This is a genomic window from Acinetobacter sp. VT 511 (assembly GCF_001077515.1).
Lineage (GTDB): Bacteria > Pseudomonadota > Gammaproteobacteria > Pseudomonadales > Moraxellaceae > Acinetobacter > Acinetobacter schindleri.
Genome location: NZ_LFRE01000059.1, coordinates 1 through 57,671, shown reverse-complemented (window position 1 = coordinate 57,671; position 57,671 = coordinate 1). Strand labels below are relative to the sequence as shown.

49 protein-coding genes, 2 rRNA genes and 1 pseudogene (1 of these 52 running past the window's edge) are annotated in these 57,671 nt (G+C 44.7%); 21 read left to right on the top strand and 31 right to left on the bottom strand.

Features of this window, described 5'->3' with window-relative positions:
* Both ACS72_RS07445 and ACS72_RS07440 read right to left on the bottom strand, forming a co-directional pair.
* Window positions 1–780: the 5' portion of a ferrous iron transporter B gene (locus ACS72_RS07445; protein WP_048881736.1), read on the bottom strand. 1,077 nt of this gene lie to the left of the window's left edge; the window shows 780 of its 1,857 coding nt (coding positions 1–780); its start codon is at window positions 778–780; the stop codon falls past the left edge of the window.
* A complete protein-coding gene (locus ACS72_RS07440) occupies window positions 777–1,037 on the bottom strand; it encodes a FeoA family protein (RefSeq protein ID WP_004810128.1) in 261 nt (86 codons plus the stop codon). Before ACS72_RS07440 ends, ACS72_RS07445 begins: the two co-directional genes overlap by 4 nt.
* 174 nt (window positions 1,038–1,211) lie before the next feature.
* On the opposite strand from ACS72_RS07440, the gene xerD reads away from it, so the two are divergent.
* From xerD to thrC, 4 genes are all read left to right on the top strand, one after another.
* Window positions 1,212–2,129 (top strand): site-specific tyrosine recombinase XerD, encoded by a 918-nt coding sequence (gene xerD / locus ACS72_RS07435; RefSeq protein ID WP_048881735.1) that lies wholly within the window; start codon window positions 1,212–1,214, stop codon window positions 2,127–2,129.
* A 97-nt stretch (window positions 2,130–2,226) separates the two neighbouring features.
* Window positions 2,227–3,042, top strand: coding sequence for a DsbC family protein (locus tag ACS72_RS07430; protein ID WP_004810132.1), 816 nt, complete (start codon window positions 2,227–2,229; stop codon window positions 3,040–3,042).
* Between the two features lie 127 nt (window positions 3,043–3,169).
* Window positions 3,170–4,474, top strand: coding sequence for a homoserine dehydrogenase (locus ACS72_RS07425; protein WP_004810134.1), 1,305 nt, complete (start codon window positions 3,170–3,172; stop codon window positions 4,472–4,474).
* A gap of 56 nt (window positions 4,475–4,530) precedes the next feature.
* Window positions 4,531–5,670 carry a threonine synthase gene (gene thrC / locus ACS72_RS07420; RefSeq protein WP_004810136.1) on the top strand — a complete coding sequence of 380 codons (1,140 nt, stop codon included), beginning with the start codon at window positions 4,531–4,533 and terminating at the stop codon, window positions 5,668–5,670.
* Between the two features lie 64 nt (window positions 5,671–5,734).
* On the opposite strand, the gene ACS72_RS07415 is transcribed toward thrC, so the two are convergent.
* Window positions 5,735–6,790, bottom strand: coding sequence for a serine hydrolase (locus ACS72_RS07415; protein ID WP_026056747.1), 1,056 nt, complete (start codon window positions 6,788–6,790; stop codon window positions 5,735–5,737).
* 223 nt (window positions 6,791–7,013) lie between these two features.
* Here ACS72_RS07415 and ACS72_RS07410 point away from each other — a divergent pair, with 223 nt between their 5' ends.
* The 3 genes from ACS72_RS07410 to ACS72_RS07400 are packed head-to-tail and all read left to right on the top strand — an operon-like array spanning window position 7,014 to window position 10,706.
* Window positions 7,014–7,649, top strand: a complete 636-nt coding sequence (locus ACS72_RS07410; RefSeq protein ID WP_004810139.1) for a response regulator — start codon at window positions 7,014–7,016, stop codon at window positions 7,647–7,649.
* Window positions 7,650–7,698: 49 nt separating this feature from the next.
* A complete protein-coding gene (locus ACS72_RS07405; RefSeq protein ID WP_048881734.1) occupies window positions 7,699–9,264 on the top strand; it encodes a nitrogen regulation protein NR(II) in 1,566 nt (521 codons plus the stop codon).
* A gap of 23 nt (window positions 9,265–9,287) precedes the next feature.
* A complete protein-coding gene (locus tag ACS72_RS07400) occupies window positions 9,288–10,706 on the top strand; it encodes a sigma-54 dependent transcriptional regulator (RefSeq protein ID WP_004810143.1) in 1,419 nt (472 codons plus the stop codon).
* A 26-nt stretch (window positions 10,707–10,732) separates the two neighbouring features.
* On the opposite strand, the gene ACS72_RS07395 is transcribed toward ACS72_RS07400, so the two are convergent.
* From ACS72_RS07395 to lptF, 4 genes are all read right to left on the bottom strand, one after another.
* Window positions 10,733–11,905 carry a S41 family peptidase gene (locus ACS72_RS07395; protein WP_048881733.1) on the bottom strand — a complete coding sequence of 391 codons (1,173 nt, stop codon included), beginning with the start codon at window positions 11,903–11,905 and terminating at the stop codon, window positions 10,733–10,735.
* A 22-nt stretch (window positions 11,906–11,927) separates the two neighbouring features.
* On the bottom strand, window positions 11,928–13,478 hold the full coding sequence (gene gpmI / locus ACS72_RS07390; protein ID WP_048881732.1) for a 2,3-bisphosphoglycerate-independent phosphoglycerate mutase: 1,551 nt from the start codon (window positions 13,476–13,478) through the stop codon (window positions 11,928–11,930).
* Between the two features lie 124 nt (window positions 13,479–13,602).
* A complete protein-coding gene (gene lptG, locus ACS72_RS07385) occupies window positions 13,603–14,673 on the bottom strand; it encodes an LPS export ABC transporter permease LptG (protein WP_004810149.1) in 1,071 nt (356 codons plus the stop codon).
* Window positions 14,674–14,675: 2 nt separating this feature from the next.
* Complete coding sequence (gene lptF / locus ACS72_RS07380; RefSeq protein ID WP_048881731.1) at window positions 14,676–15,776, bottom strand: LPS export ABC transporter permease LptF; 1,101 nt, start codon at window positions 15,774–15,776, stop codon at window positions 14,676–14,678.
* Window positions 15,777–15,938: 162 nt separating this feature from the next.
* Here lptF and ACS72_RS07375 point away from each other — a divergent pair, with 162 nt between their 5' ends.
* Genes ACS72_RS07375 through ACS72_RS07365 form a run of 3 tightly spaced genes read left to right on the top strand, consistent with a single transcriptional unit; the run spans window position 15,939 to window position 18,407 of the window.
* The gene (locus ACS72_RS07375; RefSeq protein WP_048881730.1) at window positions 15,939–17,387 is read left to right on the top strand and encodes a leucyl aminopeptidase; all 1,449 of its coding nucleotides are present in this window, start codon (window positions 15,939–15,941) and stop codon (window positions 17,385–17,387) included.
* The gene (locus tag ACS72_RS07370) at window positions 17,380–17,787 is read left to right on the top strand and encodes a DNA polymerase III subunit chi (RefSeq protein ID WP_004810155.1); all 408 of its coding nucleotides are present in this window, start codon (window positions 17,380–17,382) and stop codon (window positions 17,785–17,787) included. Before ACS72_RS07375 ends, ACS72_RS07370 begins: the two co-directional genes overlap by 8 nt.
* 29 nt (window positions 17,788–17,816) lie before the next feature.
* The gene (locus ACS72_RS07365; RefSeq protein ID WP_048881729.1) at window positions 17,817–18,407 is read left to right on the top strand and encodes a hypothetical protein; all 591 of its coding nucleotides are present in this window, start codon (window positions 17,817–17,819) and stop codon (window positions 18,405–18,407) included.
* Between the two features lie 59 nt (window positions 18,408–18,466).
* Here the strand turns inward: ACS72_RS07365 and ACS72_RS07360 are convergent, their stop codons facing one another.
* The 7 genes from ACS72_RS07360 to glnK form a co-directional block, all read right to left on the bottom strand.
* The gene (locus tag ACS72_RS07360) at window positions 18,467–19,012 is read right to left on the bottom strand and encodes a VTT domain-containing protein (RefSeq protein WP_048881728.1); all 546 of its coding nucleotides are present in this window, start codon (window positions 19,010–19,012) and stop codon (window positions 18,467–18,469) included.
* A gap of 109 nt (window positions 19,013–19,121) precedes the next feature.
* Window positions 19,122–19,781: a riboflavin synthase gene (locus ACS72_RS07355; protein WP_048881727.1), complete on the bottom strand. Its 660-nt coding sequence runs from the start codon at window positions 19,779–19,781 to the stop codon at window positions 19,122–19,124.
* A gap of 21 nt (window positions 19,782–19,802) precedes the next feature.
* Entirely contained in the window at window positions 19,803–21,095 is a 1,293-nt protein-coding gene (locus ACS72_RS07350; RefSeq protein ID WP_004810163.1) for a DNA adenine methylase, read from the bottom strand.
* Window positions 21,092–22,180, bottom strand: coding sequence for a bifunctional diaminohydroxyphosphoribosylaminopyrimidine deaminase/5-amino-6-(5-phosphoribosylamino)uracil reductase RibD (gene ribD, locus ACS72_RS07345; RefSeq protein ID WP_048881726.1), 1,089 nt, complete (start codon window positions 22,178–22,180; stop codon window positions 21,092–21,094). The genes ACS72_RS07350 and ribD overlap by 4 nt, the downstream gene beginning before the upstream one ends.
* 2 nt (window positions 22,181–22,182) lie before the next feature.
* Window positions 22,183–22,650 (bottom strand): transcriptional regulator NrdR, encoded by a 468-nt coding sequence (nrdR, locus tag ACS72_RS07340; RefSeq protein WP_004810168.1) that lies wholly within the window; start codon window positions 22,648–22,650, stop codon window positions 22,183–22,185.
* Between the two features lie 139 nt (window positions 22,651–22,789).
* Entirely contained in the window at window positions 22,790–24,199 is a 1,410-nt protein-coding gene (locus ACS72_RS07335) for an ammonium transporter (protein ID WP_004810169.1), read from the bottom strand.
* Window positions 24,200–24,258: 59 nt separating this feature from the next.
* On the bottom strand, window positions 24,259–24,597 hold the full coding sequence (glnK, locus tag ACS72_RS07330) for a P-II family nitrogen regulator (protein WP_004281042.1): 339 nt from the start codon (window positions 24,595–24,597) through the stop codon (window positions 24,259–24,261).
* Between the two features lie 276 nt (window positions 24,598–24,873).
* On the opposite strand from glnK, the gene ACS72_RS07325 reads away from it, so the two are divergent.
* Together ACS72_RS07325 and ACS72_RS07320 are read left to right on the top strand one after the other, a co-directional pair.
* Window positions 24,874–25,101, top strand: coding sequence for an accessory factor UbiK family protein (locus tag ACS72_RS07325; protein ID WP_004810171.1), 228 nt, complete (start codon window positions 24,874–24,876; stop codon window positions 25,099–25,101).
* 63 nt (window positions 25,102–25,164) lie between these two features.
* Window positions 25,165–26,652 (top strand): YifB family Mg chelatase-like AAA ATPase, encoded by a 1,488-nt coding sequence (locus ACS72_RS07320; protein ID WP_048881725.1) that lies wholly within the window; start codon window positions 25,165–25,167, stop codon window positions 26,650–26,652.
* A gap of 59 nt (window positions 26,653–26,711) precedes the next feature.
* Here ACS72_RS07320 and ACS72_RS07315 read toward each other — a convergent pair whose 3' ends face one another.
* From ACS72_RS07315 to ACS72_RS07305, 3 genes are all read right to left on the bottom strand, one after another.
* Window positions 26,712–27,491: a TorF family putative porin gene (locus ACS72_RS07315; protein ID WP_048881724.1), complete on the bottom strand. Its 780-nt coding sequence runs from the start codon at window positions 27,489–27,491 to the stop codon at window positions 26,712–26,714.
* 372 nt (window positions 27,492–27,863) lie between these two features.
* Window positions 27,864–28,058: a hypothetical protein gene (locus ACS72_RS18680; RefSeq protein WP_249888264.1), complete on the bottom strand. Its 195-nt coding sequence runs from the start codon at window positions 28,056–28,058 to the stop codon at window positions 27,864–27,866.
* A 252-nt stretch (window positions 28,059–28,310) separates the two neighbouring features.
* Window positions 28,311–28,640, bottom strand: coding sequence for a TorF family putative porin (locus ACS72_RS07305; RefSeq protein ID WP_283936048.1), 330 nt, complete (start codon window positions 28,638–28,640; stop codon window positions 28,311–28,313).
* Between the two features lie 494 nt (window positions 28,641–29,134).
* Between ACS72_RS07305 and ACS72_RS07300 the strand changes: the two genes are divergently transcribed.
* Window positions 29,135–30,460 (top strand): OprD family outer membrane porin, encoded by a 1,326-nt coding sequence (locus ACS72_RS07300; RefSeq protein ID WP_004810184.1) that lies wholly within the window; start codon window positions 29,135–29,137, stop codon window positions 30,458–30,460.
* A 99-nt stretch (window positions 30,461–30,559) separates the two neighbouring features.
* On the opposite strand, the gene ppa is transcribed toward ACS72_RS07300, so the two are convergent.
* The gene (gene ppa, locus ACS72_RS07295) at window positions 30,560–31,096 is read right to left on the bottom strand and encodes an inorganic diphosphatase (RefSeq protein WP_004281037.1); all 537 of its coding nucleotides are present in this window, start codon (window positions 31,094–31,096) and stop codon (window positions 30,560–30,562) included.
* Between the two features lie 120 nt (window positions 31,097–31,216).
* Complete coding sequence (locus tag ACS72_RS07290) at window positions 31,217–31,615, bottom strand: MAPEG family protein (protein ID WP_048881723.1); 399 nt, start codon at window positions 31,613–31,615, stop codon at window positions 31,217–31,219.
* A gap of 99 nt (window positions 31,616–31,714) precedes the next feature.
* On the opposite strand from ACS72_RS07290, the gene ACS72_RS07285 reads away from it, so the two are divergent.
* Complete coding sequence (locus ACS72_RS07285; RefSeq protein ID WP_048881722.1) at window positions 31,715–32,107, top strand: hypothetical protein; 393 nt, start codon at window positions 31,715–31,717, stop codon at window positions 32,105–32,107.
* Window positions 32,108–32,164: 57 nt separating this feature from the next.
* Here the strand turns inward: ACS72_RS07285 and ACS72_RS07280 are convergent, their stop codons facing one another.
* The 6 genes from ACS72_RS07280 to ACS72_RS07255 form a co-directional block, all read right to left on the bottom strand.
* Window positions 32,165–33,841 (bottom strand): AMP-binding protein, encoded by a 1,677-nt coding sequence (locus ACS72_RS07280; protein ID WP_008305159.1) that lies wholly within the window; start codon window positions 33,839–33,841, stop codon window positions 32,165–32,167.
* Window positions 33,842–33,990: 149 nt separating this feature from the next.
* On the bottom strand, window positions 33,991–36,210 hold the full coding sequence (gene parC / locus ACS72_RS07275; RefSeq protein ID WP_048881721.1) for a DNA topoisomerase IV subunit A: 2,220 nt from the start codon (window positions 36,208–36,210) through the stop codon (window positions 33,991–33,993).
* A gap of 165 nt (window positions 36,211–36,375) precedes the next feature.
* Window positions 36,376–37,695, bottom strand: a complete 1,320-nt coding sequence (locus ACS72_RS07270) for an MFS transporter (RefSeq protein ID WP_034592555.1) — start codon at window positions 37,693–37,695, stop codon at window positions 36,376–36,378.
* Between the two features lie 125 nt (window positions 37,696–37,820).
* Window positions 37,821–38,465, bottom strand: coding sequence for a trimeric intracellular cation channel family protein (locus ACS72_RS07265; RefSeq protein WP_008305156.1), 645 nt, complete (start codon window positions 38,463–38,465; stop codon window positions 37,821–37,823).
* 61 nt (window positions 38,466–38,526) lie between these two features.
* Window positions 38,527–39,003, bottom strand: coding sequence for a YchJ family protein (locus ACS72_RS07260; protein ID WP_048881720.1), 477 nt, complete (start codon window positions 39,001–39,003; stop codon window positions 38,527–38,529).
* A gap of 72 nt (window positions 39,004–39,075) precedes the next feature.
* Complete coding sequence (locus ACS72_RS07255) at window positions 39,076–40,656, bottom strand: TerC family protein (protein ID WP_004810201.1); 1,581 nt, start codon at window positions 40,654–40,656, stop codon at window positions 39,076–39,078.
* 320 nt (window positions 40,657–40,976) lie between these two features.
* Between ACS72_RS07255 and ACS72_RS07250 the strand changes: the two genes are divergently transcribed.
* The gene (locus tag ACS72_RS07250; RefSeq protein ID WP_008305153.1) at window positions 40,977–41,594 is read left to right on the top strand and encodes a TIGR00730 family Rossman fold protein; all 618 of its coding nucleotides are present in this window, start codon (window positions 40,977–40,979) and stop codon (window positions 41,592–41,594) included.
* Window positions 41,595–41,651: 57 nt separating this feature from the next.
* Here ACS72_RS07250 and ACS72_RS07245 read toward each other — a convergent pair whose 3' ends face one another.
* Window positions 41,652–42,626, bottom strand: coding sequence for a hypothetical protein (locus tag ACS72_RS07245; protein ID WP_048881719.1), 975 nt, complete (start codon window positions 42,624–42,626; stop codon window positions 41,652–41,654).
* A 310-nt stretch (window positions 42,627–42,936) separates the two neighbouring features.
* Here ACS72_RS07245 and mdtD point away from each other — a divergent pair, with 310 nt between their 5' ends.
* From mdtD to ACS72_RS07215, 6 genes and pseudogenes are all read left to right on the top strand, one after another.
* On the top strand, window positions 42,937–44,328 hold the full coding sequence (gene mdtD, locus ACS72_RS07240; RefSeq protein WP_048881718.1) for a multidrug transporter subunit MdtD: 1,392 nt from the start codon (window positions 42,937–42,939) through the stop codon (window positions 44,326–44,328).
* A gap of 62 nt (window positions 44,329–44,390) precedes the next feature.
* Window positions 44,391–45,164, top strand: a complete 774-nt coding sequence (locus ACS72_RS07235) for a GH25 family lysozyme (protein ID WP_048881717.1) — start codon at window positions 44,391–44,393, stop codon at window positions 45,162–45,164.
* Between the two features lie 43 nt (window positions 45,165–45,207).
* Window positions 45,208–46,223: pseudogene (locus ACS72_RS07230) on the top strand (MBL fold metallo-hydrolase).
* Between the two features lie 18 nt (window positions 46,224–46,241).
* The gene (dinB, locus tag ACS72_RS07225; protein ID WP_048881716.1) at window positions 46,242–47,297 is read left to right on the top strand and encodes a DNA polymerase IV; all 1,056 of its coding nucleotides are present in this window, start codon (window positions 46,242–46,244) and stop codon (window positions 47,295–47,297) included.
* Between the two features lie 221 nt (window positions 47,298–47,518).
* Window positions 47,519–48,808 (top strand): shikimate transporter, encoded by a 1,290-nt coding sequence (gene shiA, locus ACS72_RS07220; RefSeq protein WP_048881715.1) that lies wholly within the window; start codon window positions 47,519–47,521, stop codon window positions 48,806–48,808.
* Between the two features lie 10 nt (window positions 48,809–48,818).
* A complete protein-coding gene (locus tag ACS72_RS07215; protein ID WP_048881714.1) occupies window positions 48,819–49,175 on the top strand; it encodes a RidA family protein in 357 nt (118 codons plus the stop codon).
* Window positions 49,176–49,245: 70 nt separating this feature from the next.
* Here ACS72_RS07215 and ACS72_RS07210 read toward each other — a convergent pair whose 3' ends face one another.
* The 5 genes from ACS72_RS07210 to ACS72_RS07190 form a co-directional block, all read right to left on the bottom strand.
* Complete coding sequence (locus ACS72_RS07210; protein ID WP_048881713.1) at window positions 49,246–49,794, bottom strand: DUF2726 domain-containing protein; 549 nt, start codon at window positions 49,792–49,794, stop codon at window positions 49,246–49,248.
* 397 nt (window positions 49,795–50,191) lie between these two features.
* Window positions 50,192–52,588 (bottom strand): YgiQ family radical SAM protein, encoded by a 2,397-nt coding sequence (locus tag ACS72_RS07205; protein ID WP_048881844.1) that lies wholly within the window; start codon window positions 52,586–52,588, stop codon window positions 50,192–50,194.
* Window positions 52,589–52,731: 143 nt separating this feature from the next.
* Entirely contained in the window at window positions 52,732–53,946 is a 1,215-nt protein-coding gene (locus ACS72_RS07200) for an MFS transporter (RefSeq protein ID WP_048881712.1), read from the bottom strand.
* Window positions 53,947–54,098: 152 nt separating this feature from the next.
* Window positions 54,099–54,213 (bottom strand): 5S ribosomal RNA (rrf, locus tag ACS72_RS07195).
* Window positions 54,214–54,436: 223 nt separating this feature from the next.
* Window positions 54,437–57,330: ribosomal RNA gene (locus ACS72_RS07190) — 23S ribosomal RNA — on the bottom strand.
* Window positions 57,331–57,671 lie beyond the last annotated feature (341 nt).

The window sequence follows — 57,671 nt, the reverse complement described above, 5'->3', positions numbered from 1 at the left end:
GTTGTCTCCGACTACCTCACCGAGCCAGCCGAAAAAGGTTTCAATCCCATCCATGAAGGGTGCTGCCCAGGCAAATACCGCCTGGAAGATCACGAACATCATCACCGCCAGGCTAAGCAGACCGAGTACCGGATGCAGGAAAATTTTATCCAGAAAATCGGTGCGCTTGTCTTCCTGATCTACAAAGTTCACCACATCTTTCAGGATGCTTTCAACTTTGTGATGACTGTCACCGCTTAAGCCAGTCATTTCAGTCTCTGGAACAGCATATTTTCCCTGATCCAGTGCATTCATCAGGTTCTCAACACCTGACTTGCGCACCGCAACCGTTTCAGCAACGGGTACACCTAAACGCTCGGACAATTTCTGGGTATTGATCTGCATCCCACGACGGCGTGCTTCATCCATCATGTTCAGAACGAGTAACACCGGACGGCCGAGCTGGATCATTTCCAGAACCAGACCGAGATGCAGTTTCAGATTGGTGGCATCGACCACGCACAGGAATGCATCCTGCTGTTCTTCATCTGCAATTTTGCCCTGTACAACATCACGGGTAATCGCTTCATCCGGACTGGTAGCATCCAGACTATAAGTCCCCGGTAAATCCAGTACACGCACAGCCTTGCCCGATGGCAAAGTAAAGTGACCGACTTTACGTTCTACTGTCACTCCGGCATAGTTGCCGACTTTTTGACGCGTACCTGTTAAATGGTTGAATAATGAGGTTTTACCACAGTTAGGGTTACCGACAAGGGCAATACTTAAGGCATCACTCATGCCGACACTCCAGCTTCAATTTCAATTTTGGCTGCCTCTGACTTACGCAGGGCAAAACGGGTAAAACCGACCTGAATTAAAATCGGATCCCCACCAAAAATACCTTTGGTAATGACCTGCACTTCTGTGCCAGGCACAAAACCCAACGTTTCCAGGCGACTCGCCACGACATCGTGTTGAGCGCCCTCGCCATCAGTAGTTCGATTAACCTTTCGAATGATAGCTGTTTGCTTCACTTTCAAATCCGACAAACGCACCGCGAAAATTCCTAAACTCTTTTGTACAGTATACAAACAAATGAGAATAATTAACAAATAAGATTAATTACAAACCGATTTAGCTTATATCACATCGACACTGTAATAAAATTAAACTACATTGGAGAATATCAATACTCATTATCGCTTTTTTAGATCAGATTCTTTCACCCTATGTTGAATAAAAAACCCCGTATTCCCGCTCCTGTCCAGATTCCGGAAAATGCCCAGTTTCTGCATGGCTATCGTGACTATCTGATTGCACAAACCGTGAGTCCTCATACGCGGAATGCCTATTTATCTGATTTAATTCAATGCAGTAGTTGCCTAACTAAAGCCTTACCAGAATGGGATCATGATGATGTCTCGGATGTATTGATTGAGCTGACCAAACAGCAAAAAAGTCCACGTTCAATTGCACGCTGTTTGTCCGCCCTGCGCTCATTTTATAAATTCTTGCGTGAGCAAAAGCTGAGAAATGACAATCCGGTTGCTGCACACAAGACACCAAAACTGGGACGTGCCCTGCCCAAAGATCTTTCTGAAGCCGATGTTGAAGCACTAATCAATTCACCGGATATCAATACTGCCTTAGGTTTACGTGACCGGGCGATGCTGGAAGTGCTCTATGCCTGTGGATTACGTGTGACAGAACTACTCAACCTGCGACTGGAACTGATTAACCTAAAACAGGGCTATCTGCGTATCGTAGGTAAAGGCAACAAAGAACGATTAGTACCCATGGGGCAGGTCGCCTGCGAATGGATCGAGAAATATCTGAATGAAGCACGTCCGCAATTGTACAAGACAGCAACCGACTATCTGTTCCTGACCCAGCATGGTGGCATCATGAGCCGACAGAATTTCTGGTATGCGATCAAGCGTTACGCACTACAGGCCGGTGTCCAGGCAGAGCTTTCCCCCCATACCTTGCGTCATGCCTTTGCCACCCACCTGTTGAATCATGGTGCAGATCTACGTGTCGTGCAGATGCTGTTGGGACATAGTGACCTGTCGACCACCCAAATTTATACCCACGTGGCACAAGTGCGTATGCAACAGCTGCATGAGTCACATCATCCACGGGCCTGAACCTGAACTGACAACGTGTACAGAGAAGTTCAACCTGCAAACTATTTTTTTGTTATGCTAGGCATCTATTTTTATCTAAGAACAAAAAGGGTTATCCATGACATTTGCCCGCTCCAGTCTGTTTATCGCATGTATGCTTGCTGCAGGTTTCAGTCTTACTGCTTGCTCCAACTCTAATCAAAACGATAAAAAGTCAGATACTTTAACTGCAAGTGCACCAGCGACGGGTGAAGCATCTACCGTATCAGAACGTAATGCTCAGCAACGCCTGATCTCAACCCTGGAAGGTCACTTCAAAAAGGCTGGTATTAAGGCAAAAATCACTGGCGTTAAAACCACTGAAGTACCTAATCTGTTCTGGGTTAGCTTGGAAGGCATGTCGTCTGTCTATGCGACCAGTGATGGTAAATACATCATTCAGGGTGATGTGATCCGTCTGGGTGACAAACAGCTGCATAATGTCAGCGAAACCCTGCAATCCGATGTAAACAAGAAAATCTTTGCAGCACTAAAAGCCGAAGACCTGTTGATTTACCCTGCCAAAGGCAACAAAGCCAAGCATATTATCTATGTCTTTACCGATGTTAGCTGCCCGTACTGCCATAAATTCCACGAACAGATGGATGAGATGAACAATAAAGGCATTGAGGTACGTTATATCGCATGGCCACGTGGTGAGCAGCATATGCCAGCCATGGAAGCAATCTGGTGTAGTGCCGACCGTCGTGCTGCCTTTGATACCGCTATTGCCGGTGGATCAATTACACCAGCAACCTGTCAAAATCCTGTGAAAGATCAATATCAAATGGGTCTGAATATCGGTGTGAACGGTACCCCGGGTGTCTATAGTTCAGAGGGTGTTTACCTGGGCGGATACATGTCGACCGCTGAACTTTTGGACCGTCTTAAATAACTCATTTTAATAAGTTATTTTACTTTATGTTATACATAAAGATATTCTGAGATCACCCTAGAGTCAGCGCGTTTTTTTAGCTATGATCTAGGCTCTCGTAAAAAACTGTTTATATTTGGAGTGTGACGTGAAACCAGTTCGTCTGGCAATCCTCGGTCTTGGTACTGTGGGTGGTGGTGCCCTTAAACTATTAAAACAAAATGCTGCTGAGATTAAACGTCGCACCGGTCGTGAAATTCAAATTACTTATGTGGGTACCCGTCGTCCGCGTCCTGACCTGGAACTCGATGACAGCATCAAGCAAAGTGCTGACCTGCTAGAGATTGTACGTCAGCCAGATGTTGATGTTGTGGTTGAAGTAATGGGCGGTATTCATCCTGCCTATGAAGTCATTAAAGAAGCCATCCTGCATGGCAAACAGGTTGTGACTGCGAACAAGGCTTTGCTCGCTGAACACGGTAATGAACTGTTCAAACTTGCTGATGACAACGCTGTGCAAATTGCTTACGAGGCAGCGGTGGCAGGTGGCATCCCGATTATTAAAGTCATGCGTGAAGGCTTGGCTGCCAACAAAATTGATTGGCTGGCGGGCATCATTAACGGTACAGGTAACTTCATCCTGACTGAAATGCGTGACAAAGGCCGTGCTTTTGAAGATGTACTGAAAGAAGCGCAAGAACTGGGTTATGCTGAAGCAGATCCAACCTTTGACGTTGAAGGTATCGATGCCGCACATAAACTAACCTTACTTGCATCGATTGCATTTGGTATCCCGCTGCAATTTGATAAAGTCTTCACCGAAGGCATCAGCAAAATCACGGCTCAAGATGTAAAATATGCTGAAGACTTAGGTTTCCGTATTAAACACCTTGGTATTGCTCGTCGTACAGAAACAGGGATTGAACTTCGTGTTCACCCGACCCTGATTCCTGAGGAGCAACTGATCGCCAATGTAAATGGCGTGAAAAATGCAGTCTTGGTACAAGCCAATGCAGTTGGCCCTACACTGTACTATGGCGCTGGTGCTGGTGCTGGTCCTACAGCATCTGCTGTAGTCGCTGACGTGGTGGATATCGTGCGTGACATCTCTTACACTGAAGATGGCGCAGGAACAATTCCACAACTGGCTTTTGAAAGCTTAAGCGACTTGCCAATTCTTCCTCGTGAAGAAATGACCACAGGCTACTACATCCGTATTAACGCTGAAGATCAAACCGGCGTTCTTGCAGAAGTGACCTCTATTCTGAGCCGTAACGGTATTAGTATTGATGCCATCATGCAGCAGTCTCGCTTAAAAGACCTTATTCCTATCGTGATCCTGACTGATCCAGTCAAGGAAGCGAAAATGGATGAAGCGTTAAAGCAAATTCAAGCTCTTCCTGTCATTCATGGCGAAATTGTGCGAATTCGTTTAGAATCGCTTGATAATTAATCGGGTTGAGGGGTTTACTCTCCTCACCAAGCTCTACACACAATTGGAACATCATCATGTCGAATGCCAATCGTTATACTGGTTTAGTTGACCGCTATCGCGACCGTTTACCAGTGTCTGCAACTACCCCTGCTGTTTCTCTAGGCGAAGGTAATACACCACTGATTAAGCTTGCGAATATTCCGCGCATTATTGGCAAAAATGTTGAAATTTATGTGAAGTACGAGGGCTTAAACCCGACTGGTTCATTTAAAGACCGTGGTATGACCATGGCGGTGACCAAAGCCGCTGAAGAAGGCTCAAAAGCGATTATCTGTGCCTCTACAGGTAACACCTCTGCTGCTGCTGCTGCCTATGCTGCACGTGCAGGCATGAAAGCGTTTGTGTTAATTCCTGAAGGCAAAATTGCCATGGGTAAAATGGCACAAGCGATGATGTACGGCGCGATCACCATGCAGATCCGCGGTAACTTCGATGACGGTATGCGTCTGGTGAAAGAAATCGCTGATAAAGCACCGGTGACGATTGTTAACTCAATCAACCCATACCGTTTGCAAGGTCAAAAAACCATTGCTTACGAAATCGTAGATGAGCTTGGCCGTGCACCTGACTACCACTGCCTACCTGTCGGTAACGCAGGTAACATCACTGCACACTGGATGGGTTATACCGAAGCCGTTGCCAACCAACCTGCTGATCAGTTTGAGCAAGTGGTTTATGATCCTGCAACAGATGCCTTCACCGGTCCTAAACCTGAAGGCCTTCCGACAATGGTCGGTTACCAGGCAGCTGGTGCTGCACCATTCCTACGTGGTGCGCCAGTAGAAAATCCTGAAACTGTGGCAACTGCAATCCGTATTGGTAATCCACAAAGCTGGAACCATGCCAAAGCAGTTGTTCGTGATTCTCAAGGTTGGTTCGACGAACTGACTGATGCTGAAATTCTTGAAGCACAACGTCTACTTTCCATGTACGAAGGTGTATTCGTAGAACCTGCTTCTGCAGCGTCTATCGGCGGTGCAATTCGTGACATCAAAGCTGGCAAGATTGCTGAAGGCTCAGTAATTGTTTGTACTGTGACAGGTAACGGTCTGAAAGATCCCGATACTGCAATCAAACAATGTTCTGATGCAGTAATGCTGTCGATCGATGCAACATTGGATCAAGTACGCGATTCTATTCTGTCTAATATGTAAGAGACAGAATCAAAAAGCCCTGCATCTGCAGGGCTTTTTTATGACTTAAATATTTTATAAAAGCTTAAACACGCTGTTTCGGCAAACTAGACACCCAAGTCATGAGACGTGTTGCATCATTGGTACGTGCAGCAGATGAATCTGCTCCAAGCAACACTACGACTACTGGACGGTTATTTAAGGTGGTATGCATCACTACACAACGTCCAGCTTCATTGATGAAACCGGTTTTAGAAATATTAATATTCCAGCCACCATTACGTACCAGCGCATTGGTGTTATTCGATTTCAACACACGGTAACCCAGATTAAAGTCATAACTTGCTGTGGTTGAGAACTGTCGGATCAAGCCGTATTGCGAAGCGGTGTTTACCAGAATCCCCAAGTCTCTTGCAGATGACTTATTGCCCGGATGCAATCCGGTAGATTCCAGAAATTTACTTGAATTCATACCCAATGCTTTGGCTTTACTATTCATGGCAGAAATAAAAGCACTACGACCACCTGGATAGGTACGTGCCAACGCTGCTGCAGCCGGGTTTTCAGATTTCATCAGTGCAAACAATAAAGCTTCAGCACGATTCATCGTGTCTCCGACACGTAACGTCGAGCTTGAACTCTTACAACCTGAACATGAAAAATCACCCTGTTGTAGTGTGATTTTTTCATTCATGTTTAAACGTGCATCAGAGATCACCACTGCTGTCATCAGCTTGGTAATCGATGCAATCGGCACTGCTGTATTACTGTTCTTGCTATACAGCACTTCACCGGTCTGCGCGTCCATTACCAGCGCTGAACGCGCATTGACAGATGGCTGCGTGCCATAGGTCTTGGTATCCAGAATCTGTACAGTTTTAGCAGGTTCTTGTACTGCTTGACCATTCTGACTACGGATGGTCGTGGTGACTGTCGTAGAGCCAAGCGGAGAAGGCTCATCATCGGCATCCGATCCATCACTCAAGAACTGGTTGGCCTGTTCAGAAGACCAGCTCAGGCTAGACTGAGGGGCCGCTGCTGACGAATTCATGATAATTTCAGCAAAACTCGTCGTCGTACTCATGCTGACTGCCAGCGACAGACCCAGTACATGCATCAAAGACTTATGTGTTTTCTTCACTATTCCTTCACCCAACTTACGAGGTAAGATTGATTTGCGTATTACCTCTAATATGGCTTACATTACATTTACCACAATGCAGAACAATTATTGATCTCTACACTGCGTGATACAGTTCAATATGACATGTCTGTAGGATTGCTAATTTTGTAGTTTCATTGCAAGCTTATTTTGCGTTGTGTAACAAAAAAAATGATTTTTTTTCATCTGAGGGAGAGTATACGTGATCACAGTTTTAGTTGTAGATGACCATGAATTGGTGCGTACTGGCATCTGTAGAATGCTTGAAGACCACACTGATGTTCAGGTCATTGGACAAGCTGAATCTGGTGAAGAAGCAATTACTCTGGTGCGTCAGCATCATCCGAATGTAGTGCTCCTGGATGTGAATATGCCGGGTATTGGTGGTGTTGAAACTACGCGTCGACTGTTACAAACAGCCCCTGATACTAAAGTTATCGCTGTCAGTGGTCTTGCCGAAGAACCTTATCCATCGCTGTTACTCAAAGCAGGTGCTAAAGGCTATATCACCAAAGGTGCACCTGTTACCGAGATGGTACGTGCTATTAATAAAGTCATGCAGGGCGGCAAATACTTTAGTGCAGATATTGCCGAGCAATTAGCGAGCTCTTATTTATCTGACACACAGCAATCCCCATTTGATTCCCTGTCCGAACGCGAAATGCAGGTTGCCATGATGGTCGTCAACTGCATTAGTGCCCAGGAAATTGCGGATAAACTTTTTGTTAGTGTTAAGACTGTAAATACCTATCGTTATCGTATTTTTGAAAAACTTAATATCGACAGCGATGTGAAACTGACCCATCTAGCAATGCGCTATGGTCTGATTAAACCTTAATATTTTATGCCCTCTATTTAAGAAAACTTAAAAAAACAAAAAAGGTTCTATGTCGCAGCGATCTTCTTATTCAGAGCTTAACCAATATCTGCTGGGCACTTGGTATGCGGCATACCGCCTGATCATCAGTACTGGTTTACTGCTGATTTTCGTGCTCACTTATCCTGAGCACACCAGCGATTTAGAATATCCCAAGCTGTATCATTATGTACTGAGTAGCTTCATTGCTATCGCCTTGATCCAGCTTTTTGTTCTGAAGTATTTTAAGAAATTTGTTCAGCAACAGCTGACCGGTATTTTTATTGTCGATGTCTGTGCACTCAGCCTGCTGACCTTGGCCACGAATGGCACCAATCTACAGCTCAGTATGCTATTCGTGATTACTATCTTTGCCGCTTCCATTTTACTGAATGCACAAAAAGCGCTGGTGATTACCTTGATTGCGGTCATCAGTGTGATTTACCAGCATTTCATCACCAGCCTGTTTACCCTTTCCTCTCTGGGTAATATCGGCAATAGCGCCATATTGGCTTTCATGTTTTTTGTGGTCTATGGCATCGGGCAAATTGCAGTCCGACGTTTCCAGATCTTGGAAAATGTCAATTTTTCCCAGTCAATGGAACTTTATCGTCTACAGAATATTAACCGTTATATTCTGGAACAGATTGAGACTGGTTATCTGGTCCTCGATGAAAACTGTCATGTGGTGCTGAGTAATCCTGCTGCCTGCCACTTGCTCGGCATCCAGCAAATGTATGCACATGACACGTTTCCATTGTACCAGTCACAACCAGATCTGTTTGAGCTGATCCGCTTTGAAGATCTGGAAAATGGTGAGCGCTTTCAGTTTGAATCCCAGCAAAGCCGTTTCAATATTCATATTCAAGTACAAAAACTGATTGTACCGCATCAAACTTTAATGTTGCTGGTGCTGCAAGATGCGCGAAAACTTAATCAACAAGTCCAGCAATTAAAACTGGCGGCACTCGGGCAACTTTCTGCCAGTATTGCCCATGAGATTCGTAATCCGCTTGCAGCGATTGTTCAAGCCAATGATCTGTTACCTGGTTGTGAACAGGACCAGCAGCAGGTGTTGCATGGCATGATCAGCAAGCAGGCAACACGAATCAACCGGATTATTGAAGACACGCTGAATATGGTGAAGAATAAAGAGACTCATCCAGTATCTATTCAGCTGAATGAATTTATTCCACAATGTATCCATGAGGATTTGGCTGATATTGCTGATCAGATTAAGCTGAATATTGATATGCGACTGGACATCCAGTTTGATGAAGCCCAGCTACGTCAAGTATTGGTCAATTTATTGCGTAATGCCGTGCGGCATAACGATCCAGCTGTAGGTTATGTAGAATTAAAAGTTCATCCTTATGAACATAAAGTCTGGATTGATGTACGGGATTTTGGTCAGGGCGTTGCGCCTGCCGATCAGAGTCTGCTGTTTAAGCCATTTTTCAGCACTTCAATTAATGGTACAGGGCTAGGGCTATATTTATCCCACAGTTTCTGTGAGGCCAATCAGGCCCAGCTGAATTATATACAACAAGAACAGGGTGCCTGCTTCCGGATTAGCTGCCAGCGCATCACTGTTTAATTTTTGAATTTAAGGGGAAAAGTGTGGAACAACAACCACTGGTACTATTGGTCGATGATGAAGAAGATCTCTGTACGCTCATGCAGATGTCGCTCATGCGTATGGGAATTCGCACGCATATCGCCCATCGTCTGGAGGATGCTAAAAAACGCCTAGCAGATCATCAGTATGATGCCTGCCTTACGGATCTAAATCTACCTGATGGTAATGGCTTGCAGCTACTAGAATTTATCAGTGAGCATCATCCTTCTCTACCGGTTGCTGTGTTAACTGCTTATGGCAATATGGATATTGCCATTGCTGCACTCAAAGCAGGTGCCTTTGACTTTGTCAGTAAGCCGATCAATCAGAAACATCTGGAACAGTTACTACAAAAAGCACTAAATAAGCCAGTAGATTACCAATCCAATCAGCAAGATACCCTTGAATATAAAATGCTGATTGGCCAGTCCAAGCCGATTCAGCAATTACGTACGACCTTGCATAAAATTGCCCGCTCTCAAGCCCCGGTATTTATTACCGGTGAATCTGGTACAGGTAAAGAAGTTGTAGCAAATCTGGTTCATCGCCTCAGTAACCGGAGTGAAGGACCCTTTATTGCCATTAACTGTGGCGCAATTCCAGCTGAACTGATGGAAAGTGAGCTATTCGGGCACAAGAAAGGCAGCTTTACTGGCGCCATGCAGGACAAACAGGGCCTAATCCAGTCTGCACATGGCGGCAGTTTATTTCTGGATGAAATTGCAGAACTTCCACTCAGTATGCAGGTCAAACTGCTACGTGCAGTACAGGAAAAACGGATTCGCCCTTTAGGTTCAGATATTGAAATTGATGTGGATTTTCGTGTCATCAGCGCCAGTCATCAGGACCTGGAAGCACAGGTACAGCAAGGTAAATTCCGTCAGGATTTATTCTTCCGCATTCATGTGATGGATCTGGTGTTGCCACCATTACGTGAGCGTGGTAATGACATTCTGCTGCTGGCTGAACACTTTATTCAGAAGATCTGTCAGGAATGGCAAATCCCTGTGAAACGCCTGACTGAACATAGCAAAGAGCAGTTACTGACTCAATACTATCCAGGAAATGTCCGGGAATTGCGTAATATCATCGAGCGAGCTATTACCCTCAGCGATGAAGACACAATTGATATCCAGCATTTGCAAACTGCACCTTTACGCCAGAGTTTTGTGACCTCCGAAATCACATCGAATATAGCATCCGAATCGAGTAACACTACTGACACTTTTATCGTACCGAAAAAACTGCCTGAAGAAGGTCTTGAACTGTATATGGAGAAAATCGAGAAAGAAATTTTGCTAAATGCATTGAATCTGACTCACTGGAACCGTACGCTTGCCGCAAAAAAGTTGGGCATGTCTTTCCGCTCGCTGCGTTATCGTCTGAAGAAATTTGGGCTCGATACCGATGAAGAAGAATGATTGATGAGGGGGCTATGCCCCCTTCATTATTTTTGTAAAAGCAATAATTCAGTGATGTGATCCAGATAACTTTCTTCCCTCATCTCAACGCCAAGCGGATAACTGAGGTGAGGCTGCACACCAAGACCCTCAATACGCTGACCACTGGGACTGAAATATTGCGATACCGTCATCTGTAACGCCGCCCCATTGCTAAGAGGAAACAGTTTCTGCACCACACCTTTACCATAGCTTTTTTCACCGACCACCCAGGCACGGTTATGCTCTTTCAAGGCAGCGGTAAAGACTTCGGCTGCAGAGGCTGAACGGTTATTAATCAAGATTCCAATTTTCAGATTCTGAAATTCAAATCCTGGTAAAGCCTGAAACTGCTGATCCCCTTCTGCCCGGCTTTTGGTTGAGACAATAATGCCCTGATTCAGGAATAGATCCGCAGACTCTACCGCTGCCGAAAGCAGGCCACCTGGATTATTACGTAGATCAAATAACACGGCTTTTAAACGTTGACCAGAATAGCTGTCAATAATTCGTTTAATCTCATTGGCTGTGTCCTGCTGGAAGACCTTGACCTGCAAGACCAGCACCTGATTATTATGCAGGGTCGATTTAATCTCGGTATCTACTTTGATATTACGAACCAGCGTCACCGGCGCACTTTGCGCAGAAAGCTGAATGCTTAAAGTAGAGCCTATCGCGCCACTGAGCAAATCCCGAACCTGCTCGCGCTTCAGCGTATTTAAGATCTGATCATCAATCTTGTAAACTGTCACACCATTACGCAGCCCCTGCTTGGCAGAGTCGGCATCTGGACTAAGTCCCTGTACCATCCACTGCTTCAATTGCGGATTAAACTGCAGGTCAAAATCGATACTGGCTAGATCGCCTTCGGTATATTGACGGAGCTGTTTGAAGTCTTCTGGAGAAAGATAACGGGAATAGCGGTCTAAACCACCGACCAGACCACGAATTGCCTGTTGGAATAATGCATCATCATTTTTGTCTTGAATATAATTATCTTTGACAATGCCATAAATCTGCACGAATTCCTGAATCGAAGAAACCGGAATTTCGCTATAGGTTTGCTGGTCCATGACCATATCATCGAGTACCGGACCCTGGGACCCAGCACTTGATACCGAATGGCTCAAACACATCAGTAAGCTTGCGAGTACAACTGACTTCTGCTGTGATTTTGCCATTCTTTATCCTATTGATATTTTTTTATGAAGCGTTCAGCTCAATTAAGTTACGGCCCTGCATTTCTGCCGGCACTGGAAGTTGCATCAGACTTAACAATGTTGGCGCCACATCCGCCAGTACACCGCCTTCTGCAATCGTTGCCGAAGTTGGACCCACATAAATAAACGGAACCAGTTCAGTCGTATGTTGGGTATGTACCTGACCACTTTGATAGTCCTGCATCTGCTCAACATTACCATGGTCTGCAGTAATAATCATATGGCCTTTTTGCGCCATCACGGCTTCATAAACACGACCTAAGCAAGTATCTACTGCTTCCACTGCTTTGACTGCTGCATCAAATACGCCGGTATGACCGACCATATCGCCATTGGCATAGTTCACCACCAACAGGTCAAACTCACCTGAGTTGATTGCTGCAACCAATTCATCGGTCACTTCGTATGCACTCATTTCCGGTTTCAGGTCATAAGTTGCTACATTTGGAGATGGAATCAGGATACGTTTTTCACCTGGATATTCATCTTCACGGCCGCCACTGAAGAAGAAAGTCACGTGTGCATATTTCTCAGTTTCTGCGATACGTAACTGGGTTTTGCCCAGATCTGATAAATATTCGCCAATCGAGTTCACCAGCGCTTCTGGCATATATGCTACAGGCGCATCGATCGTTGCCTGATAACGGGTCAACATCACGTATTTCGCCAGATTTGGCACAACTTTGCGTTCAAAACCGGTAAAGTCTTTCTCAACAAAAGCACGGGTTAATTCACGCGCTCGGTCCGCACGGAAATTCATGAAGACTACGCTATCGCCGTCCTGAATCGCAGCCACATCACCGATACGGGTCGCTTTCACGAATTCATCAGACTCATCTGCTGCATATGCCTGTTCAAGGCCTTCTACTGCAGTGGCTGCCGTACGAACTGCTTCACCTTCAGTCAGCAAACGATACGCCTGTTCCACGCGATCCCAACGGTTGTCACGATCCATGGCAAAGTAACGGCCAATCATGGTGGCAATACGGCCTTGACCTGGATATTGAGCAAAAACAGCGTCTAATTTTTCTAATGATGGTTGTGCACTTTTCGGCGGCGTATCACGACCATCCAGGAAAGCATGTAGATAGACTTTGGCACCACGTTTTAATGCCAGCTCTGCCATCGCTACGATATGGTCTTCATGTGAGTGCACACCACCTTCAGATAACAGGCCCATAATGTGTACGGCACCATTTGATGCTTTGGCTTTTTCTACCGCATCAATCAGTACTTCATGCTCAAAGAACGCACCGGCACGGATATCTTTGGTAATACGGGTGAAGTCCTGATATAACACACGGCCAGCACCCAGGTTCATATGACCGACTTCAGAGTTACCCATCTGACCATCAGGCAGACCGACATCTTCACCAGAACCAGAGATCAAACCATGCGGATGCTTTTCCTGCATAGCAGTTAAATGAGGTCGTTTAGCCGCTAAAAACGCATTGTCTTCGACCGCTTCGCGATGACCCACACCATCCATAATTACCAATACGTGAGGGATTTTGCCAGCAGTTGCATCCGTCATAATGAATACTCTTGTTCGTTTACGAATTAATCGTTCTATTTTAACTAATTTTGCAGTGAGAGGCCATGACCACACCATGGTTTAAGCCTCTCACTGCGATTGATTTCTTCTATTTTCTTGTGGCTTAGCGTGCCCGATGCAGTAGATAACCACCAATTGCAAACATGATGATAATTGGAATAAATACAAACCATGCGGGCGACGGCGCATAGACTAAACTCGCATAACCCAAGAAGTCCTGCAGATAGAAGAAGCCTAAACCTGCAAATAATGCAATCACCAAGCGAAAGCCCATAGATTGTTGACGCAGCGGTCCAAAAATAAAGGAACAGGCAATCACCACCAGTGCAATCAGGGCAAATGGCGAGCCGACTTTCTGCCAGAAAGCCAGTTCATAGGTCTTTGGTACCTGGCTATATTCATGCATATAGCTCATGAAACTGACCAGTTGACTAGGCGATAGATCCTCTGGGTCAATGGTCACCATATGCACATACTTCGGTTGCAGCGCTAAGGCCAGCGGCTGTTCGGAATGTGTTATCAGCGTGGCATTACCATTCTGCAGAATATTCATTTCCTGCGTATTCTGCAGAGTCCACGCACCATCCTTGATAAAATCACCCTGCTCGGCTTTTAGCGTCCCGCGCAGACGATAATCTTCATCAAAGTCCAGCATCTGTACATTTTTTAGCTCACCTTTGGCATTAGCATAGTCAATGTAGATAAAACGCTGACCTTCACGGGTCCAGTAGCCTTTAACCTCACCAATTTTTACAGGCTTGTTGTAACTTTTCACTGCTTTGGCCTGCTCATTGGTATACGGAATTACCCATTCACTTAAAGCAAAAGATAAAATCACCAGGAGTAATGCCGAACGAATTACCCAGCCGACAATCCGCCACAGGCTGACCCCAACCGAACGCATCACAATCAACTCACTGTTAGAAGCGAGTGTACCTAAGCCGAGAACAGCACCAATCAGTGCAGAGATGGGTAGGATTTCATACAGATAGTTTGGCGCTCCCCATAGCACATATTTTAATGCCTGCCAGGCACCGTAGCCTTCTTTTAATGAACCCAGTTCACCCAAGTAAGTAAATAATACCTGTAGACCGGCCAATACGGCTGTTGCACCGAGCATAGCAAGTGCAGTGGTTCCGGTCACATGTTTTGCAACGATACGACGTGCCAGCATGATTAAGACCTCGCTCGTTGAATCTGTTTCTTGATTTTCGGCGCCAGCTTCTGTTTACGTGCAAATAGAGCCGCAGCAATACCATAGAAAATCAGGACCATTGGATAAGCCCAGATCCCCATTTCCTCTTTACTGACGCGCGTTTTTACTGCCATTAAAGCCACAATCAGGCTGGCAAAGATCAAGAGTGCTGGAAACAGTTTAAGATAGCACCCCTGACGTGGACTCACTTCAGACAAGGCATTGGCCAGCATGAGCGCCGCAATAATCGCAAATGGTACAAATACTCGCCAACCGAGCTCACTGGCGACCACAGGATCCTGACGGTTTTCCCAGAGTTTCGAAGTCGGCAAGGCTTCAACTTCAGCACTTTCAAACTTGGCTTCTTTATCATTTTCCAGACGCAGACGATAAGTCTCGAATTCCGCTTGGGTATATTTCGGCATGCCGGCAAAGATTTCATAACGGCGACCATTGACCAGATCCACCACATTGGCGGTGTCCCCTGCCACTTCTACACGGGTCGCTTCTTGTGCCAGAATCATGACATCTGGTTTGCCTTCACGTTCTGCAAGTTGATAGAAAAAGATATCTTTCAGGTTTTTACGGTCTTCCGACAAATCACCTGCATAAATGGTATAGGGTCCCGAGGAAATAAATTCTTTCGGCCGTACCAGATCGAAACCCGTCCGTACTGCCTGCTCATTGGTCAATGCTTCAAACTGACGAATACCCCACGGTGCCGCCCAGAGCATTAAAAATGCCTGAACGACTATAAATACCAAAGTCATCGGAATGAGTAATCGTGCCAGCTGATTGCGACTGACCCCGCTACCGTTCATGACTGCCATTTCATGATCGACATAGAGCCGGCCAAATACCAGCATCAGACCAATAAAGAAACCTAAAGGTAAAATCAGGGTCAGGAATTCAGGCAAACGATAACCAATAATACTGAACAGAATGCCTGCATCCAGACGTCCTTGTGCTGCCACACCGAAGTACTTGATCAGTCGACCACCCATCATGATCAAGGTCAATAAGGCAATCACAACCAAGGATGTTGATACAACTTGCTTGACCAGATAACGCCGAATAATCAAATTAAATCTTCCAGAATACAGGGTAAAAACTTGTCATAGTTTACCCGAATGTTAAGCTTAAAAATATAAAACCGATACTTGAGTTGAACATTGAAACCCTGTTCAGGAAATTGTTTCAATGGTTTAATGGTTGCAAATTTTATAAGGCTTAAATAAACGCATATGAAACTGACAATTAATACGTCATTCCAAGAGAATGCATCCAGCCAATATCTGTTAATTCTTGTGGATGCTGAGCAACTTCAGCAGTCAGCTGCCACTTATCAGATTAACAAGTTCGAAGAAATCACCACAGCGACACAATATAAAGCAGGTCTAAATGAAACCCTGGCATTAGTTGGTAATGTTCCAGCGAGTGCCAACGCCTGTCTGGTTGGCTTGGGCAAGACTGCTGAACTACAGCCGGGCAAACTGGCAAAAGTTGCGCAAACCATCGTAAAAGCAGCACAGAAAAAATTCCAGCAGATCAGCGTAGACATTTCTGCTCTGCCAGCCCAATTTCATAACATTTTTGCACTATTGCTGACCCAAGCTGCGTATGCCTTTGATGAATTCAAATCCAAGAAAAATGAATTTGTACTTGAGCAAATCAACCTGATTGCAACTGACAGTCCAGTAACTGCAGAACAGCTGCAATTGCTTCAGGCAGTGCAAACCGGCCAAAACTTAGCACGTGACTTAGGTAACCGTCCAGGCAATATTTGTTTCCCGGAATACCTTGCGGAACAGGCACTGGCTTTAGCAGCTGAATATCCAGAACTGCTTAAAGTGAATGTACTGGATGAACAGCAAATGGCTGATCTGGGAATGCACTCTTTCCTGGCAGTGAGCAAAGGTTCAGACCGTCCAGGACGTATCATTACCATCGAATATCATGCAGAACGTAGTGAAGCACCTGTGGTTTTAGTCGGCAAAGGGATTACCTTTGATACCGGCGGTATTTCCCTGAAACCAGGTGCTGGCATGGACGAAATGAAATACGACATGTGTGGTGCAGCTTCAGTGCTGGGTACCATACGTGCATTATGCGAATCTGGTTTAGATATTCATGTTGTGGGTACCATTGCCGCTGCTGAAAACATGCCATCTGGAAAAGCAACCCGTCCAGGCGACATTGTCACCACGATGAGCGGTCAAACGGTTGAAATTCTGAATACTGATGCAGAAGGTCGTCTGGTACTTTGCGATACTTTAACTTACGTAAAACGCTTTAACCCTGCTCTCGTGATTGATATTGCAACTTTGACCGGGGCCTGTGTGGTTGCACTGGGTTCAGTCCTGACTGGCATGTTCACGCCGGATGATGAATTGGCCGCTGAACTCGAAGCTGCTGGTCAAACTTCATTTGACCGGGTATGGCGTATGCCAGTATTGGATGATTATCAGGAACAGCTGGATTCTCCATTTGCAGATATTGCCAATATTGGTGGTCCTAAGGCCGGCTCTGTGACTGCAGCCTGCTTCCTGCAGCGTTTCACCCATGACTATCGCTGGGCACACCTAGATATCGCAGGTACAGCCTGGAATTCAGGCACCAATAAAGGCGCAACAGGTCGTCCAGTGCCATTATTAATGCAATTCCTGGCGAACCGTGTTCAAAACAATGGCTAAAGTCAGCTTTTATTTATTTGAAAAAAGCCCTGAACGGCAGGTCGAAAGTACCTGCCGTTTATGCCGCAAGATTCTGCGTCAGCCGGAACGGATCTGGTTACTCTGTGGTGATGTGGACTTGCAGCAACAGCTGGATGAACATCTGTGGACGTTTGATCCTACCGGTTTCATCCCGCATGGTATTGACCAGCCACAGGCCAGTGTCTGTATCTCTGCGAGCTTGCCTGAGCAACAAGACTGGATTATCTTTAATTTTAATCCTGAAGCACTTGAACCTTACGCTAAATTTAGTCACATTATTGAGATTATTGAAAACAATGAAACGGCCAAGCAACTCGGCCGTGAAAAGTTTAAGCAATACCGTCGACTGGGTATTGAGCCGAAAACTTATAAACTGTAGCCCTACTTAAACCTCATAAGGAGATGCCCGTGGCATTAAATGTTGGTCCAGATTTCAAACAGCGCTGGTTAAATGTGCCTGAAGCTGTGCGTCAGACCTTTATTGATGACCTCGCGCGTATCTGCGATGTACTTCAGCCAGAGACGTCATTGCAGGAATGGCTGGTGCATGACCAGCAACTGCAAAAAGAATCCGAGCGTAAAATTGAGGAAGCTTATGCACAACGTAAAGCGGAACTGATTGAAGAAGCACGGATTCGTAAACAGCAGGCCCTTGAAAAAGTGCTGGCAGATAAGCGTGCTCAGGAGCAGGCGTATATCGAGCAAATGAAGCTGGATGAAGAACGTAAATATGCAGAACAGACACGTACCCTAGAATTATTACGGGACAGCCTGAATGCTGAAGTCCTGAATTATGCGGCACGTTTTGAGCAAAATCGCATTTTAAATTCCGCCCAAATCAAAATTGATGATACTGAGATTCTGTCAGAGCTAGAAAGTACCCGATTACGTCTGGAACTTGAAGCCGAAACTGCGATCGAGGAAACTTTGGTACAGCTGCGTAACCGCTTACGTGCTGCAGCCCGTGAAGAAATTGATTATATTCTGCAAAAGCGTTAATTCACTTAGAAATAAGCCTAGAAAAGCCCACAAAAGTGGGCTTTTCTATTTATTCACATCTAGAAAAAATCTGCCAGCATAAAGGCGGCATTACCTGCCATATAACCTATGCCCAGTAAGCTTACAATCCACAATACGCCTCCAGCCAGGTTGTAAAGCGTAAAAGTCATAAAATTCATATGGCCCGAACCGGCAGCAAATGGAGCAAAAGAACGTACAAAAGGAATGAAACGTGCAATCAAGATGGTTTTGCCGCCATGCTTCATAAAATAATGATTGGTCTTGGTCAAATATTCGGGTTTAAAGAAACGCGAATGTTGATTGAAATATTTTAAGCCTAACACTTTGCCAGTGTAATAATTGACGGTATAGCCCAGCACTGCCGCAGTAAATAGCAGTAATCCCATAGAATGCAGCGTAATCAAATCGCTACTAGAACAGAGCGCACCGACTGCAATTAACAGGCTATCTCCCGGCAGGAAAAAGCAAAATACAGATCCCGTTTCTGCAAAAATCACCAGGAATAAAATGGCATAGATCCACACCCCATATTGCTCAAGCAATATTGGCAAAGACCGTTCCAGGTTTAGTAAGAAATCGAGCATTCGACCTGTCCGCTGGGGTTAAAATCTTAAAGTGAAGTCAGGATTATCCCGAAAAATAAAAAAACAGTCTAATTTTTCAATTAGACTGTTGAGTATTTAGGCAGTTTGGTTATTTTAAAAAGCCATTTTCAGCTAAAAAATCCATACTGATTTTCGACTGTGGTGTGGTTTCAGCTGCCTTGTCACCTAGCAACAAACGCTCGATATAACGTGCTAGCACATCGACTTCCAGATTGACTTTGGTCCCGACTTTCCAGGTGCCAATATTGGTTCGTTCAGCGGTATGCGGAATCAGGTTTAAACTGAGAATATTGCCACGCAGATGGTTAATCGTCAGGCTGATACCATCTACTGTGACTGAACCTTTCTCTGCCAGATACTTGGCAATTTCAGCAGGTGCTGTCACTTCAAAATAGATGGAACGGGCATCGGAACGCACTACCGTGATTTCGCCCACCGCATCGACGTGACCAGAAACAATATGCCCGCCAAAGCGTGTGGTTGGCAGCATGGCTTTTTCAACATTTACAGGTTGACCCGCTTTCCAGTTACCGAGTGTGGTTCGATTTAAACTTTCTCGAGACACGTCTGCCGCATACCAGTTGTCGCCCCAGTCAATTACAGTCAGGCAAATGCCATTGGTGGCAATTGAATCGCCCAGATGGACATCGGTCATATCCAGATCAGTCTGAATACGTAAGCGTACATCACCGCCGACATTTTGCAGGCTTTCGACCTTACCGAGGCTTTCAATAATACCTGTAAACATTTTCTATTCCTTTTTATGCTTTTACCAGAGAGCTAGCTGCGTACTCACACTGGTCGTATCGACACCACCCAGTTCTGCATAATGGTGTAACTGACCCAACAATTGACGGATCGGTGGCCCAGACTTGGCATGCGTGTCGGTAATCACAATAAATTCCAGTACACGTGCACGCTCGGACTGGCGCTGTTTGCTGACACGGTAACGTGGCACATCTTGAGTTAGCAAGGTCACACGGCCACGTTTCAGATTGGCCTGCAACAGATCTGTCGCACTAATATTACCATCGGTTGAATAACTGGTCAGAATAAAACGTGCGTTGATAGTTGCCAACAAGGTTTCATAGGCTTCCTTGGCATGCTTGGACGAGTTGTACTGACTTGGGCGCTCTTTACGCCAAGCACGGTCAATCCCGCTCTTAAAGCCTTTGGTATCGGGTGTCGGTAGATCAACCTGATCCCAGAGGGTTAAAGCATTCAACACATGATAGTTACTGCTATAGGCATGCTGGTTATACGGTGGATCCAGATAAGCCACATCCACTTCAAATCCACTCATCTGATTGGCCAGATGCTGGGCATCGACACACCACATTTCAGCTGCAGGACCTTTATGCTTGTTATCCTCACAGAAACGGCTTGGTGTTAACCAAAGCAGCGATTCAATGCGTTCCAGCGCGGTCTGGGTTTTACCGCCCCAGCCATGATGGAAGCTCTTAAATACGCCTGAAGTATTGCTGACGAAGCTGGCTGAATATAGAAGTGGCGCCAATAAAGCACTCATTTCCACATCATCAATTGCGCCTTGGGCTTGCCAGGTGGCAATCTGCTGGCGTATCGCATCAATACGCATACCATTACGGCGTTTGAAGAATAAACGGTCACGGGTCGGATCATAAATTTCATCATTGCGTGGACACAGGTTATGTGTCACCCAGCCTTTGACTTCTGGTAAACGGTTCAGATAATCAATCGCTTTTTGATAGCCACCGAGCTCTTTAAAGGCAGGTGCTTCGGTACAAGCTAAAACTGCATGATTGAGTGCATGACTATAGGGTTCCCAGTCATTGGCAATCACCCGATAGCCATTCTGACGGGCCAGACGTGAAACCACCCCCGAACCTGCAAAAAAATCGGCAAAAATCGGCGCACGGCCATCTTCACGTTTTAGGGTTCCCGTGCTCTCAAGTGCTTCCAGAATTAAGTGTAGTAAACGGCGTTTGTTCCCCAGATAAGGAACCAGCTGATGGAAAAGATATTCATCTGTGGTACGTGCCGCATGGCGACGTTTGTGGTAAACCGTAGACTCTGAATTCATAGTGTCTCTTGAGAAGGAATTAACCTGAAGCGCACGTCATCACCCAAACGGGTCACGTCCTGCAATTTGAATCGAAGTTGTTCTGCCATTTGGCTGAATTCTGCATTAAACATACTACGCGCAGTTTGCCCTAATAGAGTCGGTGCAACATAACTGATGAGTTCATCCACCAGTTTTTCCTGTAAAAATGCGCTAGATAAAGTCGCTCCTGCCTCAACCAGCACGTCATAAATCTGATGCTGCTGAACCAGGTACTGTAATAATTCTTTTAAAGGCTGAATCTCAAGCTGGATCACACCGAGATCCGCCAGTTCCTGACGATAAGGTCCCATCACCATCACCGTTTCTGGTTGTTCCAAAATCTTGGCAGTGAGTGGCAAACGACCTTGGCGATCCAGAATAATCCGTTTTGGCTGAACAATCCTGCTGATGTCATCAACGCCTTTCAGGCTACGGACATTGAGCTGGCAATCATCGGCCAATACTGTTTCAATCCCGGTAATTACCCCACCAGAAATCGCACGCCAGTGCTGGACATCTTGCCGAGCCTCTATACCAGTAATCCATTTCGATTCACCCGAAGCCATGGCTGTACGACCATCTAAACTCGATGCAATTTTCACACGTACATAAGGCATCCCAGTCGCCATGGCTTTCAGAAAGCCATCATTCAGTGGATGTGCTTCATCTTCACAGATGCCCACTTCAACGTCGATACCAGCATCTTTCAGGATCTGTACACCTTTTCCGGCGACCAGTGGATTTGGATCTGGACAAGCCACGATGACTTTAGCTACGCCGGCTTCGACCAGGCCTTTGGCACAAGGCGGGGTCCGCCCATAATGCGCACAGGGTTCCAAAGTCACATAAGCGGTTGCACCATGGGCCTGCTCGCCGGCCTCACGCATTGCAAAGACTTCAGCATGTGGCTGACCTGCTTTGGGATGAAAACCTTCGCCCACTACTACGCCATCTTTAACTATGACACAGCCAACGTTTGGATTCGGTTTGGTGGAATACTGGCCCTGACGTGCCAGTTCGATGGCACGGTGCATCCAGATTTGATCTTGAGTTATTTCAATCATGCTTATTCTTGTAATTCGCCGCGTTGCTGCATCTGTTCGATCTGACGACGAAAGGCTTCGACATCCTGAAAGTCCTGATACACCGAAGCAAAACGTACATAAGCAACATGATCGAGGGCAAACAAAGACTGCATCACGATTTCACCAATAGTGCGTGACTTGACATCACGTTCACCGAGACGGCGAATCTGCAATTGGATATCGCTAAGCACCGTTTCAATCTGTTCCTGTGTCACAGGACGTTTTTGCAAGGCATGCATAAGAGAACGGCGTAATTTGGCTTCATCAAAGGGTTCATTCTTGCCATCAGACTTGATGACCCGCGGCATTACCACTTCATAACTTTCAAAGGTGGTAAAGCGTTCATTACAACTGACACATTCACGACGACGGCGAATCTGGCAACCTTCGGCGGCCAGGCGTGAATCGATCACTTTACTGTCTGGTGTATTGCAAAATGGGCAATGCATAGCGGTTTAATTGAACAAATCCTGATGATTTCCGAGTGTAGCAAAAATTCTGAACTTTGTAGAGTTTTACGCAATATATAGAAAAAAAACAGCCCTGACGGGCTGTTTCACACAATATATTGATTATTGTTTTAGCAGATTATTCGACACGTTCGCCGTGTTGGCTCAAATCCAGACCCATGCGCTCATCATCAGAAGAAACACGGATACCAATGATCAGATCGATCACTTTCAGGATAATAAAGGTCAAGATTGCAGAGTAAGCGATTGTTGCCAGTACCCCTTCAATTTGTACCCATAATTGATGCATTACATTGGTTGGTGCACCGTCACCCATGATAAATTCGCTGGCAAAGAATGCAGTCAGAATCGCACCGACAATACCACCTACACCATGCAGACCAAAAGCATCTAGAGAGTCATCAGCCTTAAGCATACGTTTCAGTGCAGTAATACCCCAGAAACATACTACACCACCGATGAGACCCATCGCTAAAGCACCACCTACAGTCACGAAACCAGCTGCTGGAGTAATCACTACCAGACCTGCAACCGCACCCGATGCACCACCTAATACAGATGCTTTACCACGTGCAATTTTTTCAGTAATTAACCAAGAGATCGTTGCTGCTGCTGCTGCCACTTGTGTAACCACGAGTGCATAACCTGCTGAACCGTTTGCACCCAATGCTGAACCACCGTTGAAACCGAACCAGCCCACCCATAGTAAGCTTGCACCGACTACAGTAAGCGTCAGATTGTGTGGTGCCATAGATTCGCGTCCTAGCCCCATGCGCGAACCCAGCATGTAGGCCGCAACCAGACCTGCAACACCTGAGTTAATGTGTACGACTGTACCACCAGCGAAGTCCAGTGCACCGTCACTGCCTAACCAGCCGCCGCCCCATACCCAGTGAGTAATTGGCGCATAAACCAGAATCACCCAAAGTGTGATGAATGCGATGAAAGCACCAAACTTCATACGTTCAGCAATAGAACCGCTAATGATGGCAACCGTAATAATCGCAAAAGTCATTTGGAAAATGACAAACAGGATTTCAGGAATGGTGCCTGACAGCGCTTCAGTCGTAATACCGGACAGCATAAATTTATCTAGGCTACCGATAAAGGCATTCCCTTCACCGAATGCCAGAGTATAACCAATCACGACCCAGACAATGCTGACTACTGCAGCTGCTACAAAGCTATGTGCCATAGTACTCAGTACGTTTTTCTTACGTACCATACCACCATAGAACAGGGCTAAACCTGGAATGGTCATGAGTAGAACTAGGGCTGTTGACGTTAAAATCCAGGCAGAGTCACCTGTATCGAGTGTGGCTTCTTCTTCTGCAGCTGCCGCTTCTTCAACCGGCGCTGTTTCTACTGCTTCCACAGCAGTAACTTCTGTAATATCTGGAGTTGCAGTTGCATCAACTAAAGCAACTTCCTCGGTAGGAACGGCTGCTGATGCGGCTTCTTCAGCCCAGGCAACAGAACCGCCCAAAAGTGCGCTGGACAGACCCAACGCGAGTAGTATTTTTTTCATTCGTATCCCCCAACCAAGTTTTTGTGAGTTATTCGCTACTCAGCAAACTTTGTGCCAAATTAAACAGCGTCTGCACCTGTTTCACCTGTACGAATACGGATGACCTGTTCCAGATTTGTTACGAAAATTTTTCCGTCACCAATTTTGCCTGTGCTTGCTACACGCGTAATTGACTCGATTACCGCGTCAACCATTTCGTCGCTGATCGCGATTTCAATTTTGACTTTTGGTAAGAAATCAACAACGTATTCAGCGCCACGATAAAGTTCAGTATGGCCTTTCTGACGACCGAAGCCTTTGACTTCAGTCACAGTGATGCCTTGAACGCCAATTTCAGACAATGCTTCACGCACATCGTCTAATTTGAAAGGTTTTACAATTGCAGTTACGAGCTTCATGTTTGTTTTCCTTCGGCTTATTTCACCAGTAAGGTTTTATGTTCAAATTTCATGCCAAGATTTCTAAGGTCGGGGGAAATTAGAAAGCTCGACATGCGGTTTCCCTGAACATTATTTTATACTTATAAATCTTTTGAATCTTCAAATTTTAGTCATTTTTATGTGGTCTTTTATGATAATAATTATCGATTAATCCCATATTTTGTCTGAAATACTATAGTCTTGATTCCTGCGGTGTTAAACTGTGCGCTTATTTCCATCTCTATGGACCACACAATGATTGAAACTTTATTACAAGCAATCTTGCAGCAGATCGAAGAACCAAAAAAAGATCTGGAACATAATCTTCGGGCTTTATTAAACGAAGCAGTAAGTAAAATGGATCTGGTTTCAAAAGAGGAAATTGAACGTCAGCGTACAGCCTTAAATCAGGCCAATCAGCGTTTAAATGAGTTGCTCAAACAAGTTGAATCACTTGAAGAAAAGATATCGAACAAAAAATAAGCACCAGTGAAGTGCATAAAAGACAAATAATGAACAATAATAACGCACTAAAATGGAACAATAATGTCTTTTGCTAAAATCCATACCCGGGGATTGCTGGGACTGCATGCCCCTTTAATAGAAGTTGAAGTTCATGTCAGTCAGGGCATGCCCTCCTTAACTATTGTTGGACTGCCCGAAGCGGCGGTTCGGGAAAGTAAGGATCGGGTTCGTTCTGCTATTTTGAATAGTGGCTACCAGTTCCCGACCAAACGCTTAACTATTAACCTGGCTCCTGCTGACCTGCCCAAAGACGGTTCACGTTTAGATCTGCCAATTGCTTTAGGGATTCTGATGGCATCGGGGCAATTACCTGAAAACTGTACTGATGGAATGGAATTCATCGGTGAACTTGCTTTAGATGGTCAACTCCGTCCCATCACTGGTACGCTTAGTATTGCGATTGCCTGTCAACAATCGCAGCATGAACTGATTCTACCTAAGGAAAATGCTCAGGAAGCCTGTCAGTTACCTGATTTTCGGGTATTTGCCGCTGCTCATCTAAAAGAAGTTTGTGATCATTTAAATAGACTCGCACCTTTAGTCCAGATGCAGGCCCGACCACAGGTGAATCACTCAGATTCTCGCTTTGATTTAGCCGATGTCAAAGGCCAGCTGCGCCCAAGACGGGCTTTGGAAATTGCTGCTGCAGGTGGACATTCTTTATTATTTAGAGGACCTCCTGGAACCGGTAAAACTTTACTGGCTTCTCGGCTAGCCAGTATCTTGCCGCCTCTCAATACTAAAGAAAATCTTGAAGTCGCCAGTATTTATTCTATTGCCAATAATAGTCATACTTTTGGACAACGTCCTTTCCGCGCGCCACATCATACCGCGTCTGCAGTTGCCCTAGTCGGTGGAGGATCGCATCCTAAACCAGGTGAAATTACGCTGGCACATCTAGGTGTGTTATTTCTCGACGAACTGCCGGAATTTGACAGGAAAGTCCTTGAAGTATTACGTCAACCTTTGGAATCTAAGGAAATTGTAATTTCGCGTGCCTCTCGACAAATTACTTTCCCAGCTAACTTTCAGCTGGTTGCAGCGATGAATCCCTGCCCTTGTGGTTATGCTTTTAATCAGGATATTCGCTGCCAGTGTTCTCCAGAAATGATCAAGCGTTATCAGAACCGGATTTCTGGGCCATTACTGGATCGGATTGACCTGCATATCGATGTGCCTCCTCTGCAAGCTCATGAATTACAATCTACACAACCGGTAGAAGATTCTGCAACCGTTAGGGAGCGTGTGATAACTGCCTACGAACTGCAAATACAAAGACAGAAAAAGCTGAATATGGCATTAAACCCAAAAGAATTAGAGCAATTTGCGCCACTAAATGCTCAGACCAGTAAAATGTTTGAACTTGCCCAGCAGAAGCTAAATCTGTCAGCCCGTGCTTATCACCGGGTATTACGAGTAGCACGAAGCATAGCTGATTTAGCTGAGAATTCAGAAATTCAGCCTCAGCATTTATCGGAAGCTTTATCTTATCGAGGTCAGCAAAGCTAAGCTATTAGACAATAAAAATAAAAAAAGGCGACATTTGTCGCCTTTTTTCTATTAAACAATTAGAAGCTGTAACCTAGACCTAGGACAACCTTATTTTTTTGTTTTACATCATTACGGTCATAGCCACCTAAAATATAGTTCATGCTTGCAGTCACGCCAGTATCAGCAAGTGCTTTACTCAAACCGATATCAAAGTGGCGGAAACTAAATGTATCAGCAGCTTCAATTGGTCCATTCTTATCATATAGATATAAACCAAGTGCTGTATCTAAACTAAAATCTTTAGGTAAAGCATAGCTATAAGATGCTTTTAGATAAGTATCACCTGCATTACCCCAATCAAGATCTTCAAGTAATGTTTGCGCAGTGATACCTAAATCTTTATAGGTCAAACCCAACATGGTTTCAAAACCGTTTGATCCAGAATTACCAATATCATAGTAATAATAGTACGTTAAACCTGCTGTATAACCCCAGTCATCATTGATTGAACCACTATAGCCTGCATAGAAATCATTTTCGAAAGCATTAGTGACTTCCCCTGTTTCAACTTCTACTAATTCACCTGCTGCATTTTCAAAAAGATCTGTACCCGCAGAATATCTTAAAGTTGATCCCCACCATCCAGCATAAAAACCTGAAGCATGGTTATAATCTATACCACCATTAATTGTGGCATCTTTATTTTCAGGTGTATTTGTAATACCACGCAAGTTATAGCTCGATAACACACCGATATTGCCAGATACTGAGTGCGGAGATGTAGGCTCATCTGCAAAAGTAAAACTGGATGCTGAAGCTACTGCTGCAACTGCTAAAGCTTTTAAAGTGAATTTCATTGTTAGATTCCCCCAACCGTCCGCAGACGTTTTTAGTTGTGTTTTTAAACTCAACTTAGGCTTTGCAATAGCTATGCCAACCCATAAAAAGGAAAATCCAAATTAGCTATAAAAGTTTTTTTATTTATATAAATATTTGATTTTAATCACATATATTAAAAATTAAAATTTAAATTGTTTTAGGTTAAAAGATAAAATCAAGAAAAAACTGAAAAATAAACTACTTGCGCTATTCCCCTGCCTGTCTAAATATTCACTTACAACTTGCTACTTTTTGAAGCTATATTTTATATAGATAAATTTTTATGCATAAAAAAGGTGCATAATATTTAATCAATATGACATACCTTGCAATCCCTGTTTCAGCAAAACCTAGAAATTAAAGTTTGTACCTACGACAATATGATTATCAAAATCCATTTCATCACAACCTTTGCCGCCATAGACATAGTCCAGACTTAATTCAATTCGTTCTGCGACTGTTTTACTTAGTCCAATCTGTGTTTCATTAAAACTAAAGCTTTCTGTGGTCTGAATCAGTTGATCATCACGGCTAGCATTATACAAAGAAGCACCTACTGACGTATTCAGGTTAAAGTTTTGCAGCTATGGATAGATATAAGCTGCACTGAGATAAACATCTTCTGCATTTGCATAGTTAACATCTGTCAACATGACACCTAAACCTAAGCTCAGGTCTTTATAAAACACATCATTCAGTATCTCAAAACCAGTAGTACGACGCTGATCTGGACCATCTTCGCTATAGACTGTCCCACCACTTTGATAGTAATAAGATACGATCTGAGACTTGTAGCTTCAGCTCTCATTCAGCGCTCGGCCATAACCAATATAAAAGTCATGCTCAAAACCATGATCCTGATTTGCATCAGAAGAATCATAATTTAAGGTTGAGCCCCAATAGCACAGAAATATCCCGCTGTTATATGCATATTCCAGTCCAAACTGTACCGATGGATCATCACTTTTCTCACCACCACGATAAATATATTTGTTCACGACACCAATAATTGCACTAAGTTCACCCCTAGATAGATTTTGGGTATCTTCAGCAAAAGTATCTGAAGTCATGCTAACAAGCAGCACAAGCAAACCGAGTTTCGGCAGCTGAGAAATATACGTTCTCATTTACCACGTTTAAATAAAGGGGGCAAGAATATGAAAAACGTGAATAATAAAGTTTTACCAAAAGGTTTAAAAATGAAAATGGATGACTGTGAACTATTCTAAATAGTGAATTGCAGCATAAAGGAAGAATTTAAAGTGTTGTTAGAATGGAAAAAACAACTTATAGAATCTTTTAAGCAGTTTTAACCTTACATAACATCAAATTAAAAAAAATCAATATGAGCTCTGAAACACACTCTTCATTATTAAAAATATTACATTATAAAAACTTTATTTTTATCTTATTGTTTTCAATATTAATTTTACCTTATGGAAAAAAATAATACTAAAAACTATAGCGTGATTGTGAATAATAGGTTAAAAAAACTCAACTTTAGTTTAAAGAATGTCATAAAAACGATATTTTTTATCAGATTAATTATACAATTTGGTTAATTTCTGCGTGTGCTTTAAGCAGATGCAGTACAAAAAAACATATATGAGGCTCTCTCCCCATGTTAAACGCAAAGAAACTTACATTAGCAGTGTTGGTACAAGCTGCTCTGATCTCTACAGCTTATGCAAGCGAACAAAGTGAAGCAAAAGGCTTTGTAGAAGATGCTGAAGGCACAGTTCTATTCCGTACGGGTTACTTAAGCCGTGATAAAAAAAATGGTGTTGATGATACAAGCTCTGCAGCTCAAACAGCAATAATTAATCTAGATTCTGGCTTTACCAAAGGTATTGTTGGTTTTGGTGCAGGTATCATTGGTGATGCTTCATTTAAACTCGGTAAAAATGGGCATACTGGTAACCAAATGATCCCAACGCATAGTCAAGATAATGCCGATGGAACTAAAGATGCCTATGATCATTGGGCACGTGGAGGTGCTTATGTCAAAGCACGCGTATCAAACACAACGGCTAAATATGGTACGCAAGTATCTGAAATTCCAGTAATTGCAAGTAATACTGCTCGTTTAACCCCTGAGTACTACACTGGTCTTTATATTGAAAGTAACGAAATTAAAGACTTGACGTTAATCGGTGGTAAATTCACTAAAAATCAATGGTCTAATGATATCAGCTCAGACCAACAAAATTTGGACAGTGCTATTTTCTGGGGCGCGAAATACAAGTTTAACGACCAAGTTAATGCCTCTTATTATGGGGTAGACGTTAAAGATAAATTAGATCGTCACTATGGGAATGTAAATTACAGCTTTCCTACAGCAAATGGTGCGACCGTAACTTTAGAGGCAATGGGTTACAATACTAAATGGAAAGTTGGAGCAGCAACCACTGATCCACGCAGTGCAACTGAAGAATTGACTAACTCAATTTGGGGTGTATCTGCAAGCTATAACAGAGATGCACACAATTTGATGCTTGCATACCAAGATAATGCGGGCAACATAGGTTACGACTATGCTTACAACGCAGATGGTCTACAAAGCATTTATGTACCAAACTCATACTTATCCGACTTTAAGGGTAACGATGAAAAATCTGTTGGCTTACAGTACAACTATAATTTTAAAAACCATGGTCTTCCAGGTCTAAACTGGACAACAGCATTCGTTTATGGTTGGGATATTGATGTAGCCGAAATAAATAATCCAGCACAAATTATCGACCAAGCTGAAGAACATGAATTCTTTAACCAAGTGAAATATACGGTTCAATCTGGTGCATTCAAAGATGCAAACTTACGCTTACGTCACTCATACTTGCGCGCAAGTGATACTTACAATAATGCTTCTGGCAACTATGTAAGTAATGCTATCAGCTCAACAAATGAATGGCGTATCTGGTTAGACATCCCGGTGAAATTATTCTAATGTCCTGACGATGCTTTAAATCAAAAAAACCTGCACATTGTGCAGGTTTTTTTATTTAAGCTTTAAAAGTTTAAAGACTTAAATGGAAAAGCAAAGCAATTATTTGTTTGCTTCTGCATAAGCAGCAATTGAGTCTAGTACTTCTTGTTTCGCAACATCTGCACCTTCCCAACCACTTAACTTAACCCATTTACCTGGTTCCAAGTCTTTGTAGTGCTGGAAGAAGTGTTCGATCTGGCTGATCAATAATGGAGGAAGATCAGTATATTCCTGAACATCTTTATAGATCGGTGTCAATTTGTCGTGTGGAACTGCAACCAGTTTCGCATCAACACCACCGTCATCTTCCATGTTCAGTTTGCCCACAGGACGGCAGCGAATAACAGAACCCGGCTCTACTGGGTGTGGTGTCACAACCAATACGTCTAGAGGGTCACCATCTAGAGATAAAGTGTTTGGAACATAACCATAGTTTGCTGGGTAGAACATTGCTGTACCCATGAAACGGTCTACAAATAGCGCATCAGAATCTTTGTCGATTTCGTATTTGATTGGTGCTGCGTTTGCAGGAATTTCAATAATTACATAGATGTCATTTGGTGCATCTTTACCCGCTGGGATATTGCTGTAGCTCATAGCATCACTCTTTAACAAGTTAAATCTTTTAAAAACCGCGACAATTATAACGGTTTTTGCAGATTTTTTTCGGTTTAAAAATATCGAACAATCAATCAGGCGCTTGATGACTGGACTGACCTAAATTAATTTGATGATCAGTAGCAATAACGCAATCGGACATAACATGGAAAGCAACCACATGATGGAACGCAATGTCGCCCAGTTTGCCAGATAGCAAATACCGTACAGCACCCGGAAAATCAGATAGCCAATACCAAAAGTCATAATCAGACTTTGCGGCATGACCAGATATTCAGCCATCAGGACAGCTGCAATAAACAGCGGCAAGCTTTCAAAACTGTTCTGCTGAACAGCATTAGCACGTTTTGCAACACCGGTAGACTGTTCTAAAAAATCACGCGGATTCTGGTTATCTTTAGCCTTAAAGCCTCCAGCTTTTTTAGCAACCATGGTAAACACATAAGGTAGCAGACAAGCCGCTAAAATGAGATAAATGATCCCACTAATGCTCTGCATCTGATTTTTCTCATGAAAATTTTATCTGTATCATAGCATGGCATTTCGTGAATAAATTTTGTTAAATAGGGTGTTTTAGCAACCATATAAGGATTCACGATGGTCAGTCCCGATCAAAAAGAAATGTTGGATGTCCTGGAACGCCAGCGTCAACATCAGCTGCAAGTGGATCGCGTCCTGAAAATTGTATTGCCGATCGTAGCATTTTTACTCAGTGTCATCGCTGCCAATATGAATATCTGGTCAGCTCTGTTCACCTTTGTGATGTTATGGATTGCCTTTTATGCAGTGGGCATCAAGCGCTATACCCTATGGCATTGGCTGACGATTGTTTTAGTATATTGCCTGATTGATAATGTGCTCAGCTATGGCGAGTTCTACCGCCCTGGCTTCAACCGTCACTTCATTAGCCTGTTTATCTTCGTCGGGATTGTAGGCGTGGGTCGTCGCTACTTCGACCGCTGGTGGATGGAAAAGAATAAATCTGCCTAACTTTAAAAAGATTCCATAAAAAAAGCGCCTATCAAAGGCGCTTTTTTTACACAGCTTTTAAGCTGTTTTGCGTAGATCTTTACGCAGGATTTTACCTACGTTAGATTTTGGCAATTCATCCAGGAATTCTACATAGCGCGGACGCTTGTAACCTGTCAGATTTTCTTTTGCGAATGCCAGAACTTCTTCAGTTGTTAAAGAGGGATCTTTTTTCACCACGAATAGTTTAGGCACTTCACCTGATTTTTCATCTGGTACACCAATGGCAGCCACTTCCAGCACTTTTGGATGTTTCGCAACGATTTCTTCAATCTCTGAAGGATAAACGTTGAAACCAGATACCAGAATCATGTCTTTTTTACGGTCTACAATCTTCACATAACCACGATCGTTCATCACACCGATATCACCGGTACGGAAGTAACCATTAATCATGACTTTGTCAGTTTCATCCTGACGGTTCCAGTAACCCTTCATCACCTGAGGACCACGGATCGAAATCTCGCCCTGCTCGCCCAATGGTACTTCATTGCCATCGTCATCTAAAATTGCAACTTCAGTCAACGGCAATGGAATACCAATGGTGCCGCTAAATTCTTCAGATGCAGGCGGGTTTGCAGTTGCAACCGGAGAAGTTTCTGATAAACCATAACCTTCGATGATATTAGTGCCTGTAACTTTCTTCCATGCTTCTGCAGTAGAAGGCAGCACCGCCATACCACCACCCATCGCCATTTTCAGACGACTGTGATCCAGCTGTTTGAAGTCTTCATTATTGATCAATGCATTGAATAAAGTATTCACTGCCGGGAAGAACGTTGGCTGGTATTTACGTAATTCTTTAATTACCGCAGGCAGATCACGCGGATTTGGAATCAGAACATTGGCTTGACCTTTATACATACCGTACAGTGCACACACCATGAATGCAAAGATATGGTACAACGGTAGAGCACAGAAAATACGGTCATCTGGCTGGCCATCTTGTGCACCGAATTTGCTCTGGAAAATACCATCACATTGCAGCATGTTTGCAACCAGGTTGCGATGTGTCAGTTCAGCACCTTTAGAAACACCTGTCGTACCACCAGTATATTGCAGTACAGCAGTATCACTTAAAGTCAGTTCAGGACGTTTATAGTTCGTTGGGCTGACTTTGTTCAGCGCAGCATTGAACTTGATGTGACCTGGAATATCCCATGCTGGAATCTGTTTACGTACAGAACGTAGCACAAAATTAACTAGCGTACCTTTAAGTGCACCCAGCATATCACCTACAGAAGCAACAACGACGTGCTTCACTGGTGTTTTGCCAATAATTGCTTGATATACAGAAGCGAAGTTTTCAATGATCACCAGTACTTCTGTACCAGAGTCATTTAACTGATGTTCAAGTTCACGTGAAGTATAAAGTGGATTTACATTGACCAATACCAGACCAGCACGGAATACGCCCAATGCCACGACCGGATATTGCAACACGTTTGGCATCATCACTGCCACGCGTGTACCTTTTGCAAGCCCCAAGCTCTGTAAATATGTTGCAAATTTACGACTAGCTTCTTCCAGCTCGTTAAACGTCATTACTTTATCCATAAAGATAAAGGCATCACGTGAGCCAAACTTCTGGAAATTACGCTCAAAAATATCAACTAATGAAGTGTTTTCTGGTGGCAGTTCTACAGTGCGTGGAATCCCTGTTTTCTCGTATTCAGCGAACCAAATCTTTTCCATAATGCCATTCTCTCCAATCATAATCCTTAGAATCTCAACTGTTTTTTTCAATATTGCGCTAATTTTTTAACTTGTTTATGCGCAATAATGCATCCATCTTGTCGAATCGTTGTTCATATATAACGTATTTCGATTGATGGATGCTAGTCTTATCTTTGAATCAACAGTTTATTTGCTTTTTGATATCCGCGTGGTAAAAGCTGTCCTTTCGAACCGCGTTTGCCGATGTACTTTTGCAGATCATCCCCTTTTAATTTTATTTGCTGTTGTCCTGCAAGCACTTGAATTATTTCATCTAAACGCAAGGCTGTCATGGACAAAATCTGATCTTTATCTTCAAGTTGTATCAATTTATTACCTTTGCCTTTATTCAACACAGGTAATTCAGTCAAATCAACAATTAATAGACGACCTGCAGAGCTGAGCAATGCCAGATGAGTTTTGTCTTCAAGTGGCTGCAGATTCATTGCCTGCGCACCTTCCGGCACAGTCAGGAATGCCTTGCCCGCCTTGGCATTGGTATCCAGCTGCTTGGCTTGGGTCTTGAAACCATAACCTTTGCTGCTGATTGCCAGGATTTCTGCCTCATCTTCGGCAACCAGAACCTGTTTAAAGCCGACGCCACTTGCAGGAGAAAGTTTTGAACTCAGTGGTTCACCTAATCCTCGCGCAGACGGCAGACTGTTGATGGCCAAGGCATAACTGCGCCCCGTATCATCCAGTACATAAACACGCTGATTAGATTTGCCTTGGGCATGACTCAAGTACTGATCCCCTGCACGGAAGTTCAGGTTTTCGGCATCCACTTCATGGCCTTTGGCACAGCGGATCCAGCCAGCTTCAGATAAGACCACGGTCACCGGATCAGCAGGCAGCATTTCAGTTTCATCAATTGCCGCAGCTTCGGCACGCTCTACGATTGGAGAACGGCGATCATCACCAAATTTCTTGGCATCATCTTTAAGTTCATTGATGATCAAATTCTTTAAAGATTCTGGATTGGCCAGTTGCTCACGGATTTCAGCTGCCTTGGCTTCTAACTCTTCCTGCTCACGGCGCATTTCCATTTCTTCAAGCTTGGCCAAATGGCGCAACTTGAGTTCTAAAATGGCTTCTGCCTGAATTTCATCAATACCGAATCGTTGCATCAGCACCGGTTTGGGCTGATCTTCTTCACGGATGATCTGAATCACTTCATCAATATTCAGGTAGGCAATGATCAGGCCACCCAAAATATGTAAGCGTTTCTCGATTTTATTCAAATGGAATTGCAGACGACGGGTCACGGTGGTCTTACGGATTTCAATCCATTCCAGCAAAATACGACGGATCGATTTCACCTGCGGGCGACCATCTGCACCAATCATATTCATATTGACGCGATAGCTGGATTCCAAATCGGTGGTTGCGAACAGATGACTCATTACCGATTCAGCATCGATACGATTTGAACGCAACACAATGACCAGACGCGTCGGATTTTCATGATCGGATTCATCACGTACATCTGTCACTAGAGGCAGTTTCTTTGCCTGCATCTGGTCTGCAATCTGGGTAATGATTTTGGAACCAGACACCTGATAGGGCAGTTCAGTAATCACGATCTCGTTTTTTTCAACCGTATATACGGCACGCATACGGTAACTACCACGACCTGTCATTTGCATTTTTAGCAATTCAGCCGGTGGAGTAATAATTTCTGCTTTGGTTGGTAAGTCCGGTCCCGGAATATATTCAGCTACTTTGACATCGGTCAGGTTCGGATTACGAATCAGTGCAATTGTACCTTTGACCACTTCACGCAGGTTATGTGGTGGAATATCGGTTGCCATACCTACAGCAATACCCGTGGTACCATTCAATAAGATGTTCGGTACGCGTGCCGGCAGATTGACTGGCTCTTTCATCGAACCGTCGAAGTTGTCCTGCCAATCACAGGTGCCTTGACCCAACTCAGAAAGCAATAATTCACTATATTGTGACAGTTTGGCTTCGGTATATCGCATCGCCGCGAAAGACTTTGGATCATCTGGTGAACCCCAGTTGCCCTGCCCCTCAATAAACGGATAACGGTAACTGAACGGCTGTGCCATCAGCACCATCGCTTCATAGCAGGCTGAGTCGCCATGTGGATGGTATTTGCCCAGTACATCACCCACAGTACGTGCAGATTTCTTTGGTTTGCTGGTCCACTTGAGCCCCAGCTCACTCATGGCATAAACAATACGGCGCTGTACCGGTTTCAGACCGTCACTGATGTGTGGCAGTGCACGATCCATGATGACGTACATGGCGTAGTTGAGGTAGGCCTGTTCGGTAAATTCTGCTACGGAACGGTTTTCTGTCGCATGATGCGCAAGGCTTGTCATAACAACCTATAATCCTAAAAATTTCGTTTTTGTATCAATGTTTCTTATGCTAAGTCGCACTGCCTGACTGCACAAGGGCAGTACAGTACACAGTGCGACAAATCGTGTCTTATGGCGTAAAAATATCCACTTTAAACGCCCTAAGCAACTAAAAAATCACTACCTTTATTGACTCAAGGATTCTAAAGTCCGACCTTTAGTTTCTTCACCCAGTACCAAGATCACCACAGCTACAGCAATCAGAACCACGGTAAACATGGTAAAGACATAGCTGAAGCCGCTCGGCATGACCATCAGATGGGTCACTGCAAATGGCGCAACAATACCACCAATCCGGCCGATTGCCCCTGCCCAGCCCGAACCAAAAGCACGGATATTGGTTGGGTACTGTTCTGGCGTATAGGTATAGAGCACACCCCAAGCACCGAGGTTAAAGAAGGACATCAGACAACCCCAGATCACGATTTCGGTAACACTGCCGGACTGACCAAAGAAATAGGCAGATACAGCACACATGCCAATAAAGCCGGCCAGTGTTGCCTTACGTCCAAGTTTTTCTACCAGCCATGCTGCAACCAGATAGCCTGGCAACTGCGCCAGAATCATGATCAGTACATATTCAAAAGACTGGACAATGGTATAGCCTTCCTTCACTAACAGACTTGGCAACCAGGTGAAAATACCATAGTAAGAGAAGATGATGCCGAACCAGATCAACCACAGCATTAAGGTACGGCGGGCAAATATGCCTGACCAGAGCTGAGCAAAAGAAATCGTCTGTTTTTCGGCCACAGGTTGAACCTGGAAGATTTCCAGTACCTCTACCCCACATTTGGCTTCAATCTTTTTCACCAAGGCATGCGCTTCATCGATACGGCCACGGTTGATCAGGAAGGGAATCGATTCCGGAACGAATTTCCAGATCACAATTGCATACAGTGCAGGAATACCACCGATTAAAAAGGCGGTATGCCAGTCAAATTTCGGAATCACAAAATAAGAAATCAAGGCTGCACAGAGCCAGCCCAATCCCCAGAAACTTTCCAGTAAAACAATAAAACGGCCACGTACCTGTGCCGGAATATATTCACTGACCAGCGTTACAGCAACCGGTAACTGACCACCCAACCCCAGGCCGACAATAAAGCGGAAGACCAGTAGCCAGGTCAGGTTCGGTGCAAAGGCACAAGCCGCGGTTGCCAGGCTATAGATCACCAGCGTTAAAGCGAATATGGTTTTGCGGCCATAACGGTCTGCCAGACCGCCAGAACAGATTGCCCCAATTGCCATCCCGATAAAACCGATTGAAACTACCCAGCTTTTCTGGTCAGGGGTCATCTGCCAGTCTTCTGCCATTTTGGCCAGAATGAAGGAAATCAGTCCGGTGTCCATGGCATCGAACATCCAGCCTAAACCAATCACGACCAGCAACATATAGTGAAACCTGCCTACAGGTAAGCGCTGAATCCGGGAAACTAGGTCCATAAGTAAATCTCTGATATGTGATTTGGGAGAAACTGCAGGGAAAGCAGAAGTGTTCATCCTATTTTTATACTACGATTGAATGCAGAAACGAGGCTATTTTGCCTCGCTCATCTGAAAATCGTGTTTTATGATTCATCCTTAGATGATGCGGATTGTTCATCATCATCTTTATAGATAAATTTCGGCATTTCCAGGCCAAAGTAAATGGCGATCAGGCGCAAGCTAAAACCGAAGATCAAGGTAGAAATGATGGTCAGCTCAAGCGACAGACCTGCGTGGCTACACAGCCAGTAGAAGATTACCGCAACGAAGGAAATACTGGCATACAGTTCACGACGGAACACCAGCGGCACATCATTACACAGAATGTCACGCAGAATACCGCCGGAGACACCCGTCAGGACACCAGCTACGGCACTGACCACAAAACCATGCCCCATTTCTAATGCGATCTGGCAACCGATAATGGTAAAACCGATGAGCCCCAAGGCATCCAGCACCAGGAAGATGTTACGTAAATGACGCATCCATTTGGCGATCAAAATGGTGACAAAAGCCGCACAGCAGGTCAGCACCAGATATTCAGGATGCTTGACCCAGGTCAGTGGATAGTGACCAAGCAGCACATCGCGAACCGAGCCACCTCCCAGTGCCGTGACACAGGCAATGATCACGACCCCAAACCAGTCCATGCTGCGCCGTCCAGCGGATAAAGCACCGGTCATCGCTTCTGCGGTAATGGCAATAATATAGATTACGGTCAACAACATCGCCCTGCTTCCACCTGAGGCTTTGAGATGGCGGCTATTCTAAGGCAAATCTATGTGAAAGTTACAAAAATTGCGCACAACATAGCTTAAATTTTTTCCCTGAACCACAAATACAGGCTTGCTTCATTGTAAATTGTTGATCTGTGGTCGGGTCGAGAAAATACCAGCAGCCTTCTACTTTGACGAAATGAGATGCTTCATGATGAATTTGTGCCTGTGTACCATCATGAAAATGTGCCTTGAACTCGACCAGTGCATGACATTTATCCAGTTTTTCATTGGCTTGCACGATTTCTAGTTTCAGCCATTGATTGGTCCTGCTCCACTCGGCAATTGCAGGCATATCTAAAAACCTTTGCTGTCCCAATGCGGTCGTTTGCTGGATATAGCCAATTTCCTGTTTGGCAAAGGCACTATAACGTGAACGCATCAACTGTTCGGCTGTCTGCGCAGTTCGCTTGCCTTGATGCAGTGGCTGACAACAGCTTTCATAAATGCCCAATCCACATGGACATGCTTGTGAAGTGGTAAGTTCCAAAAATGAATTCCAAAAAATAGCCCGACGATGCGGGCTATTTTAGCAAAATTCAGCGCATGCCTGAGGCAGAACTCAATTCTTGTTTTGTTCTTGCGGAATAATATGGACTTTTTCGATCTTATGGCCATCCATTGTCACGACTTCGAAGATATGACCATCGGCTTCGAACTTCTCACCATTTTCAGGCAAGCGGCCAAGGTGAAAGAGAATATAACCCGACAGCGTCGAATATTCTTCTGATTCATCCACCAGATCACGGCCAATCAGCAAGGATACATGACGAATGTCGGTTGAACCTTCCAGCAACAGACTACCGTCATGCAGACTTTCAGCTGCGGTTTCCATTTCATCTTCATCCGGGAATTCACCGGCAATGGCTTCAAGCACATCAATCGGTGTTGCAATCCCTTCGATCGAACCATACTCGTTCAGCACAATCGCCATTTGTAGCGGCGCCTGACGCAACTGGTCCATCACCATCAGTACCTGAGCATTTTCATGCACAATTACCGGTTCACGTAGATGTTTTTCGAAATCAAGTACACCCGTTTCGATATATTCGTTTAAAACTTTATGGGTCAGTACTACACCAGCAATATTGTCCAGCTCACCACGTGCCACGATCAGACGTGAATGACTCATCTGCAACAGATGGGCCTTAATGATAGCTTCATCTTCATCCAGATCAATCCATTCCAGTTCAGGACGTGGGGTCATCACCGACTTCACCGGACGTTCAGACAGGCCGAGTACGCCCTGCACCATCACACTGTGATAAACGCCATTTTCATCATCATTAAACACTTCGTCAGCAAAGGCACGCGTCGCCAGTACATCTACCGGCTCAGAAGCAGCATTATCCTGAGCAGGTTTACCACCGAGCATACGCATCACGGCTGAAGCAGTGCGATAACGCAGATCTGTAGTTGTCACCATTTTTTCCTGATTGCGTTTCATGGTCTGGTTAATAAATTCGACAATGACCGAAAAACCAATCGCTGCGTACAGGTAGCCTTTTGGAATATGGAAGCCGAAACCTTCAACCACCAGCGAGAAACCGATCATCATCAGGAAGCCGAGACAAAGAATGACCACAGTAGGATGACGATTCACAAAATCCATCAAGGCCTTGGAAGCCCACAGCATGATGCCGACGGCGATAATCACTGCAATCATCATTACCGACAGGTCTTTGACCATACCCACAGCAGTAATCACACTGTCGAGTGAGAATACGGCATCCAGTACCACGATCTGAACGATCACCATCCAGAACACGGCATGCACCGGATTTTCTTCTTTGACCACTGGCTTGGCTTCAAGGCGCTCATGTAATTCCATGGTACCTTTAAATAACAGGAATACCCCACCAAACAGCAGAATCAGGTCACGCCCGGAAAATGGATGATCAAAAATATAGAAGAACGGTTCAGTCAGCGTGACTACCCAGGCAATAGAAGCCAGCAGGATCAGACGCATGACCAAGGCCAGGGTCAAACCTACAATTCGGGCAGTATTACGTTGTTCTGGCGGCAGTTTTTCAGCAAGAATTGCAATAAAAACCAGGTTATCGATGCCCAGAACAATTTCCAGCACAATCAGAGTCAGCAGGCCAATCCAGGCAGAAGGATCTGACATCCATTCGAAAATCATTGCATTCTCTCCTGTAAATCAGTGGAAAGACATGCAATTCTGCTGCGTAGCGCGGAACTATGTCCAATTTTATTTAAACACTTGATATGGTGACGTTTTATCTGGTTAAAACGCCAACTTCGACTACCCATGTGATTTCTATTGTAGTAAGACAGATTTTCAGTATAGCAAGTTCAAAATGAAATTTACCAGTTTTCATGCTTTGGTTTAAGCTTACTGACTCTTGACTTTAAGATTGGCAAGAATGATGCATAGAATTGTCATATTTTTAATATATGTTGTAGTAACAAAATTAAAAAATGATAAGGTGAAAGAGAGACATGACTAGCGTAATTAAAATGACTGAACATAAAAACAAATCTCCCCGCACTACCCGCCCGCTCGTTGCCCTATATTGTGGTTCACGTGCTGGCAATAATCCTATTTATCAGGAAAAAGCTATTCAGCTTGTACAGAGTCTGGCACAGCAAGGTTTTGGTCTGGTCTACGGCGGTGCCAGCATCGGCCTGATGGGTCAGGTCGCTGATGCCATGATTGAACATGGCGGTGAAGCAGTAGGTGTGATTCCCGAGTTTATGCTGGATTATGAAATCGCGCATAGCAAGCTGACTGAACTGCATATTGTGCAGTCTATGCATGAACGCAAAGCGTTAATGGCAGAACGTGCCTGTGCCTTCGTTGCTCTGCCAGGTGGACTAGGCACCTTTGAGGAAATTCTGGAAATTGCGACTTGGGGACAGTTGAACCAGCACCAGAAACCAATGATGCTATACAACGTGAATAACTTTTATGATCCACTCATTGCGCAGCTGGATCATGCCGTGAATGAAGGCTTCCTGCCACCCCAGCATCGTGCCAAACTAATTGTCTGCGAACATTCTGCACATATCTTTAATGCCCTGAAAAATCTGGATAGTCCAAAACAGTTTGCAATTTAAATGCTGATCTAAAAAATAAAAAAGCGAGCCGAAGCTCGCTTTTTTATTTTTTAACTCTTAAGAACCCAAGTTAGTCACCAGGTTATAGAACCAAGGTAGTGTCGTCGCCAAAATCACAGACATTGCTAAACCAAACATTAACTTCATTGCATCTTTGCTGACGTTCCGTGAAGTACGGTGTTTGCTCACACCATTGACGATCATCGAGATCGCAAACTCACGACCGGCCAATAGACCCAAGAACACCCATGTGGTACTCATTGGGATGTTGCTCCACTCTTTGAAGATCAACAAGATAATGGCATAGATAAAGTCAACAATGGTTGCTGCACGAACATCGGTTACATCGGTTTTGGTATCGACGATCTTCTGGATTGCACCACCACGTTGGTACAGAATCACACCCAGCAAGACCACGAATACCGCAATCGCAAACATCAGGAATTCAAATGGAACCTGACGTGGCACATACACAAAGATATTGGCTAAGTCCTGGATCAACCATTGGCTCCACAAGAAACCGGTTGATAACCATTGTAAGATCATCCATTTGGTCGAATGCTCTTGGTCTTTGGTTTGGTTAAAGTACACCGTCATTTTGTTGGCAACAAAACGGTAAATCACCAAAGCTGAGATGAAGGCTACAGCATAACCCATCATCGATTTCACCATCATCGAACCTAAGCTCGCTGGAGAGAAAATGGTGAGCACCAAGAATGTAGTACTGACTGGAATACCATATTTGGTTAATAACAAGAGTAGAATTGGCGGTACAATATACAGCCAGGTAATCCCACCCTCAGGGAATGGAATCGTTTCGAGACGGCCATAAGAGGCATCTCCTACCCCTGATGCATACCAGCCATAGACCAAAACCACCACAAGGATGACGCTGATATAAATCCACAGCAGCCACCAAGGTCGATGTGAATTTGATGAGATAAAGGTTCCCAATGTCTGAGGCACATCATTGCCGACAATGGAGTAGGCTGCTAGACAGAAGCCGATAACCATCAAGATTTCGATAGACATAAAACATACCTGCTGAGGGAGATCAGCATTACTGTAAGATGTGGCCAAGATTATGACGTTTTTATTGCAGTTTCATGACAGAAACGTCATATATTCTTGTAACACTAGCCAGTTTCAAGACATTTATTACTTTTCAGCAAGCAGTTGCTATTTCTGCAAAATCCTACTTAGACAACTGATATTAATCAGTTTTCATGGTTCTATTTCATGTCATGAATACCAGAATAAGACACTGATTTAGTACAACGGATGGGGGGAATTGATTTAAACTGAGCCCACATTCAAAATTACATGACTTTCTAAATATCACATGAATGCCACGCCCACCCATCAAGCACTGCAACCCGAATTTAGACTGCTGGTCTTATTGGTATCGATCGGCTTTTTCATGCAAGGTCTGGATACCACAATTATTAATACTGCCCTGCCAGCGATTGCGCTTAGCCTGCAGGAAGATCCGTTGCGGATGCATAGTGTGGTGGTGGCTTATGTGCTTTCGGTTGCAGTCTGTATTCCCTTGAGTGGCTGGCTGGCAGATCGTTTTGGTGTACGTAATACCTATTTTAGCGCCATCATTATTTTTACGCTTGCATCAATAGGTTGTGCTGTCTCAAACAGCCTGAATGAACTCCTGCTCTATCGGGTTCTGCAAGGCATTGGTGGTGCTTTGCTGCTACCAGTCGGCCGTCTGGCAATGCTGAAGATTATTCCACGCACCCAGTTTCTGGCTGCAATGAGCCTGATGAGTCTGGCCGGCCTGATTGGTCCCCTGATTGGCCCGACGCTAGGTGGCTGGATGGTCGAATACCTGTCCTGGCAATGGGTATTTCTGATTAACCTGCCGATTGGCCTGCTTGGCACCCTGATTACCTTCAAAGCCATGCCGAATGTTACTGAACCGGATGTGGCGAAGTTTGACTATGCCGGTTTTGTTATGCTGGTGGTGGCGATGGTCGGGCTATGTCTGGGCATTGAGAACTTTGCCAATCCGCAATATCCATTGTGGTGGAGTCTCAGCTTAGTTGCAGCTGGGCTCCTGTTTTCGCTGATCTATGCCTATCATTCACATACCCATAGCAATGCCCTGTTCCGCAGCAAGCTGTTTAAAAACCGGATTTATTCTATTGGGATTCTGGGCAATTTCTTTGCCCGTCTTGGTGGTAACTCCATTCCTTTCCTGTTACCGCTGATGTTGCAGATCGCGTTTGGTTTTGAACCCTTTATTACCGGTTTACTGATGATACCAACCGTTTTGGGTTCGTTGGCTTCCAAACCCATTATTCGCAAGATCATTCAGCACTTTGGCTATCGCCAGGTATTACTGGTAAATACTTTGCTGGTGGGGCTATGTATTGCTAGCTTTGCCCTGACTACGGCGGATACACCGATCTGGCTACGTGCGATTCATTTTTTTATTTTTGGTATCCTGAACTCACTGCAGTTTGTTTCCATGAATACTTTAACCCTAAAAGACTTAAGTCAGCAGGATGCCAGCAGTGGCAACAGTTTTCTGTCCATGATCATGATGCTATCGATGAGTATTGGGGTCGCACTGGCAGGTACGCTGGTGAATATGTTTAGTGCCTACTTTGGCGCTGAGCAGCTGGATAATGCATTCCATCTCGCCCTGATCTGTCTGGGCTGTTTGAATATCATTGCCGCTTATATTTTCTGGCATATTCCCAAGGATACGCCAGTATGATCATCATCCCGATACAAGATAAATCGGTATAAGCTAGATAGAGTCAGATTTTGAAGAACGTGATGAAAAAGCCAGACAAGCATTATCCACCTCTTTGGGCAGCAATCATGAGTGTCATTCTGCTGCTTGCTGTGGTCGGTGCAATCTGGTGGCTATTGCTGAAACCGCTACCTGCCAACGCTTCCGAATATGACATTCATGGTTTTGATGTTTCGCATCATCAAAAAGAGATTAACTGGCAGCAGATCCCCAAAGATAAATACCGCTTTGTCTATCTGAAATCGAGCGAAGGCGGCGACTTTAAGGACAGCAAATTTCAGGAAAACTGGCTTAAGGCTCGCGAACAGGGTTTGCTGGTCGGTGCCTATCATTTTTATCGCCTCTGTCGGGAGGGTAAGATTCAAGCGCAAAACTTTATCGAAAGCGTACCGAATAAAGCGGATGCCTTACCTCCGGTAATCGATCTTGAATATGACAGTAACTGTATTAATACCTATTCCAAGGAACAGTTACTCAAAGAAATCCAGGTCATGCATGATCTGCTCAAACAGCACTACGGCAAGCAGCCGATGTTCTATACCTCGAAAGCTTTCTATAATATTGTGCTGGCAGGACAATTTACTGATGTCCCTCTCTGGATACGTGAATACAAGGGTCTGCCTGAGCTCAAAGATAATCCGAAATGGCATTTCTGGCAACATACCAGTCAGGGTCAGATCAAAGGTATTGCAACGGCTGTAGACCTGAATGTGTTTTATGGTTCGGAAAAGGACTGGCTAAATTTTTTAAAACAGAATGGTATTGAGACTGCACCTGCACAAAAATCGGTAAAATAATTCTACAATTGCAATGTAATCAAAAATAAAAGGATAAATAGCTGTGAAGCTTGGAAAAATTATCGTGACTACCATTCTGATAGTGGTAGTCATACTGGGGGGAATGGGCACTTATTTACGCCAACCTTCAGGTCAGCTGCGTGACTTTGACGCGTGGCAAGCCAAATCCAATACATCCGCAGAAGGCTTAAATGTCCGCTTCTTTGGGGTGTCTACCCTGCTATTTGATAATGGTCAGGAACAGATTTTAATTGATGGCTTCTTTAGCCGTCCCAGTCTTTGGCATGTTCTCAGTTCTAAGGTTTCCAGCGATTCTAGGTTACTTCAGAAGATTATTCAGGAGGAACAGCTGGATCGGACACAGGCGATTTTAGTGACCCATAGCCATTATGATCATGCTCTGGATATTCCTGAACTGGCTGCCCTGTTACCTCAACCCCAGATCATCGGATCGAATAGCAGCCTGAATATTGCACGCAGTCATCCAGAGGTAAAAGCCTCCCAGCTACGGCGTGCTGTATCAGCGTAATCGCTCCGATCGGGACAGTTTAAAGTCACTCCACTTGCTTCCGCACATACGCCTCCAACACCCGTAAATGATGATCTCGGTGAAGAAATTACAGCACCACTGAAACTGCCTGCCAAGTTTTCCGAATTTAAAGAAGGCGGCAGTTTTGACTATCTGATTGAACATGACAGACAACGAATTCTGGTTAAAGCGAGCACAGGGTTTATTCCGGGACAGCTCAAGGATGTTCAGGCCGATATTTTATTTTTGGCATAGCCCAGCTGTCGCGACAGCCTGAGGATTATCAGAAATCTTATCTGCAACAAACGCTGGCAACGGTAAAACCCAAGATTGTCATTCCAATTCACTGGGATGATTTCTTTCAGCCGCTAGATCAACCCTTACAATTTTTGCCACGCTTTGCCGATAATGCTCCCGAGAGTATGCGAATTCTGATCAAAGCGGCTGAAGCGCAACAGATTCAGGTTGTGCTACTGAGTAATAGTCAACCCTATAATCTTTTGAAATCAGCATCTTCCCAAGTGCCTTAAAGCCTTTTAAGATGGCATATGCGTAAAATTATCCATATCGATATGGACGCCTTCTACGCCTCGGTAGAACTGCGTGAACGTCCGGAACTAAAACATTTGCCTGTGGTGATCGCTTCGCATCATCCACGGGCTGTGGTTGCGGCTGCCTCGTATCCAGCCCGGGAATTTGGTGTGCATTCTGCCATGCCAATGAGTCAGGCATGCAAACGTTGTTCGCAGCTGATTGTGATTGAACCAGATTTTCAGAAATACCGTGAGGTTTCCTCACAGATCCATCAGATTTTTCAAAAATATACACCTGTCATTGAGCCGCTGTCACTGGATGAAGCCTATCTGGATGTGACTAATAATCTGCTGCAAATCCCCAGTGCGACAGAAGTCGCGATGCGTATCCGTGAAGACATTTTCCAGCTGACTAGACTCACTGCTTCTGCGGGGGTTGCACCAAATAAATTCCTGGCCAAAGTGGCTTCAGACTGGCATAAACCGAATGGCATTTGTGTGATCAAGCCTTCACAGGTACAGGCCTTTATCCAAGATTTACCGCTTAAGAAAATCCCCGGGGTCGGCAAGGTTACGCAAGAAAAATTGAAAAGTCTCAATCTGGAAACGCTGGGTGATTTGCAACAGATGGATGAAGCTGTCCTGATTCAGCATTTTGGCAAATATGGCAAGCGGCTGTATCTCTATGCGCAAGGCATCGATGAACGCCCGGTCGAAACCGAACGTGAACGCCAGCAGATTTCCAAGGAAACCACCTTTGGTGATGACCTGCTACTTAGCCAGTGCAGTCCTTACTGGGATCAACTGATTCAGCAGGTCTGGAACAGTCTGGAAAAGAAACAGCTGACTGCACGTGGCATTACCGTGAAACTCAGGCTAAAAAATTTCCAGATCATGCAACATAGCCGCAGCTTCCGTTCCGTGCTTAAAAATCCGCTAGAGCTACATCAGGCGTTACAGTTCTTGCTGCAGGATATGCATCTGGATCCAGCCCTGCAATTTCGCCTGATTGGTGTTGGAGTGTATCAGCTGTCACCTCGCCAGCAAGAAGCACAACTGTCCCTGCTTTAAAGTAAACTGAGCAAGAAGTAGTCACTAGTTTAAAAAGCCAACAACTTTATTTTTACCATTGTATGTTTTTAGAGTAATCTATCCGCGCAATGCATTATCCATGTATATGCTGAGATGCTGAAAATCACCTTTACTTTCAGCATGCTGTCCTGTGATTGGCGTGACGATCAAATCCGAATATTACAGGGCAACTCTGTTCTCCCCATGGAATCCTATCCTGCATGTCTTCTGCAAATTCAATTTCTTTTCAAGAACAACGCGCGCGAAAAGCAGCGCTTTCCAGTTTTATTGGTGCTGTTGTCGACTGGTACGATTTTCTTCTTTACGGCATTGTCGCAGCCCTGATTTTTAAAGATCAATTTTTCCCAAGTATTGGCAACAATATGGGCACATTAGCCGCCTTGGCAACCTTTGGTGTCGGCTTTCTGTTCCGTCCACTCGGTGGTGTAGTGTTTGGTCACTTCGGTGACAAACTCGGCCGTAAAAAAATGCTGGTACTCACTGTCATCCTCATGGGGATTTCTACTGTCGGGATTGGCCTGTTGCCGAATTTCGAAGCCATTGGCTGGTGGGCGCCTGTACTGCTGGTGACCTTACGTGCCATTCAAGGTTTTGCCGTCGGTGGTGAATGGGGTGGCGCTGCCCTGATGGCGGTGGAAAATGCGCCGAAAGGCAAAAAAGCCTTTTACAGTAGTGGCGTTCAGGTTGGTTATGGCGTCGGTTTAGTTCTCGCTACGGGTGCTGTATCACTAATCATTGCGACTCTAGGTGAAGAGGCATTTTCGGACTGGGCATGGCGTATTCCATTTATTGCCAGTATTGTGCTGATCGGCATTGCCATGTGGATTCGGCGTGATCAGGAGGAGTCACAAGAATTTGTCGAAAAAGTGGTTAAAGCCAAGCAACATCCAACCAAACTGCCAATTTTTCAGGCGATCAGCAAGCATCCTAAAGCATTCCTGTACATTATTGCCCTGCGTATGACCGAGCTGCTCACCATGTATCTGGTGACCAATTTTGCACTGAATTATTCCACCAATAATCTGGGCATGGACAAGCAATTTTTCCTGAATATCACCCTGATGGTCGGTGCGATTAGTTGTATCAGTATTCCGTTCTTTGCCTGGATCTCAGACAAAATTAACCATAAAACTATGTGTGTTTGGGGCGGTTTAATCGGTGCCTTGTCGGCTTTCCCGTTCTTTATGGCGCTGGATGCTCAAAATACCTGGATGATTATTGTTGGCTCAATTCTACTGGCCAATATCGCGCATGACATGGTAGTCAGTGTGCATCAACCCATCTTTACCTCACTGTTTGGTACCGAGTATCGTTATAGTGGCGCCGGTGTGGGTTATCAGGTGGCGAGTATTATTGGTGGTGGTTTTACCCCAATGATTGCGGCTTCCTTAGTGATTTGGGGTGATGGTTCATGGCATTATGTAGCTATCTATCTTGCTGTGGGCTGTCTACTGACTGCATTAGTTGCTGCCCTGATGCCAAAAACCTAGGATTAAACTCATGACTGTTCAACGTTTGCATGTGTCTCAACGCTTCTCTGAAATCGCGATTTCAGGCAATCTCGTTCATTTGGCAGGTCAACTGGCCAGTGATTTTGATCTGGATATTAAAGGTCAGACACAGCAAACTTTGGACATTATTAATCAGTTCCTCACAGATGCGGGAACAGATAAGAGCCACATCATGTCAGTCACTATTTATCTCAAAGATATTGAGCGTGACTATGCAGCTTTTAATGAAGTGTGGGACGCATGGGTAGCTGATATTCAGGCCCTGCCGCGTACCTGTGTAGAAGCCAAGTTGTATGATCCACGGGTATTGGTCGAACTGACCGTCGTCGCAGTAAAACCGGAATAATCCCGATAAAACTTGTCTTCCAATAAAAAAGCATGCGATCTGCATGCTTTTTTTATTTGTGCCAGCTGTATTAACTCACTGTCTTTACTTTAGGCCGACCCAGAGCGGAGTACAGTGGAAACTTCTTTAGTGCAGTCAGGTTATTCGGGTTGACTAAACTGTCCTCCTCACCCTGTTCATTCAGGAAGTCACGGCGCAGCTGATAATATTCCGGAATATCTTCATAACGGATTACCCGATAGCCTGCCATAGTCAGCAAGGCATCCTGATACTGGGATTGTTGTGGGCGTTTTAAAATCATCGCATCGTCCACGGCCACGATGGCAACAACCAGATGATCCTGATCTAGAACCACAAAGTCCGCGACCAGATTGCGATATTTGTTACGGGTACGAAAAAATTTGGTGGTCAACAGCGCATCATAGGAGACATGGGCCAAAATAATGTTCTCTGGCAGAATTTCCTTTAGACGGGTGTAAGTCAACTGTTGATTCAGGTTAAAAATGGCGCGCTGCTTCAACACACTATCTTGCTGTTTGCCGCTGTTCCGTACTCTCTTATATGCCATCAGGATGGTGCACAAGAGCAGAAAACTGCCAATTATGATATAGGTAGCCATGCGTTAGTCCTTTTTGCATTCTTATAATCGTTTTTGTTTTATTGTTGTCAGTATAGATCGATTTTCATCCGAAAATCACGGTACAACCAATTTGCTTAGATACTGCAACATCCGGTATCAAAACTTATATAAGGGCATTACATTTCGGGAGATTAAAAAATTTCGTGTACTGGAAATGTAATGTGTTCCTTACTCACTCTCACTCTAAATCAGCCACTCAAATTTAAGCAAGAATATTTTCCTCTTTTTGTCTTACAATTCCGATAAAGTGTAATTTTTAAACAGTTTTTTCTAATGAATATCTTAGTTTAATTATTGTTTAATTAAGATTTGACTTCTTTTAATAAAAAATCAGTAGAAAAATAAAAAAGACACCGAAGTGTCTTTTTTAAATGATTTAGGCACGACTTTTTGGTTTGGTTTTGCCTTTAGCTTTAGAACCGCCAAAAGGCTTTTTCGCATCACCAGTTTCACGTGGTGGTAAACCGGTATGCTGGGTCAAGATCTGCCCTTTCTTCGGACGATTGTTCTGTCCTTGGCTTTGACCTTGTCCACGATTGCCTGTCTGCCCGGTACGTTTCTGTGAATCGCCTGCAACAGTCGAGTTCTTCTTACGTGCTGACTGATACTGACCATCCACACCTGCAGGCTGATAGGTCGGAATCAGATGCTGTTTCGAATTACCAATCAGGTCCTGACGGCCCATTTCACGTAAGGCATCACGCAGTAATGGCCAGTTGTTTGGATCATGGTAACGCAAGAACGCTTTATGCAAGCGACGACGCTTTTCACCTTTCACAATGTCGACATCTTCGGTGTAACGCGCCACTTTCGCCAATGGGTTTTTACCGGTGTAGTACATGGTGGTTGCAGTCGCCATTGGTGACGGATAGAAGGTCTGTACCTGATCAGCACGGAAACCATTCTTCTTCAGCCAGATCGCCAGGTTCATCATGTCATAATCCGTGGTGCCTGGATGCGCTGCAATGAAGTAAGGAATTAAATACTGTTCCTTGCCTGCTTCCTTACTATAACGATCAAACATTTGCTTGAAACGGTCATAGGTACCGATGCCCGGCTTCATCATTTTATTCAGTGGGCCTTTCTCAGTATGCTCAGGCGCAATCTTGAGGTAACCACCGACATGATGCGTCACGAGTTCTTTCACATATTCAGGGTTTAAAACCGCAAGGTCATAACGTAAACCTGAACCGATCAGAATCTTTTTAATACCTGGTAATGCACGTGCTTTACGGTATAACTGCGTCAGTGGCGCATGGTCGGTATGTAAGTTTTGACATACTCCCGGGAACACACACGAAGGCTTACGACAGTTCTTTTCGATCTCAGGATCTTTACAGGCCAAACGGTACATGTTGGCTGTTGGGCCACCCAAATCCGAAATGATGCCAGTAAAGCCTGGTGCAGTATCACGAATTTTTTCCACTTCACGCAGAATCGATTCTTCCGAACGGTTCTGAATAATACGACCTTCATGTTCCGTAATCGAACAGAAGGTACAACCACCGAAACAGCCACGCATGATGTTCACAGAGAACTTGATCATGTCAAAGGCTGGGAAACGTGCATTACCGTATGATGGATGTGGTAGACGTGCATAAGGCAGGTCAAACACGTAGTCCATCTCTTCCGTAGTCAACGGAATTGGCGGTGGATTTAACCATACGTCACGTTCACCATGCTTCTGGACTAAGGCACGGGCATTCCCTGGATTGGTTTCCAGATGCAAAATACGGTTGGCATGTGCATAGAGCACCGGATCATTCACCACTTCTTCAAAAGCAGGCAAACGAATCACAGCCAATTCACGCGGTGGTAATTTATGTTTAATCGCTTTCGACGCCGGTTGTAACTGCACGATCTGTGTATTTTCGTCCAAATTGTCGCCTTCACGTACAATCGGATTAGCGACATGTTCTTTTTGGAAACCCTGGTACTGGCTCGAGTCCTTCCCTTGTTCAATCTCACAACCTTCAATATCTTCAGTCATGACATAAGGGTTAATAATTGGATCAACACGGCCAATTGCATCGACATCATTGGAGGCAATTTCAACAAATTTGGCTTTCGATGGGCGGTTGTGTTTATTGACAATAAACGCTGTACCACGAACATCGGTAATATCTTGGATTTTTTCACCACGCGCCAAACGATGCATGATTTCAGTGATGGAACGCTCACCATTACCGTACATCAAAAGATCGGCTTTAGAGTCCATCAATACTGAACGACGCACTTTATCTGACCAATAATCATAATGCGCAATACGACGTAATGATGCTTCAATACCACCTAACAATACAGGTACATCTGGATAAGCTTCACGCACACGCTGGCAATATACGGTTGCCGCCCGGTCTGGGCGTTTGTTTGGCTGATTGTCTGGTGAATAGGCATCATCTGAACGAATCTTGCGATCTGCCGTATAACGGTTGATCATCGAGTCCATGTTACCTGCTGTCACACCCCATGCAATGTTTGGTTTACCCAATACACGGAAGGCTTCAACATTGGTCCAGTCTGGCTGCGCAATAATCCCGACACGGAAACCTTGCGCTTCTAGGGTACGGCCAATAATGCCTGAACAGAATGAAGGATGATCAATATAGGCATCGCCACAGACTAAAATAAAGTCACAACTGTCCCAGCCGAGTTGATCCATCTCCTCGCGTGACATCGGCAAAAATGGCGCAGGTTCAAAACATGACGCCCAATATTTGTCGTAATCAAACAACGCTGTAGGCGCTGTCTGCATGGTATAAGCAGTAGACATGGCTAGCAATTCTCGGCTGGCAGATGGAAGATCAAAAAATAGATCAAAGATGAAAGCCGAGCATTTTAGCATGAATTCGGCTGAGGTTGCTTGATTATAATTTATACAATACTGGCTTTAAGACCTTAATCAGGAATATATGCTTATTCTGTTTCTAGCCTGCTTATTTGAAATTTTAACTTTTGAGCTACCAATAAACCAATTACCAAAATAATACCGATGAACACACTGAGGCCGAACCATCCTGTATTTTCCCAGACCAAACCACTCGAGCTGCCAAGGACACTGGATCCAAGATAGTAGCAGAATAAATAGAGTGATGATCCTACAGCACGATATTGTAAAGATTGTACAGATACCCAGCTGCTGGCTATCGAATGTGCAGCAAAAAATGCAAAGGTAAAAATGAGCAATCCAATAAAGACCAATAGCAAACTGTTAACTAACATCAACCCTAATCCTAGTAACATGCTGACAAGCATGGTTACCAATACCTGGAAACGTCCAGACTTCTGGCTCCAGCGCGCAGCACGAGGTGAGCTATAGATTCCTGCCAGATAGGTGACCGAAATTACCCCAATCCAGACATGCGACAGCTCAAAAGGTGCCTGAATCAGGCGATAGCTGAGGTAATTAAAGACTGAAACAAAACAGCCCATCAGAATGAAACCTTGCAAGAATAAGATTCGTAGTTTGGGATCACTCAGATTATGCTGAAATGCGGTAAGGAAACGGCTCAACTTAATAGGATAAGCTTGAAAGTTCCTGGATTTAGGCAATAAGAAATAGAAGGTTGTCGCAATACAGAGATTAATTAGTCCAATGATTAAAGTCGCTGACTGCCAGGAAATAAAATCCACCAATACTCCTGCAATCAAACGGCCACTCATACCGCCAATCGCAGTTCCAGAAATATAGAGTCCCATGGCAAAACCAACATCTTTCGCGGCAACTTCTTCCCCAATATAGGTCATCGCCACTGCGGCCACGCCACTTACGGTTAAGCCTATTAATACCCGGGTCGCCAGAAACACTGACCAGACTGGCAATACAGCACTCAGCAACAACAATAGTGCAACCGAAAATAAAGACCAAACCATAATCGGCTTACGGCCAAAACGGTCAGAAATGAGTCCAGTAAAAATCAGGCCAACAGCTAATGCAATGGTAGAAAATGAAAGTGGAAAACTGCTTTGCGTAGGGGAGATATGAAAATAGTCTGCCAGAATCGGCATCATCGGCTGTACGCAATATAACGATGAAAAAATCGCAAATCCAGCCAGAAACAAGGAAAACAAAACCGCTTTAAAGGCAGACGAACCATATTCAATATGGCTTGAAGATGAATTTGAGGACATATCCGCTCCTTAGACCGGTTCAGTATACGCCTCTCAAGTTTATTTTTATGTGATATTTCAGTCGAAAGGGCACATAAATAACATTTATTTGACTAAATCCTTCCCATAAAAAAACACCCCCTGTCAAATGACAGAGGGTGTTTAGAATAATGAGCTGGCGATGACTTACTCTCACATGGGTAATCCCACACTACCATCAGCGCTAAGAGGTTTCACTTCTGAGTTCGGGAAGGGATCAGGTGGTTCACTCTTGCTATGGTCGCCAGCACAACTGGTATGACTTTGCGTTTGGTCTTATTCGCTTTGCATTGCTGCTTTGCTTGCCGTTGCTTGGTCAAATCTTGCACTCGTTCAAAACAGTGTTTTGAACATCGTTCATTAATAGAAATATCTGAGTTGCAGTAGTTTGATCATTAGCGTTCACTAAATCAAGCTGTTTTGCTTAATATCGAATCAATTGAGCGTTACACAACAACTGTTTGGGTGTTGTATAGTCAAGCCTCACGAGCAATTAGTATTGGTCAGCTTCATGTATCGCTACACTTCCACATCCAACCTATCAACGTCGTAGTCTTCAACGGCTCTTTAGGTGACATAAAGTCACAGGGAAATCTTATCTTGAGGTAGGCTTCCCGCTTAGATGCTTTCAGCGGTTATCCCTTCCGAACATAGCTACCCGGCGATGCGACTGGCGTCACAACCGGTACACCAGAGGTTCGTCCACTCTGGTCCTCTCGTACTAGGAGCAGATCCTCTCAAATTTCCAGCGCCCACGGTAGATAGGGACCGAACTGTCTCACGACGTTCTAAACCCAGCTCGCGTACCTCTTTAAATGGCGAACAGCCATACCCTTGGGACCTGCTTCAGCCCCAGGATGAGATGAGCCGACATCGAGGTGCCAAACACCGCCGTCGATATGAACTCTTGGGCGGTATCAGCCTGTTATCCCCAGAGTACCTTTTATCCGTTGAGCGATGGCCCTTCCATACAGAACCACCGGATCACTAAGACCTACTTTCGTACCTGCTCGACTTGTGGGTCTCGCAGTTAAGCGCGCTTTTGCCTTTATACTCTACGCGTGATTTCCGACCACGCTGAGCGCACCTTCGTACTCCTCCGTTACTCTTTAGGAGGAGACCGCCCCAGTCAAACTACCCACCAGACATGGTCCTCGTCCCGGATAACGGGACAGAGTTAGAACCTCAATATTACCAGGGTGGTATTTCAAGGACGGCTCCATGGCAACTAGCGTCGCCACTTCAAAGCCTCCCACCTATCCTACACAAGTAAGATCAAAGTTCAATGTCAAGCTGCAGTAAAGGTTCACGGGGTCTTTCCGTCTAGCCGCGGGTACACCGCATCTTCACGGCGATTTCGATTTCACTGAGCCTCTGCTGGAGACAGCGCCCCCATCATTATGCCATTCGTGCAGGTCGGAACTTACCCGACAAGGAATTTCGCTACCTTAGGACCGTTATAGTTACGGCCGCCGTTTACTGGGGCTTCGATCAAGAGCTTCGCTTACGCTAACCCCATCAATTAACCTTCCAGCACCGGGCAGGCATCACACCCTATACGTCCACTTTCGTGTTTGCAGAGTGCTATGTTTTTAATAAACAGTTGCAGGGGCCTGGTTTCTGAGGCTGCCAACAGCTCAAGGAGCAAGTCCTATCACCGCCGGCAGCGTACCTTCTCCCGAAGTTACGGTACCATTTTGCCTAGTTCCTTCAGCAGAGTTCTCTCAAGCGCTTTGGTCTACTCGACCTGACCACCTGTGTCGGTTTCGGGTACGATTCCTGTTTAACTGAAGCTTAGAGACTTTTCCTGGAAGTATGGTATCAGCCACTTCACTGTACAAGTACAGCTTGCTATCAGTTCTCAGCATAGAGTACCCCGGATTTGCCTAAGATACATGCCTACAACCTTCCACCTGGACAACCAACGCCAGGCTGACTTAACCTTCTCCGTCCTCTCATCGCATTAAACAGAAGTATTGGAATATTAACCAATTTCCCATCGACTACGCCTCTCGGCCTCGCCTTAGGGGTCGACTCACCCAGCCCCGATTAACGTTGGACTGGAACCCTTGGTCTTTCAGCGAGCGGGTTTTTCACCCGCTTTGTCGTTACTCACGTCAGCATTCGCACTTCTGATACCTCCAGCAGACTTCTCAATCCACCTTCATCGGCTTACAGAACGCTCCCCTACCACTTGCAATAAATTGCAAATCCGCAGCTTCGGCATATAGTTTTAGCCCCGTTACATCTTCCGCGCAGGCCGACTCGACTAGTGAGCTATTACGCTTTCTTTAAAGGGTGGCTGCTTCTAAGCCAACCTCCTAGCTGTCTATGCCTTCCCACATCGTTTCCCACTTAACTATAATTTAGGGGCCTTAGCTGGCGGTCTGGATTGTTTTCCTCTTGACTACGGACGTTAGCACCCGCAGTCTGTCTCCCGGATAGTACTCATTGGTATTCGGAGTTTGCATCGGTTTGGTAAGTCGGGATGACCCCCTAGCCGAAACAGTGCTCTACCCCCAATGGTATTCGTCCGAGGCGCTACCTAAATAGCTTTCGGGGAGAACCAGCTATCACCGAGTTTGATTAGCCTTTCACCCCTATCCACAAGTCATCCCCTGGCTTTTCAACGACAGTGGGTTCGGTCCTCCAGTCAGTGTTACCTAACCTTCAACCTGCTCATGGATAGATCACCCGGTTTCGGGTCTATACCCAGCAACTAAACGCCCTATTAAGACTCGGTTTCCCTACGGCTCCCCTATTCGGTTAACCTCGCTACTGAATATAAGTCGCTGACCCATTATACAAAAGGTACGCAGTCACCGAACAAGTCGGCTCCCACTGCTTGTATGCATGCGGTTTCAGGATCTATTTCACTCCCCTCACAGGGGTTCTTTTCGCCTTTCCCTCACGGTACTGGTTCACTATCGGTCAGTCAGGAGTATTTAGCCTTGGAGGATGGTCCCCCCATATTCAGACAAGGTTTCACGTGCCTCGCCCTACTCGACATCATCATATCAGCCCTTTCGTGTACAGGACTATCACCCACTATGGTTGCACTTCCCAGAGCATTCCACTAAAACTGATATGACTTAATGGGCTGTTCCCCGTTCGCTCGCCGCTACTGAGGGAATCTCAATTGATTTCTTTTCCTAGAGGTACTGAGATGTTTCACTTCCCTCCGTTCGCCTCGTATGACTATGTATTCATCATACGATACCTGGCTTATACCAGGTGGGTTTCCCCATTCAGACATCTCCGGATCACAGGATATTTGCCGCCTCCCCGGAGCTTTTCGCAGGCTATCACGTCTTTCTTCGCCTCTGACTGCCAAGGCATCCACCACATGCACTTAATTACTTGACTATACAACCCCAAACAGTCGTTAATCCTTACAAGTAAGATTAACAACAAGATCAACTAGTAAACTAGCCTTTCTCACAGTTAGAGTTTCGTGCACTTAAGCACCGTACAGCTTCAATTAGATTCATATACCAAAACGCTTGATTCAGTTAATTTCGCTAGAACTCATTTCTTGTAGTTGCCTACTTGAAACGAGTTTGAACAAATTATTTCAACTCAAATATATTCTGTTAATGATTCACTGTATCCTCGTCGGACTACAGTCAACTGTGATAAATCACAGAGCTTAATAACAATGCCGCGCATTATACGCAACTTAATCACTAAGCTCTATAAGCTATCAG

Bases quoted from the DNA above. Each gene is read 5' to 3' on its own strand.
- ACS72_RS07320 (WP_048881725.1), top strand. From the start codon at position 25,165: ATGTCTTTTGCTAAAATCCATACCCGGGGATTGCTGGGACTGCATGCC.
- ACS72_RS07290 (WP_048881723.1), bottom strand. From the start codon at position 31,615: ATGCAGAGCATTAGTGGGATCATTTATCTCATTTTAGCGGCTTGTCTG.
- gpmI (WP_048881732.1), bottom strand. From the start codon at position 13,478: ATGACGGATGCAACTGCTGGCAAAATCCCTCACGTATTGGTAATTATG.
- ACS72_RS07210 (WP_048881713.1), bottom strand. From the start codon at position 49,794: ATGGCTACCTATATCATAATTGGCAGTTTTCTGCTCTTGTGCACCATC.
- ACS72_RS07205 (WP_048881844.1), bottom strand. From the start codon at position 52,588: ATGTCTACTGCTTATACCATGCAGACAGCGCCTACAGCGTTGTTTGAT.
- ACS72_RS07280 (WP_008305159.1), bottom strand. From the start codon at position 33,841: ATGGAAAAGATTTGGTTCGCTGAATACGAGAAAACAGGGATTCCACGC.
- ACS72_RS07250 (WP_008305153.1), top strand. From the start codon at position 40,977: ATGACTAGCGTAATTAAAATGACTGAACATAAAAACAAATCTCCCCGC.
- nrdR (WP_004810168.1), bottom strand. From the start codon at position 22,650: ATGCATTGCCCATTTTGCAATACACCAGACAGTAAAGTGATCGATTCA.
- ACS72_RS07215 (WP_048881714.1), top strand. From the start codon at position 48,819: ATGACTGTTCAACGTTTGCATGTGTCTCAACGCTTCTCTGAAATCGCG.
- ACS72_RS07360 (WP_048881728.1), bottom strand. From the start codon at position 19,012: ATGCTCGATTTCTTACTAAACCTGGAACGGTCTTTGCCAATATTGCTT.
- ACS72_RS07370 (WP_004810155.1), top strand. From the start codon at position 17,380: ATGGCTAAAGTCAGCTTTTATTTATTTGAAAAAAGCCCTGAACGGCAG.
- mdtD (WP_048881718.1), top strand. From the start codon at position 42,937: ATGAATGCCACGCCCACCCATCAAGCACTGCAACCCGAATTTAGACTG.
- xerD (WP_048881735.1), top strand. From the start codon at position 1,212: ATGTTGAATAAAAAACCCCGTATTCCCGCTCCTGTCCAGATTCCGGAA.
- ACS72_RS07375 (WP_048881730.1), top strand. From the start codon at position 15,939: ATGAAACTGACAATTAATACGTCATTCCAAGAGAATGCATCCAGCCAA.
- thrC (WP_004810136.1), top strand. From the start codon at position 4,531: ATGTCGAATGCCAATCGTTATACTGGTTTAGTTGACCGCTATCGCGAC.
- ACS72_RS07335 (WP_004810169.1), bottom strand. From the start codon at position 24,199: ATGAAAAAAATACTACTCGCGTTGGGTCTGTCCAGCGCACTTTTGGGC.
- ACS72_RS07200 (WP_048881712.1), bottom strand. From the start codon at position 53,946: ATGTCCTCAAATTCATCTTCAAGCCATATTGAATATGGTTCGTCTGCC.
- parC (WP_048881721.1), bottom strand. From the start codon at position 36,210: ATGACAAGCCTTGCGCATCATGCGACAGAAAACCGTTCCGTAGCAGAA.
- glnK (WP_004281042.1), bottom strand. From the start codon at position 24,597: ATGAAGCTCGTAACTGCAATTGTAAAACCTTTCAAATTAGACGATGTG.
- ACS72_RS07405 (WP_048881734.1), top strand. From the start codon at position 7,699: ATGTCGCAGCGATCTTCTTATTCAGAGCTTAACCAATATCTGCTGGGC.
- ACS72_RS07350 (WP_004810163.1), bottom strand. From the start codon at position 21,095: ATGAATTCAGAGTCTACGGTTTACCACAAACGTCGCCATGCGGCACGT.
- ACS72_RS07285 (WP_048881722.1), top strand. From the start codon at position 31,715: ATGGTCAGTCCCGATCAAAAAGAAATGTTGGATGTCCTGGAACGCCAG.
- dinB (WP_048881716.1), top strand. From the start codon at position 46,242: ATGCGTAAAATTATCCATATCGATATGGACGCCTTCTACGCCTCGGTA.
- ACS72_RS07430 (WP_004810132.1), top strand. From the start codon at position 2,227: ATGACATTTGCCCGCTCCAGTCTGTTTATCGCATGTATGCTTGCTGCA.
- ACS72_RS07300 (WP_004810184.1), top strand. From the start codon at position 29,135: ATGTTAAACGCAAAGAAACTTACATTAGCAGTGTTGGTACAAGCTGCT.
- shiA (WP_048881715.1), top strand. From the start codon at position 47,519: ATGTCTTCTGCAAATTCAATTTCTTTTCAAGAACAACGCGCGCGAAAA.
- ACS72_RS07305 (WP_283936048.1), bottom strand. From the start codon at position 28,640: ATGAGAACGTATATTTCTCAGCTGCCGAAACTCGGTTTGCTTGTGCTG.
- ACS72_RS07315 (WP_048881724.1), bottom strand. From the start codon at position 27,491: ATGAAATTCACTTTAAAAGCTTTAGCAGTTGCAGCAGTAGCTTCAGCA.
- ribD (WP_048881726.1), bottom strand. From the start codon at position 22,180: ATGATTGAAATAACTCAAGATCAAATCTGGATGCACCGTGCCATCGAA.
- ACS72_RS07270 (WP_034592555.1), bottom strand. From the start codon at position 37,695: ATGGACCTAGTTTCCCGGATTCAGCGCTTACCTGTAGGCAGGTTTCAC.
- ACS72_RS07235 (WP_048881717.1), top strand. From the start codon at position 44,391: ATGAAAAAGCCAGACAAGCATTATCCACCTCTTTGGGCAGCAATCATG.
- lptG (WP_004810149.1), bottom strand. From the start codon at position 14,673: ATGCTGGCACGTCGTATCGTTGCAAAACATGTGACCGGAACCACTGCA.
- ACS72_RS07245 (WP_048881719.1), bottom strand. From the start codon at position 42,626: ATGTCTATCGAAATCTTGATGGTTATCGGCTTCTGTCTAGCAGCCTAC.
- ACS72_RS07255 (WP_004810201.1), bottom strand. From the start codon at position 40,656: ATGATTTTCGAATGGATGTCAGATCCTTCTGCCTGGATTGGCCTGCTG.
- ppa (WP_004281037.1), bottom strand. From the start codon at position 31,096: ATGAGCTACAGCAATATCCCAGCGGGTAAAGATGCACCAAATGACATC.
- ACS72_RS07355 (WP_048881727.1), bottom strand. From the start codon at position 19,781: ATGTTTACAGGTATTATTGAAAGCCTCGGTAAGGTCGAAAGCCTGCAA.
- ACS72_RS07325 (WP_004810171.1), top strand. From the start codon at position 24,874: ATGATTGAAACTTTATTACAAGCAATCTTGCAGCAGATCGAAGAACCA.
- ACS72_RS07395 (WP_048881733.1), bottom strand. From the start codon at position 11,905: ATGGCAAAATCACAGCAGAAGTCAGTTGTACTCGCAAGCTTACTGATG.
- ACS72_RS07265 (WP_008305156.1), bottom strand. From the start codon at position 38,465: ATGTTGTTGACCGTAATCTATATTATTGCCATTACCGCAGAAGCGATG.